The sequence below is a fragment of the Streptomyces sp. GbtcB7 genome (assembly GCF_019091445.1).
Classification (GTDB): Bacteria; Actinomycetota; Actinomycetes; order Streptomycetales; family Streptomycetaceae; genus Streptomyces; species Streptomyces mirabilis.
In genome coordinates this window covers 115,343-173,013 of sequence record NZ_JAGXJM010000014.1, presented here as the reverse complement: position 1 = coordinate 173,013, position 57,671 = coordinate 115,343, and the positions used below count along the sequence as shown (strand labels likewise).

Below are 57,671 nucleotides of genomic sequence, written 5' to 3'. Positions count from 1 at the left end.
CACCCCTCGCGCACCTACGGCTCGTAGGCATACGCCCCTTATGTACGAGATCACTTTCTACGTCTCGTAACGCATCCCTCACAAGGTGTCACGGTGGTCACAGCCTGGTACACGGGCCTTGTTGGAGATCCTGCACTGTGCTGGAATTCCACGGACCGCCGCGGGATCCAACCGGCGCACAGGGGGCGCGACTCAGCGCCGGGTGGCGGCGGGAAGGGGGAGCAGCGCCGGTCACTCACGACCACACCTGGGGGCGTATCTGCGCCCCTGAACGACGCCGACACCGTCCCGCCGTTTCCGCGGAGGGGCGCCTGGTCCAGAGGTTGCGACGCTAGTGCAGGGACGTTTCAAGAGGGATGGCAGCGCTTCGGCGGAGCCGGAGCCGCACGGCGGGACCGACCGCGGTTCCTCGCCCCAGCACGCCCAGAACCCGGGACAATCAGAAGTCGGCGGCGGTGAGCGCTCCGCGCGCCCCGGCGCGACGGCTCCCGACCAACCACCCGCGAAGCCGAAGGGTCCCCCCGGCCCCGGCTCCCGAATAGCTCTGCGCAACTGGCGCATCTCCACGCGTCTGGTGTCGCTGCTCGCGCTCCCCGTGGTCGCCGCGACCACCCTGGGTGCCCTGCGCATCAACCAGTCGATGGACGACATCCAGCAGCTCGACAACATGAAGCTGCTGACCGACATGACCAAGCAGGCGACCGAGCTCGCCGCCGCCCTCCAGAAGGAGCGCGACCAGTCGGCCGGCCCGCTCGCGCACGGCGCGAAGCCCAACGACATCACGGTCAAGGGCGTCCGCGACGCGACGGACGTCGCCAAGCAGCAGTTCATCACGGGCACGCAGGAGATCGACACCGCCAGCGCGAACGGGCAGCTCACCGGCGTCCGTGACAGCCTCGTGGCCATCGCGGGCGAGCTGAACAAGCTGAGCACCATCCGCAACGGCGCCTACAGCGACCCCAAGAACTCCTCGCAGACGGTCGACGGGTACCACCGCCTCATCACCCAGCTGATCAGCCTCTCCCAGGACATGGCCGAGGCGACCAGCAACCCGGAGATGATCTCGCGCACCCGCGCCCTGTCGGCCTTCTCCTCCGCCAAGGAGTACGCCTCCGTCCAGCGCGCCGTCATCGCCGCCGCGCTGCCCGCGGGCAACACCACCTTCGGCCAGCTCTCCGAGAACGACCGGCTGTACGCGAACTCCGCGCAGGACAGTGAGGCGTCCGAGCGCACCAGCTTCGCGAGCATCTACGGCTCCGGAGCGGAAGACCTCACCAAGCCGATCGACCAGGGCAACCCGACCATCCAGGCCGCCGACGCGTACTCCAACCGCGTACTCGGCTCGACGGGCGGTCTGAACACCCAGGACAAGCGCTCGTACAAGGACTGGGTCGACGACGACACGGCCAAGATCGAGCAGATGTCGAAGATCGAGCTGACGCTGCTCAACCAGATGGAGCAGAAGGCCCGTGAGCTGAAGAACGCCTCCCAGCAGGAAGCGATCATCTCCGGTGCGCTGATCCTGCTGGTCCTCGGCGTCTCGCTGGTCGGCGCCTTCGTCGTGGCCCGCTCCATGATCCGCTCGCTGCGCCGGCTCCAGGACACCGCGACCAAGGTCGCCCAGGACCGTCTGCCCGAGCTGGTCAAGCAGCTCTCCGAGTCCGACCCGCAGGACGTCGACACCTCCGTCGAGTCCGTCGGTGTGCACTCCCGGGACGAGATCGGCCAGGTGGCCGCGGCCTTCGACGACGTGCACCGCGAGGCCGTACGACTGGCCGCCGAGCAGGCCCTCCTGCGAGGCAACGTCAACGCGATGTTCACCAACCTCTCGCGCCGCTCCCAGGGCCTCATCCAGCGTCAGCTCTCGCTCATCTCCGAGCTGGAGTCCCGCGAGGCCGACCCGGACCAGCTGTCCTCCCTCTTCAAGCTCGACCACCTCGCGACCCGCATGCGCCGTAACGGTGAGAACCTCCTCGTTCTCGCCGGTGAAGAGCCCGGCCGCCGCTGGACCCGCCCGGTCCCGCTGGTCGACGTGCTCCGCGCCGCCGCCTCCGAGGTGGAGCAGTACGAGCGCATCGAGCTGTCCTCGGTCCCGACGACGCAGGTCGCCGGCCGGGTCGTCAACGACCTCGTGCACCTGCTCGCCGAGCTCCTCGAGAACGCCACCTCGTTCTCCTCCCCGCAGACCAAGGTCAAGGTCACCGGTCACGCGCTGCCCGACGGCCGCGTGCTGATCGAGATCCACGACACCGGTATCGGCCTCTCCCCCGAGGACCTGGCCGCGATCAACGAGCGGCTCGCCTCGCCGCCCACCGTGGACGTCTCCGTCTCCCGCCGCATGGGTCTGTTCGTGGTCGGTCGTCTGTCGCAGCGGCACGGCATCCGCATTCAGCTGCGTCCGTCCGACTCCGGTGGCACCACCGCGCTCGTCATGCTCCCCGTCGATGTCGCCCAGGGCGGCAAGAAGGCTCCGGGCAAGCCGGGTCCGGGTGGTTCCGGTGGTCCGGCCGCCGCACAGGCCTCGGCCGGTGTCGCGGCGGCCCGCCGCGGCGGCCAGGGCGGCGGTCCGTCCCTCGGGGCGGGTGCCCCCGTCGGCGGTGGCGGTCTGCTCGGTGCCCCGCCGCAGCGCGGACAGGTCGGCGCCGGTCAGGGTCCGCGGGCCGCGCTCCCCGGCAGCAACCAGGGCGGTCGCCCGAGTGCCCCGGGTGGGGCGCGTGGACCGCAGGGTCCCGGCAACCAGCAGCAGGGCAGGCCGGCCCCGGCCGGTGCGGGTGCCTTCGGGCAGGGTCCGCAGGGCCTGCAGGCCGCCGGAACCGGCGCCCCCCAGGGCTTCGGCGACGGACCCGCGACCCGCCAGGGCTTCGACTTCGGTGACAACAGCGGCCCCGCGGCCACTCCCCCGCAGCAGCCCGCGGGCAACAAGGGCGGCGGCCGTCGCAGGCCGCAGCTGCCCGGACGCGGTGGTCCGCGTGCCGAGCTGCCCGGTGGCAGCCCGCAGCAGTCCCGGCCGAGCTGGAGCGACGACAACGCGCAGCCGCCGGTGCCGCGCGCGTCCCTCGACACCCCGCGCGGTCACGAGGAACCCGACTCCACTTCGCGTATGCCCCGGATCGACGACCGGCAGGACCCGGCCGCGACCTCGGAAATGCCGCGGATCGACGACCGCCAGGGTCCCGCAGCCACGTCGGGGTTCCCCCGTCCCGACTTCGACGCCCCGCGCCCCGGCGCGAACGCGCCGCAGAACAACGGGCAGAACAACGGTCAGTTCGTCCGCCCCGACGTGTACGGCTCCTCGGGCGCCGCTCCGGCCGTCCCGAACCCGTCCGCCACGGGCCAGTTCGCCACCCCGGGCTACGGCGCCTCCCAGGACCCCTCGTCCACGGGCCAGTTCGCGACGCCCGGCTACGGCGCCTCCCAGGACCCGTCGTCCACCGGCCAGTTCGCCCAGCCGGGTTACGGCAACGGCCAGGGCCCCTCGTCGACCGGCCAGTTCGCGACGCCCGGCTACGGCAACCGCCAGGACCCCTCGTCCACCGGCCAGTTCGAGCGCCCGGCGCCCCCGCAGCAGCGGCCCACGCGTCCGCAGGAGCCCGAGGCGCTGCCGCCGGCGACGGGACCCGGTGACGGACGTACGCCGCTGTACGACACGCTGGAGACCAACTGGTTCCACGGTCAGGCGAACGGCTCCCAGAACGGCTCCCCCAACGGAGCTCACAACGGCGCCCAGAACAACGGCGTCCACACCAACGGCTCGCAGCCCTCGCAGCAGCCGCCGCAGACCCCCACAGCACCACCGCAACGGCCGGCCGCCGCACCGGCCTCCGCCAACTGGCGCACCTCGCCGAACGACGACCTCGTCCGGCAGGCAGAACGCGTCCGTCAACCGTCGGCGGGCGGGGTCACCACCTCAGGCCTGCCGCGCCGCGTCCCGCGAGCCAACCTCGTCGCGGGCACGGCACAGCAGCAACAGCACCAAACTGGTCCGCAGGTCTCCCGTGCGCCTGATGACGTACGCGGCCGGCTGACCAATCTCCGTAGGGGCATTCAGCAGGGTCGACAGGCCGGTACCGGCCAGACCGGCAGCTTCCCCAGCCCCACTCACCAGCAGGAGCGTTAGTTGAGCCCGATGAGCCAGGCGGCACAGAACCTGAACTGGTTGATCACCAACTTTGTGGACAACACCCCCGGGGTGTCCCACACCGTCGTCGTGTCCGCCGACGGGCTCCTTCTGGCCATGTCCGAAGGATTCCCACGCGACCGCGCCGACCAGCTTGCGGCCGTCGCCTCCGGCCTGACCTCGTTGACCGCCGGGGCCTCCCGGATCTTCGAGGGCGGCACGGTGGCCCAGACGGTCGTCGAAATGGAGCGCGGCTTCCTCTTCCTCATGTCCGTCTCGGACGGCTCGTCCCTGGCGGTCCTGTCCCACCCGGAGTGCGACATCGGCCTTGTCGGCTACGAGATGGCGCTGCTCGTCGATCGGGCGGGTGCCGTACTCACGCCGGACCTGCGCGCTGAACTCCAGGGAAGTCTGCTCCACTAAAGGGCCCTGGTTCTAGAGACTGCACGAAATCACCGTCCGGCCGCCACAATCCCCCCACCGGCCCCAACAGACGGCACGAATGACCGACTTGCTGTCCCGCCCGGAGGATTCATGACCCCGCCCACCGCCTCTCATGATCCGTACGCACAGCCGTACGGGGACGAGGGCGACCAGCCGCTGGTACGTCCGTACGCGATGACCGGCGGCCGGACCCGGCCGCGGTACCAACTCGCCATCGAGGCGCTGATCAGCACTACGGCCGACCCCGCGCAGTTGATGGGGCTGCTTCCCGAGCACCAGCGGATCTGCCACCTTTGCCGTGAGGTCAAGTCGGTGGCCGAGGTGTCGGCCCTCCTGTCCATGCCGCTCGGCGTGGCCAGGATCCTCGTCGCGGACCTCGCGGAGGCCGGACTCGTCGCCATTCACCAGCCTGGCGGCGATGAGAACAACGGCGGCGCGCCGGACGTGACTTTGCTCGAAAGGGTGCTCAGTGGACTTCGCAAGCTCTGACGGAGGTCGGACGACCACCTCCGCGAAGATCGTGGTGGCGGGCGGATTCGGCGTGGGCAAGACCACGTTCGTCGGCGCCGTCTCGGAGATCAACCCGCTGCGCACCGAGGCCGTCATGACGTCCGCGTCCGCCGGCATCGACGACCTCACGCACACCGGAGACAAGACGACGACCACCGTCGCCATGGACTTCGGCCGCATCACCCTGGACCAGGACCTGATCCTGTACCTCTTCGGTACGCCGGGTCAGGACCGCTTCTGGTTCATGTGGGACGACCTGGTCCGCGGCGCCATCGGTGCCGTCGTCCTGGTCGACACCCGCCGTCTCGCCGACTGCTTCCCCGCGGTCGACTACTTCGAGAACAGCGGCCTGCCGTTCGTCATCGCCCTCAACGGCTTCGACGGACATCAGCCCTACAACCCCGAAGAGGTGCGCGAGGCGCTCCAGATCGGACCGGACGCCCCGATCATCACGACGGACGCCCGGCACCGTGCGGATGCGAAGAGCGCGCTCATCACGCTGGTCGAGCACGCCCTCATGGCACGTCTGCGCTAGCACTCAAGTCGACAGCTTCATAAGACAGTTGTCGTAGGGACATTGGAGCCGGCTGTGTCGTTTGACACGGTCGGCCACAGTGTTCATAACGTTTCGACATGGAATTCGGTGGACACCGACACGCATCGCGGTCATTCGGTGTCGCTGCGCTCACAAAAGCCCCGTCTTTTGACGGGGCTCGCTCTTTATGACCGTTTTATCTAGGGGATACGTCACCCGGAACCAGCAGTTCCGAGTGTTTGGAAGGGCGCTGCCTGACGTGCTGGAATGCGCTGAACTGCCCAGTAGTCAAGGGCGCTGGAGACACCGCGGCACAACGTAGGTGCCGACGCCGAGAGGTTGTTGGTCGAGTGAGGCGAAGCAAGAACGGTCCCGAGCCGTCGGCACGGGGCAACTTCACCCCGCCGCCGCGCGGCGCGGCGCCCGCACAGGTGCCCGTCCCGGAGCCCACGCCGGCGCCCGCGCCGAGCGGCGGTCGTCTGTCCCCCCGTAACTGGCGCGTACCCACCAGGCTGAACGCGATCCTGCTCATACCTGTGATCGTCGGCCTCATCATGGGCGGCTTCCAGGTGAAGAACTCGATCGACACCTGGCAGGAGGCCCGCGACGCCGAGAAGGTCGCCAAGATCGTGGCGGCCTCCAGCGACTACGCCGAGGCTCTGCTCAACGAGCGCGACGTGTCCGCCGAGCCACTGCTCAAGGGCGACCGGAACAACGCCACGGTCAAGAAGGTCCGCGCGACCACCGACCAGATGGCCGACGCCTTCCACAAGGAAGTCGTCGGCATGCCGGCCAAGCAGGGTCTTGAGCGTCGGCTGAGCCTGGTGGTGAAGGCCGAGCCCCAGCTGGACCAGATCCGCAAGGCCGCCTTCACCAAGTCCATGGACCCGGTGAAGACCGAAGAGGGCTACGTCACCGTCGAGCACCTGCTGATGGAGTTCTCGAACGAACTCGGCCTCGGCACGGGCAACATCACGAGCTACGGCCGTTCGGTGTACGCCATCGCGCTCGCCAAGGGCGCCGAGTCGCTGCAGCGCTCGATCGGCACCCACCTGCTGGTCAAGCCCAGCACCAACACGAAGAACCACGCGCTGCAGGTCACCTCCTTCACCTCGTACGCGTACCTGGAGAACATCGCTCTTCAGGAGTACGTCTCCGGTGGTACCGAGGCGGACGCCGCCCGGCTCACCACGGTGATGGAGCAGAAGACCGCCGAGGGCAAGAGCCAGCTGGCCGCGGCCAAGAGCAAGACCGAGGCCGCGGGCGGGACCTTCGTGGCGCCGCCCGACATGAAGGTGATGATCCAGGCGATCGCCAGCGGCGCCACGCCCACCCAGCTCGCCGCTCAGGGCATCACTCCCGAGACGTGGATGGCCGCCGCCACCCTCAAGTTCCAGGGCTACAGCCAGGTCGAGAACGAACTCATCGACCGGGCCGTCAACGACGCCGGAAGCATCGCCTCCGACGCCCAGCGCCGGGCCTACATCAACGGCGCCATCGTCGTGATCGCCCTGCTCGCCGCCTTCATCCTGGCCGGGCTCATGGCCCGCCAGATGAGCCGCGCGATGCGCCAGCTGCGCAACGCGGCCTTCGGGGTCGCCGAGCAGCGTCTGCCGATGCTGGTCGACCAGCTCTCGCGCACCGACCCGGGCCGCGTCGACACCCGTGTCACGCCCATCCCGATCACCACCACCGACGAGATCGGCGAAGTCGCCCGCGCCTTCGACCAGGTCCACCGCGAGGCCGTCCGGCTCGCCGCCGAGCAGGCCCTCCTGCGAGGCAACATCAACGCGATCTTCACCAACCTGTCGCGCCGCAACCAGTCCCTGATCGAGGGCCAGCTGACCCTCATCACCGACCTGGAGAACAACGAGGCCGACCCGGACCAGCTGGAGAACCTCTTCCGCCTGGACCACCTCGCGACCCGTATGCGCCGCAACGGCGAGAACCTCCTCGTCCTCGCCGGCGAGGAGCCGGGCCGCCGCTGGGACCAGCCGGTGCCCCTCGTGGACGTCCTGCGCGCCGCCTCCTCCGAGGTGGAGCAGTACGAGCGCGTCGAGCTCTCCGGCGTCCCGGAGGCCGAGATCCACGGCCGTGCCGTGACCGACCTCGTGCACCTGCTCGCCGAGCTCCTGGAGAACGCCACCACGTTCTCCTCCCCGCAGACCAAGGTCCGCGTCACCGCGACCCGGCTGCCCGACGGCCGCATCATGGTCGAGATCCACGACAAGGGCATCGGCCTCACCGCCGAGGACTTCGCGGACATCAACCACAAGCTGGCCAACCCGCCGACCGTGGACGCCGCGATCTCGCAGCGCATGGGCCTGTTCGTGGTCGGCCGGCTGTCCGACCGGCACGGCATCCGCGTCCAGCTGCGCCCCTCCGGCGAGCAGGCCGGTACGACCTCGCTCGTCATGCTCCCCGACGCGATCACCCACGGTGGTGGCGGCGGCGAACAGCAGCTCCAGCGCGACGAGTTCACCGTCTCGCAGATCATCCCGGAGCCGCAGGGCTTCCAGCCGGAGCAGGCCTTCCAGTCCCAGGCCCAGCCGATGCGCACCGCCGCCGAACTCGGCTTCGACGACAGCCGCTACACGGAGGTCCCCGACGACATCCGGGAGCTGGACCCCGTCGGGCGCTCGCTGATGCGTGAGGAGCGCCGTGCGGCCCTGGAGGCCCAGGCACAGGGCCAGCCGGAGGCCATCGAGCCGCCGAGGTACCAGGAGGACTTCGAGGCCCCCCAGCCCGCGTACGACGACGCTCAGGCCTCCTACGGCAACGGGCAGCCCGGGTACGACAACGGCCAGGGTGCCTACGAGGAGCAGCAGGCCTCGTACGACCAGCAGACGGCGTACGAGGAACCGCAGCAGGGGACGTACGACGAGACGTACTTCCCGTCGAACGGCGGCTACCCGGAACCCGCGTATGCGGAGCCGGTCCAGGAGGAGCACACGGGAGCCCGGAGTTCCGCTTCGGACACCTTCCCGACCTTCGGCGAGCCGTCCCACCAGGACGACTGGCCGCAGCAGGACTCGTACCGGAACGGCTACCCGTCCGAGTACGCTCCCGAAGCGGAATCTTCGCAGGCCGCTGACGTGAGTGAGCAGGACCGCGTAGGCTTCAGCCGTCCGGGACCGACCTCCTCCGCCCCCCATGCGCTGACCGACGCAGGGCTGCCGCGCCGCGGATCCACCGCGAGCGGCACCAACGGCCAGCGGCCCGTGGACCATGGCGCCCAGGGGGTTCAGGCACCGCCCGCGGCCACCGCGAGCAACGGCGACGGCGACTGGCGTACGTCCAACGACAACCGCTGGCAGCGCGCCGAGCAGCTCAAGAAGCCCAAGGCGGGCGGGGTCACCTCGTCCGGTCTCCCCCGGCGGGTGCCCAAGGCCAATCTGGTCGAGGGAACCGCGGAAACGACCCCACAGGGCGGCCCCCAGGTCTCCCGCGCTCCCGAGGACATCCGGGGCAGGCTGAGCAACCTGCGCCGCGGCGTCCAGCAGGGACGCAATGCAGGTAGTGACACGAACGGCCAGGGCTTCGGTCCTGACAGCACCTACAACCAGGAGCGTTAGTGTGAGCCCGATGAGCCAGGCGGCGCAGAACCTCAACTGGTTGATCACCAACTTCGTGGACAACACCCCCGGGGTGTCCCACACGGTGGTGGTCTCCGCCGACGGACTCCTTCTGGCGATGTCCGAAGGCTTTCCCCGTGACCGCGCCGACCAGCTCGCGGCCGTCGCGTCCGGGCTGACCTCGTTGACCGCGGGCGCGTCCCGCATCTTCGAGGGCGGCAGCGTGAACCAGACAGTTGTGGAGATGGAGCGAGGATTCCTCTTCCTCATGTCCATTTCTGATGGTTCCTCGCTCGCGGTCCTTGCACATCCCGAAGCGGACATCGGTCTCATCGGGTACGAGATGGCCCTTCTGGTGGACCGTGCCGGTACGGTTCTGACCCCGGATCTTCGAGCGGAGCTCCAAGGGAGCCTTCTCAACTAACAGACAGACCGTGCGTTTTGGCGTCCCGGGGCCGTAAGGTTTCGGGACGCGGTCCCACAGTGATGGGTGCCCGGCACAGTCGGAGGAGGAGAAAGTGGCAACACCCCCAGGCGGTTCGTCTTCGGGCAACTGGTCGTACGGCCCCGGCCAGGGGCAGGGCCAGGGTGACGGTTCACAGAACCCGAACCGATACAACTTCCCCTCCGCGCCGAGTCACCGACGCCAGCAGCCGTACGCACCGCAGGGCCCCGGCCCCTCGCCGTACGACCAGCCGCCGGCGCCGCGCATCCAGCCTGTGCAGCCGCAGCGACGCACCCCCGAGGCGGCGCCCGCGGGATCGTCGAACAACCCTCTGGTGCGCCCGTACGCGATGACGGGCGGCCGCACCAGGCCCCGCTACCAGCTCGCCATCGAGGCACTGGTGCACACCACCGCACAACCGCACCAGATGCAGGGCCAGTTGCCCGAACATCAGCGGATCTGCAACCTCTGCCGGGAGATCAAGTCGGTGGCCGAAATCTCGGCGCTGCTGACGATCCCTCTCGGTGTGGCCAGGATTCTCGTCGCCGACTTGGCGGAGGCGGGCCTGGTCGCCATCCATCAGCCCGGCGGCGACGAGAACGCCGGCGGCCAGCCAGACGTGACTTTGCTCGAAAGGGTGCTCAGTGGACTTCGCAAGCTCTAGCGGAGGGCCTTCCCGCTCCACCACGTCCGCGAAGATCGTGGTGGCGGGCGGCTTCGGCGTGGGCAAGACCACGTTCGTCGGGGCCGTCTCGGAGATCAACCCGCTGCGTACCGAGGCCGTCATGACGTCCGCGTCCGCGGGCATCGACGACCTCACGCACACCGGAGACAAGACGACGACCACCGTCGCCATGGACTTCGGCCGCATCACCCTGGACCAGGACCTGATCCTGTACCTGTTCGGCACCCCCGGTCAGGACCGCTTCTGGTTCATGTGGGACGACCTGGTCCGCGGCGCCATCGGCGCGATCGTCCTGGTCGACACCCGCCGTCTCGCCGACTGCTTCCCCGCGGTCGACTACTTCGAGAACAGCGGCCTGCCGTTCGTCATCGCCCTCAACGGCTTCGACGGCAACCAGCCTTACAACCCGGACGAGGTCCGTGAAGCTCTTCAGATCGGCCCCGACACGCCGATCATCACGACGGACGCCCGGCACCGTGCGGATGCGAAGAGCGCGCTCATCACGCTGGTCGAGCACGCCCTCATGGCACGTCTGCGGTAGCGCCTCCGCGCGGCGAAGCAAAAGAAGGGGCGCCCTCTCCGCTCGGTGGAGAGGGCGCCCCTTCTTTTGCCCTGGGACAAAGACAAAGGGACAAAGACAAAGGGAAGGGCCCGCTCTTCACAGAGCGGGCCCTTCCCCGTTGCTGAGGCGCCGGAGGCTAGCCGTGCCAGCTGTGCGGGGCGCGGAAGCCGGGCTCGCGCTCCAGGCGGCGCCAGCCGGCCTTCGCGCGGCCACGGTGGGTGGGGGTGGTGTCCGGCTGGGCGGCGGCGCGGGCCAGGAGGATGGCCGTGATGGCGGCGACTTCCTCGGGCTCGGCGTGGCCCTTCTCGACGCGGATGTCAGGGGTGTCCATAGGTTTCAGTCTCCGTGAGAGAGGTTTCCGCGGCGGTACCGCGGAGGATCCGCAGGGTTACTGCGGGGGGTTGCCGTGCTTGCGGGAGGGCAGGTCCGCGTGCTTGGACTGCAGCATGGCCAGGGAGCGGATGAGCACCTCGCGGGTCTCCGCCGGGTCGATGACGTCGTCGACCAGGCCCCGCTCGGCCGCGTAGTAGGGGTGCATGAGTTCGGCCTTGTACTCCTTGACCATGCGTACGCGCATGGCCTCGGGGTCGGCGGCCTCGGCGATCTGCCGGCGGAAGATGACGTTGGCCGCACCTTCCGCACCCATCACGGCAATCTCGTTGGTGGGCCAGGCGTAGGTGAGGTCGGCCCCGATGGACTGGCTGTCCATGACGATGTAGGCACCTCCGTACGCCTTGCGCAGGATGAGCGAGATCCGCGGCACCGTCGCGTTGCAGTACGCGTACAACAGCTTGGCGCCGTGCCGGATGATCCCGCCGTGCTCCTGGTCAACCCCGGGCAGGAATCCGGGAACGTCCAGGAGGGTGACGATCGGAATATTAAAAGCGTCACACATCTGGACAAAGCGCGCAGCTTTTTCGGAGGCCTCGATGTCCAGCACGCCCGCGAGGGACTGCGGCTGGTTGGCGACGATGCCCACCACCTGGCCGTCCAGACGGGCCAGCGCGCAGATGATGTTGCGGGCCCAGCGCTCGTGGACCTCCAGGTAGTCGCCGTCGTCGACGAGTTCCTCGATGACCTTCGTCATGTCGTACGGCCGGTTGCCGTCCGCCGGGACCAGGTCCAGGAAGACGTCCGAGCGGCGGTCCGCGGGGTCCTGCGAGGTCGCGTGCGGCGGGTTCTCGCGGTTGTTCTGCGGGAGCATCGACAGGAGGTAGCGCACCTCCGCGATGCAGGTCTCCTCGTCGTCGTACGCGAAGTGACAGACACCGGAGGTCTCCGCGTGGACGTCGGCGCCGCCGAGCCCGTTCTGGGTGATCTCCTCGCCGGTGACCGCCTTGACGACGTCGGGGCCGGTGATGAACATCTGCGAGGTCTCGCGGACCATGAACACGAAGTCCGTCAGCGCGGGGCTGTAGGCGGCGCCGCCCGCGCACGGGCCGAGCATCACCGAGATCTGCGGGATGACACCGGAGGCCTTCGTGTTGCGCTGGAAGATGCCGCCGTAGCCGGCGAGCGCGCTCACACCCTCCTGGATCCGGGCGCCCGCGCCGTCGTTGAGGGAGACCAGCGGCGCACCGGCCGCGATGGCCATGTCCATGATCTTGTGGATCTTCGTGGCGTGCGCCTCGCCCAGCGCGCCGCCGAAGATACGGAAGTCGTGCGCGTAGACGAAGACCGTACGGCCCTCCACCGTGCCCCAGCCGGTGACGACACCGTCGGTGTACGGCTTCCTGGCCTCCAGGCCGAACCCGGTCGCCCGGTGCCGGCGCAGCTGCTCGACCTCCTGGAAGGACCCGGGGTCGAGAAGCAGCTCGATGCGCTCCCGGGCGGTCAGCTTGCCCTTGGCGTGCTGCGCCTCGGTCGCCTTCTCGCTGGGTCCTCGCAGCGCCGCCGCACGAATCGCGTGCAGTTCGGCCACGCGCCCGCGTGCGTCCGTGGGTTCGCCTGAGGGTGCGGCCTCATCCAAAACGGTCATGTAGCGACCATACGAAGTCGAACAAGAAAACCGGGCCGTCGACTCCGTACAGTCTCCGGCCCGTTTTCCTGGTACCCCTGAACAGAACCGCGACGGCATGCAGGCGATCTGACTGCTCAGAGGGCATCTGGCTTGTAGAGGTCACACAAAGCCGTGGGCTGAGAGCCCGCTCACATTCGTGAGGGGCCCATGCCATCCCTAGAGTGACACGGAGCCTTGGACGGGACCCGTTCGGCGTACACCGCACCGTCGGCCCGACCCCCGTCCAGGTGGAGCGAGGATACGCAGACCGCCGCGGGAGAGCGGGGAGTGACCACCGGGAAGCGGGTCGCCGAAGCGCGACGTAACGTCGTAAACACATGGCGGATGATGTTGAAACTTGAACGGAATAGGTCTACTGTCTCCCTTGTTGGCCTCGTTGAATCTTCAACAAACTCTCTGCCGCGGTTTTCGGCTTCCCGACGAAACCGCGACCCGTCCCCCTAGGAGCACGTCATGGGCATCTTCGGCCGCAAGACCACCGACACCCCCGCCGCGACCACGACCCCCGCCGCTGTGAGCCCCGAACTCGCGGCGCTCACGGGCGCATACACGATCGACCCGTCCCACTCGGAGATCGGTTTCGTCGCCCGTCACGCCATGGTGACGAACGTCAAGGGCTACTTCAAGGACTTCGACGGCACCCTGCACCTGGACGGCACCGACCCGTCCAAGTCCACCGCCACGATCGACGTCAAGATGGAAAGCATCGAGACGGGCTCCGCGGACCGTGACGGCCACCTGAAGAGCTCCGACTTCTTCAAGATCGACGAGTTCCCGACGATGACCTTCCGCTCCACCAAGGCGGAGGCCCTCGGCGGCGACGACTACCGGATCACCGGCGACCTGTCGATCCTCGGCGTCACCAAGCCGCTCTCCATCGACCTGGAGTTCAACGGCTCCGCGAAGGACCCCTTCGGCAACGAGCGCGTCGGCTTCGAGGGCAAGGCGGAGATCCTGCGCTCCGAGTGGGGCCTCACCTGGAACGCGGCCCTGGAGACCGGTGGCGTCCTCGTCTCCGACAAGATCAAGCTGACCTTCGACATCTCGGCGATCAAGAACGCCTGAGCCCTCGACTCACGCCGGTGCCCTGAGCGCGCCCGCCCTCTGACTCCCCCAGCGGGAGGGCGGGCGCTCGGCATGCCCGCGTTCGCCGCCCCGCCGTCTGGCTAGTCGGGTGGGTTCGGGTGGGCGAGGCCGAGGTCGTAGGCGAGGATGACCGCCTGGACGCGGTCGCGGGCTCCCACCTTCGCCAGGACCCGGCCGACATGGGTCTTCACGGTGGATTCCGCGACGACCAGGCGCTCGGCGATCTCGCTGTTGCTCCAGCCCTGGCCGATGGCGACGAAGATCTCGTACTCCCGTTCGGTGAGAGCGCGCACCCGGGGGTCGTCCGCCGCCCTCGGACCCGACGCACCCGGCCGGCCGGACGCATCCCGGGGCAGATGCTTGGCATAGGCGTCGAGGAGGCGGCGGGTCAGTGCGGGGGCGATCACCGCGTCGCCCGCCGCGACCGCGCGGATGCCGGCCAGCAGTTCCTCGGGGTGGGCGTCCTTGAGGAGGAATCCGCTGGCTCCCGCGCGCAGCGCCGCGTGGGCGTATTCGTCCAGGTCGAACGTGGTCAGGATGAGGACGCGGGAGCGGTCGCCGGAGGCGACCACGCGGCGGGTGGCCTCGATGCCGTCCATGCCGGGCATCCGTACGTCCATGAGGATCACGTCCGGGCGCAGTTCGGCGGCCCTGCGCACGGCGTCGGCGCCGTGGGCCGCCTCGCCGACGACCTCGGTGTCGGGGGTGCTCTCCAGGAGCATCCGGAAGCCGAGGCGTTGCAGTGGCTGGTCGTCCACGATGAGCACGGTGGTCACACCGCACCGCCTGTGGCGGCCGGCGGGGTGACATCGGTCTCGGCCGGGGTCTCGGCCGGGGTCTCGGCCAGGGTCTCGGCCAGGGGGGTGAGGTCGAGGGTGGCCCGCACCGTCCATCCCCCGCCGGGGGCGGGTCCCGCGGTGACGGTCCCGTTGTAGAGGGCTGCGCGTTCTCTCATGCCGGCGAGTCCGTGTCCTTCCTCCTGGGACGGCTCGGGAGGGACGGTACCGCCGCCCCGGCCGGTGTCGTGGACGTCGATGTGCAGCCGCGTGTCCTTGACGCCGACCGCGAGCTCGACGCGGGTGTCGTGGCCCGCGTGCTTGAGAGCGTTGGTGAGTGCTTCCTGCACTATGCGGTACACCGTCAGCTGGACCCCGCGGTCCAGGGTGTCCAGCTCGCCGCCCGTGCGGTAGACGACCTGGGGACCGGCGGCGCGGATCCGGGCACACAGGGCGTCGATGTCCGCGATGCCCGGCTGGGGGCTGAGCTGGGGCGCGGCGGGGGTCTGGGTCTGCTCGCGCAGCACGCCGAGCATGCGGCGCAGTTCGCCCAGCGCCTGACGCCCGGTGTCACCGATGAGCAGCAGGGCCTGCTTGCCGCGTTCCGGTGCGATGTCGCTCGCGTAGGCGCCACCGTCGGCGAGCGTGATGATGACGGAGAGGTTGTGGCCGACGATGTCGTGCATCTCGCGGGCCACCCGGGTGCGTTCGGCGGCGGCGGCGAGCTTGCTGCGCTGGTCGCGTTCGATCTCCAGGCGGGTCGCACGGTCGCGCAGGACGGCGAGCTGGGCGCGCCGGATCCGTACGGCCAGACCGAGCGCGACCGCCGCGGTGATCGTGCTGAACAGGAAGAACAGCGCGTCCAGGACGGACACGGCGGACGGCAGCCGCAGGGCGACCAGGCCGAGGGCGGCCGCGGTGACCGCGCAGGCCACCGGCAGCCGCCGGAGCGGTCCGTGCAGCACCAGGCTGTAGAGGGCGATCAGCAGGGCGACGTCGGCACGCAGCCAGACTCCCAGCGCCACCTGGACGAAGAGCACCGCGGCGATCACGGCGAAGGCGAGTGACGGCCTTCGCCGCCGCCACAGCAGCGGCAGGACCAGTCCGGCCTGCAGGGCGACGGTCACCGGCCAGGGCAGGTGGGTGACCTGGGTGTCGAAGGCGTGTCGTCGGCCGTCGTCGTCGTGCACCAGGTCCGGCACGCAGAACATCAGCGCCACGACCACGATGACGCCCGTGTCCAGGACCCACGGATGGTTCCGGTCGCCCTGCTTGAGCCGTCGGCCGAGCCGGGACAGCCCACGGGCCAGGGGGTGGTTCCACGGGAGCTCCGCCTCCGCGAGGGGCAGGTCGGAGGGTGCCCCTGGGTGGGCGGTGTCGTCGATGCTCATGGGGGTCACTCGTCCGCGTTCATGGGTGTCACCTGTCCATTGTGTGTCCGGCCGCCTCCCCGTCCGCGTGTCTCTCCGGGTGCTTCTCCATCAGGCGTCAGGCGTCAGGCGTCGGTGCGCAGGAGGCGGTAGGCGGCGCCCGCCAGGGCGAGCACGGTCCAGCCGAGGAAGACCAGGAGCCCGGCCGTGGGCGCGAGGGTCGTCGAGTCATGGGTGAGCGCGAACATCGACTGGCCCGCGTTGCTGGGCAGGTAGGGGCTGATGTTGTCCTGCCACGAGGTGGGCAGCAGCGAGATCAGGCCGGGGATCAGCATCAGCGAGGCGACCAGGACCGATATGCCGCCGGCGACCGAGCGCAGCAGGGCGCCCAGGGCGGTGCCGATCACGCCGACCAGGCCGAGGTAGAGGCCCGCGCCCAGCAGGCTGCGCACGACACCGGAGTGGGAGATCGTGAGGGCCGCCGGGGTGCCGGAGACGATCCCGCTGGTGATCATGAACGCGACGAAGACGCCGATGGTGGAGACGACGAGGGCGACCAGGCCGAACACCGCCGACTTGGACCACAGCACCGGCAGGCGGCGCGGGACGGCGGCCAGCGTGGAGCGGATCATGCCGGTGGAGTACTCGCCGGCGGTGACCAGCACGCCCAGGACACCGAGCGCCAGCTGGGCGAAGTTCGTGCCGAACACGGAGAGGCTGAGCGCGGTGGCCGTGGCGTCGTCCGGGCGCAGCCGCTCACCGGAGTTGATCTGGGACTTGTAGTGCGCGGCGGCGATCACGCCGAACGCGACCAGGAACAGCAGGCCCAGACCGAGGGTGATCCAGGTGGAGCGCAGGGACCACAGCTTGGCCCACTCCGAGCGCAGCACGCGTCGGCCGGTGACCTTGTACTCGGGACGTGCGGTCCGCGCCGGTGCGGGCGCGGAACTGTCGGTGACGGTGATGGTGGTGCTCATGCCGCCCTCCCAGGGGCCTCGACGGTGGCGGTGGCGTGGTACTCGACGGCGTCCCGGGTCAGGTCCATGAAGGCCTGTTCCAGCGAGACGGTCCGCGAGCTGAGCTCGAACAGGGGGATGCCGTGCTCGGCGGCCTTGAGACCGATGGCCCGCGCGGACAGGCCCGTCACGTGCAGTTCCTCGGAGCCGACCTCGCCGGTGATCTCGACGCCGGGGCCGGCCAGCACCTCGCGCAGGCGGCCCGACTGGTCGGAGGCCACGGTCACGGTGTCGCCGCCGGCCTGCTGGACCAGCTCCTGCACGGTGGTGTCGGCGAGCAGGCGCCCGCGGCCGACGACGATCAGGTGGTCGGCGACCAGCGCCATCTCGCTCATCAGGTGCGAGGAGACGAAGACCGTACGGCCGTCCGCCGCGAGTCCGGTCAGCAGGTTGCGGATCCACAGCACGCCCTCGGGGTCCAGTCCGTTGACCGGCTCGTCGAGCATGATGGTGGCCGGGTCGCCGAGGAGCGCGGCGGCGATACCCAGCCGCTGGCCCATGCCGAGGGAGAAGGCGCCCGCGCGCTTCTTGGCCACGGACTGCAGACCGGTCAGCTCGATGACCTCGTCCACCCGGCGGCGCGGAATGCCGTGGGTGTAGGCCTGCGCCATCAGGTGGTCGAACGCGGAGCGGCCGGGGTGGATCGACTTGGCCTCCAGCAGCGCGCCGACCTCCTGGAGCGGTGCGGTGTGCTCGGCGTAGTGCTTGCCGTTGACCGTCACGCTGCCGCCGGACGGCGCGTCCAGTCCGACGATCATGCGCATGGTGGTGGACTTGCCCGCGCCGTTCGGGCCCAGGAAGCCGGTGACCGTGCCGGGCCTGACGACGAAGTCGAGCCGGTCGACCGCCGTCTTCTCCCCGTACCGCTTCGTCAGCTGATGTGCCTCGATCATCGCTCTTCCCTCACGCTCGGGGGGCCTGACCCCGCCTGACTGCTCACTCGCCACGCTAGGGGCCCGCGGACCGGGATCCGTGGTACCCGGGAGCTCAATGAGGTGCGGCCCGTAGTACCGAGGTACCACGGGGCCATGCGTGGGGGATGACGTCACCTCCCGCATACGCCCTGGTGGTTACGGAGGTCACGGGCCCTCCCCTACAGTCGCCCGCGTGACTGATCTCGCCTACCTCACCGCGGTCCGGGAGTCGTACGACAGGGTCGCCGCCGACTACGCCGAACAGGTCAAGACCCCGGCGCGGCTGGATCCGCTGTCGCGCGCGATGCTCGTCGCGTTCGCCGAGATGGTGCGGACGGCCGACGTCGGCGCCCTCGCGGATCTGGGATGCGGGCCCGGCCTGGTGACGGCCTATCTCGCCGACCTGGGGGTGTCGACCTTCGGCATCGATCTCTCGCCCGCGATGGTCGAGCTGGCTCGTCGGGCCCACCCGGGTCTGCGTTTCACCGTCGGGTCGATGACCGAGCTGCCCCTCGAGGACGACGAGCTCGGCGGCATCCTCGCCTACTACTCCGTCCACCACACGCCACCGGAGTTTCTGCCCGTCGTGTTCGCCGAGTTCCGTCGCACGCTCGCGCCCGGCGGCCGTCTGATGATCGCCGGTTATGTGGGAGCCGGAGAACGTCTGCGTCCGACGCAGGCGTACGGCGGCCATCCGGTGTCCTTCGAGTCCTACCTGTTGCCGCCGGACCGGGTTGCCGAGCTGTTGGAGCAGGCCGGGCTCGTCGTCACCGCGCGGCTGGTGCAGGAGCCCGGCGAGGGAGCCAAGAGGACGGTCGCCACGTTCCTCGCCCGAAAGCCGGAACGGTCATGAGCTCGGATGCCGACAACACCACAGCGCAACACGCCCAGCCAGCCGCTAGCCCTTCAGGCGTTCCCGCAGTTCCTCGACATCGGTGAGGAACCAGGTCTGCCGCCCCCGGTTGCACTCACGGACGAAGTCCCGCAGCGCCGAACTGGCCTCCGTGTGACGGGAGATGTCGCCGAGGACGACGAGTGCCATCCGGTAGTTGGCGAACTTCTGGACGATGCCACCGGCCACGCGGGTACGCAGCTGAAAGAACGCCTCGTCGAACCGCTCGGCGGGAATGACCACCCACTGGGCACCCTGGTAGGAGGCGTTGCCGATGAGATCCAGGACGTCGCCCTCGCCTCCGATGACCTCGCCCTCGGGGGCACACATCATCACGGGCACGTCATGGATCGTCTGCAGGGTGCTCATGAGGATCGAGGCTAGGCGTGAAGGCGCTGTGGGGGCCACGGATTTCTCGGCTACGCGTCCCGGCGTGTGAATATCGCGCCGCCCACCAGCAGCATCCCCAGCGCGTATGCCGCCAGCACCCCCAGCCCCGGCCAAGGGCCTATCGGCAGGCGGGCGAGGTCCTTCGTCGCGCGGATGGCGAGGCCCGCCGGTAGGGGCGCCCAGCGTTCGAGGCGGTCCTTCCAGGTGGGTGAGCCCAGGAGGTCCGATATGAGCGGGACCACGTAGAGGACTCCCAGGCCCGTGGTGATCGCCGCCGCGCTGTCGCGGAGCAGGACCGCCAGCCCCAGGCCCAGGAGGGCTATGAGGATCAGGCAGAGGGTGGAGCCGAGGGCGGCGCGGAGGGTGGGGGTGTCGGTGAGGGAGAGGAGGGGGTAGCCCGCCTCGGGGGTGAAGCCGTTGCCCGGGAGGATCCAGCGGGCCGTGGCGAGGGAGGCGAGGATCGCCGTGCCGGCCGCGATGCCCGTCGCCACGGCCAGCACCGCCGCCTTCGACGCCAGGACCGCCGCCCGGCGCGGGATCGCCGTCAGCGTCGTCCGTACGGTGCCCGTGCCGTACTCCGCCCCCATCGACAGGGCGCCCAGGACAAGGACGGTCGCCTGGCCGAGCCACACACCCGTCAGGGCGAGCTTCACCGTGTCCTCGTGGCAGGCCGCGGCGCTCGCGCACTCCCGGGTGCTGACCGAGGACACCGCGGCCGTGCCCACCGCGAAGGTCAGGGCCACCGTGGCGGCCAGCAGCAGCCAACTGCTGGGCAGCGTGCGGAGTTTGGTCCACTCGGCGTGGAGTGCGCGAAGTGCGGGCCGTGTGCGGAGTGCGGGGTGGGGTGCGGGGTGGGGTGCGGGGTGGGGTGCGCGCCCCGCGGGGTGGGCGCGGAGTGCCGGCCTCGCGCGCCTCATACGTCCCTCCTGCGCAGGCGCCAGGCCGCGAGGGCGAGCGCCACGGCCACGTACGCACACAGCACGGCGAAGCCGTTCCACGGGGCCATGGGGTAACAGCCGCTCTCCGGGAGGCAGTTGTGCTGCACCTGGGGGTAGTACGTCCTGCCCTGCTGGACCGCGAAGGCCGCCGCCGGGGTCGCACTCAGCAGCCAGTGCCCGACCGGGAGCGGGAGGGCGAAGGCGAGGATCTGCGGCAGGATCACGAGGACCACGACGGCCGTGATCGCGCCCGCGCTGTTACGGAGTATCGCTCCCAGGGCGAGGGCGAGGACCGCCACCAGGGACAGCAGTGCCGCGCTGCCCACCACCGCGCGCAGTGCGGGTGAGTCGAGGAGTGACAGGTCGGGGTAGGCGGGTGGCGCGAAGCCGTGGGAACGCATCGTGCTTTGGGCCAGGAGGAAGGTGATCGCCGTGGCCGGAAGGCTGATGGCGAAGGTGACGCCCCCGATCACCAGGGCCTTCGCGGTGAGGACCCGCGCGCGGCGCGGGGTCGCCGTGAACGTCGTACGGATCATGCCGCGCTTGTACTCGGTCGTGATGAACAGGGCCCCCAGGGCGACCATGAAGAGGACGGCCACGAAGACGCCCTGGAAGCTCATCTGGACGATGTCGCTGCCGGTCTCGTCGGGGGCGATGTCGCCCTGGCCGGTGAGGGTGTAGACACCGGTCGCGGAGACGGTGGTGGTGCCCGGCTCGGCGCGGGCGGGGCCGGATTGCGGGGTGTCCGGGTCGTTCGGATCGGGGGCGCCCACGTCCGTGCTCGTCCAGGCCGCCGAGCCGGTCGCGGTGGCGCCGCTCAGGGCCAGGTGGTCGAAGGTCGCCCCGGCGGTCGCGCCGCCGGCCGTCTCCGACGTGCCGCCGAACGAGCGGCGCAGGTTGTTGTGCAGCGGTGAGGCGACGAACAGGCCCGCCTGTGCCGTGTTCGGCAGCTCCGGCAGGGTGACCGAGCCGACCTTCGTCCAGTGGGCGCCGTCGGAGGACTCGTATCCGGTCAGGCGGGTGCCCGAGCGGGTGATGCGCAGCCAGTGCGGGGCCGTGCCGGAGGCGGCACTGCCCGCCTTGTCCTGCGTGAAGTTCCACTGGAGGCGGACGCCGTGGTCGGGGGTGAGCATCAGGGCCGCGTACGGGCTGCCGGCCTTGGTGCTCGCCTTGACCAGCACGCCGGCCTTCGCCCACGGCTCCGGGTCCCGGCCGCCGCCACCCTTCAGGTCGGACACGCGGACCGTCACGGCGCCGTCCGCCGGGAGCGACTGGTGGACGTAGTGGAAGCTGTCGTTGACGCGGCTGCCGTCGGGCCCGACGGTGAGCGGGTGCTCGTTGGAATCGTCGACGGAGCCGCTCGCGGCGAGCTGGGAGATGGCGACCGTGACCGCGGCCGCCACGACGAGCGCCAGCACCCACACGCGTACCGTCCAGAACTTGCTCCATTCCGCGCGCAACAGGCGTCCGAATCCCTCGCGGGCGGGCTTGAGCGGAGAACGGTAGGGAGTGAAGGTCGAGGTCATCGGGTCACCTCGCCGTCCGTCAGGTCCGGAGTCGACGTGAACTCCGCCGCGTCCCTGGTGAGCTCCATGTACGCCTCCTCCAACGAGGCCCGGTGCGCGCCGACCTCGGCGAAGGGGACGCCGGCCGCGGCGAGCAGCGCGACGATCCGCTCCGCGGGCAGACCGGTGACCGTGAGGGTGTCGGCGCTGGTGACCGCGACCGTGCCGCCCTCCCGGGTGAGCAGCTCCATCGCCTCCGTGCGGGCGCCCGTGCGCAGAGCCACGCGGTCGCCGGACGCGGCGGCGAGCAGGGTGGCGACGGACGTGTCCGCGATGAGGCGGCCGCGTCCGACGACCAACAGGTGGTGAGCGGTGTCCTCCAGCTCGCTCATGAGGTGGCTGGAGACCAGGACGGCGCGGCCCTCCCCGGCCAGCCGGCGCAGCAGGCCGCGGATCCACTGGATGCCCTCGGGATCGAGGCCGTTGACCGGTTCGTCGAGCAGGAGCACCGGAGGATCTCCGAGCAACGCGGCCGCTATGCCCAGGCGTTGGCGCATACCGAGTGAGTAGCCGCCCGCGCGGCGGCGGGCGGCCTGATCCATGCCCACCTGTTCGAGTACCTCGTCGACCCGGCGCAGGGGCAGCCCGTGCGAGTGCGCCAGCCAGCGCAGATGGTCGCGTCCGCGCCGACTGGGGTGCAGGGCGGCCGCGTCGAGGAGCGCGCCGACCTCCAACAGCGGTGAGCGCAGGGCGTGGTAGGGACGGCCGCCGATGAGCGCGCGCCCCTCGTCGGGAGTGTCCAGGCCGAGCACGGCCCGCATGGTGGTGGACTTGCCCGCCCCGTTCGGACCCACGAAACCGGTGACCTGTCCCGGCCGGACGGTGAAGCTGAGTCCGTCGACCGCGACGGTCCGCCCGAACCGCTTGCGCAGGTCCTGGACTTCGATCGTTGCATCGCTCATGCCAGCGAGATTAGGGACGGGCGGGCCTCGACGTCGTCCCGCCACGGAGCCGTCTTCGGCGCCCCTGTCACGAGGGACGGATCGTCGGCCGGGTCCCCCGTGCGAGGGAGAAACCCCAGGGTGACGCGCCGCGGCGCGTCCGACGGCACAATGGCGGCATGGGCGAGGACACGGCGCGACGCGGCGAAGGAATCGCGGGGGTGCGGAAGTTGCTGCGGCACTTCCCCGCCTCCGTGACCTACCCGGTTGCCCTCGCGCTCCTCGCCTGCGCCGAGGTCCTGGTCCGACTCGGGGGCCTGCGCGAGAACCTGTCGCTCGCCCTGCTGCTCGGGGTCTGCACCACCCTTCCGCTCACCTTCGTGCTCGGCGCCGACCGGGTCCTGCCGGCACGGGCCGGGGCCGCCGTGGCCGTGACCTCGGCGGGCGTGCTGGCGCTGGCGCCGTTCCGCACCCTCACGCTGGCCGGGGTGGCGGCCCAGCTGGCCTCGGTGTACTGGCTGGGACGGGCGGGGGCGCCCCGGCTCAGCGGAATACTCGTCGTGCCGTATGTCGTGCTGGCTCTCGTCAGTCAGGACGACCTCACCACCCGGGTGATGGCCGTGCTGGTGGCCACGCTCGCCTCGGCGGCGGCCGCGACGGGCATCACGCACCACGTCCGCAGCGCCGCGCTGGCCCACAGCGCGACGGAGCGGGCCTTCGCGGACACGCTCCTCGCCCACGCCGCACGGGGTGAACGGGCGCGCATCGCACGGGAGTTGCACGACGTGGTCGCGCACCACATCTCGATGATCGCCGTGCAGGCCGAGACGGCCCGGCTGACCACGGCAGGGCTCCCGGCCGACGGCGCCACCCGGCTGCTCGCCATCGGGGACACCGCGCGGACCGCGCTGACGGAGATGCGGCGCCTGCTGGGGGTGCTGCGGGAGGACGCCGACACGGGGGTCAACCGGCGTCCGCAGCCGGGGCTGCGCCAGCTCCTGGAGCTCGTCGACGAGTCCCGGGACGCCTCCGGCTCCCGTACGCGGCTGATCGTCAGCGGGCCGGTCGCCCCGCTCGACCCGGGCATCGAGGTCACCGCGTACCGGATCGTGCAGGAAGCCCTCACCAACGCCCGCCGGCATGCTCCGGGTGCCGCCGTCGACGTCGAACTTCGGTACGCGGAGGACGACTTGGCGATCCGTGTGCGCGACAACGGGCCGGGGCCCGCGTCCCCGATCGCCGGGCACGGCCTGCTCGGCATGCGCGAGCGGGCCGCCACGGTCGGAGGCACCCTGCGCACCGGTCCTGCGCGTGGCGGAGGCTTCCTGGTCGAGGCGTGGCTGCCGGTGCGGGCGGAGGCTCTCGTATGACGACCGCCGTAGAGGCCTCGGAAGCCGAAGGACGGGTTCCTGCCGTGCGGATCGTGGTGGCCGACGACCACGAGGTGGTGCGCGCCGGATACGCCGGACTTCTCGCCACCCAGGCGGACTTCACCGTCGTCGGCACGGCGCGCGACGGCGCCGAGGCGGTGCGGGTCTGCCGGGAGCGGCGTCCCGACGTGGTCCTCATGGACGTACGGATGCCGGTCATGGACGGGATCCAGGCCACCGCCGAGCTGATGGGTCCGGAGGCCGGGGACACGCCGCGCGTACTCATCCTCACCACCTTCGATCTGGACGAGCATGTGTATGACGCGCTCGCGGCCGGGGCGAGCGGGTTCCTGCTGAAGGACGTGACGGCGGAGCGGCTGTTCGAGGCGGTACGGGTCGTGGCCGCCGGGGAGGCGCTGCTCGCGCCCGTCATCACCCGGCGGCTGATCGCCGAATTCGCCCGGCTCAAGCCCAGGGCGCCGACGGGGACAACGCTCGGCGTGCTCACCCCGCGCGAGACGGAGGTGTTGCGGCTGCTGGCGGAAGGGCTGTCCAACCCGGAGATCGCCGCGCGGCTTCAGGTGGGCGAGGAGACGGTGAAGACCCATGTCAGCCGGGTGCTGTCCAAGCTGGGGCTGCGCGACCGTACGCAGGCGGTCGTGACGGCGTACGAGACGGGACTGGTCGTGCCGCGTGCGGCGGCTCCGGAGGCGTTCGGGCGGCAGGATCCGCGGGGGGAGGGCGAGCGCGGGATGAGACCGAGCGGGGAGGGACTGCGTGGACAGGGGTCGCGGGGTTAGTCAGGCGGGGCTGGGGGCCGGTGTGCGGCGGCGTGGGATCGGCAGAACGCAGCAGGCCGACGCGATCGCCAGGACCGCGCCGACTGCGATCGCCGCGAGACGGGTGGGCAGCAGGTCCTGCGCGTCCTGGCCGAAGTAGCCGAGGAGGAGGGAGAGGGCGGTGGTCATGCCGGCGGCCCAGTAGGCGTGGTTCAGCGGACGTAGCCACAGGGCGACGGCCAGTACGGCGAAGATCAGGACGACGGAGGTCCGGCCGGTGATGCCGGCGGCGGCCACCGCGGTGGCGAGCAGTGTGCCGGCGCAGGCGCCGACCAGGCGTTCGACTCCCTTGCGTATGACGTCGGCGCGACCGCGGTTGCCACTCGCGACCACGTACACCGTCAGGACCATCCACGGCCAGTGGTGGTCGAAGAGGAGCCGTCCGAGGGTGAAGGCAGCGGCGACGGCGGCGGCCATCTGCCACGCCATACGGGTGCTGGGCACGGGACGCAGTCGGGAGGCTCGTCGGGGGCGGTCCGGTTCCGGGTCGGGCTGCCAGGGGCCGAGGTGGTCGGCGGACATGTGGACCAGCCAGACGCAGCCGCATGCCAGCAGCCCGATCACCGCCGACCAGCCCCAGCTCACCAGCGCGCTCTGGGCCCCGGGCGGCAGCGCGGGGCCGGGGACGACGAGCAGGGCGACCAGCGGCAGCGTCATCAGCGTGCCCGCCTTCGTCGCGGCCGGGCCGAAGCGGCGGATCCAGATCGGCAGGGAGATGGCGAGGGTGAACACCGCGGCGCCGAGTGCGTAGTGGTCGGCGATCAGGTGGCCGAGCAGGGTCGCCGCGCCGGCCAGGGCGGGCAGCAGGACGCAGGCGATGAGGCGACCGCGGGCGTCGGCGGTCCGTTGGGTGCGGGCCAGGGTGAGGGTCAGCGCGACCGCGAGGACGAGGACGTCCGTGTGCAGTGCGGCGGCGTCCTCCAACCACAGGGCGAGGGAGTAGCAGAGCAGCACGGCCGTCATGGTCAGCGTTGCTTCGTAAGCATCGCGTATGCATTTGACGGGCATAGTGCCGATGGTAGGGGAATTTTGGGTGGTGATTAGTAAGTTTTCACTTACGATATGTGGATGGATCATCTCTCCTACGCGGCCCAGGTCCGGCGTGGTGTCGTCAGGCTCAACCGGCGGCTGCGGCAGGAGCGGGGCGAGGGCAGCCTCAGTCCGAATCAGCTGGGGGTGCTGGGGCACTTGCGTCGGCACGGGGCGGCGACGCCCGGCGAGGTCGCGGCGGCCGAGCGGCAGCGGCCGCAGTCGTTGACCCGGGTCTTCGCCGAGCTGGAGTCGGACGGGCTGATCGCGCGGACGGCCGACAGCGCGGACCGGCGCCAGTCCGTGCTGACGCTCACCGCGGAGGGGCTGCGGGCGCTGGAGCGGGACATGGCCGAGCGGGATGCCTGGCTGGCGGCGGCGCTCGGCACGTTGAACGAGACCGAGCGTGAGGTGTTGCGACTGGCGGGCGCGCTGATGGACCGCCTTGCGGATACCGAGCCTCGGGGGACTTCGTCCGGGACGGCTGCGCTGTAGAAGGCTTTGGCCGGGACTGCTGCGCTTCAGATCTGTCGGGGGCTGCTGCGCTTCAGATTTGTCCGGGGCTGCTGCGTTTCAGATTTGTCGACTGCTTCGTTTCAGAAGCCTTCGTTTCAGAAGCCGCTGCCGAAGTCTCCGCCTCCTCCGCCGCCGAAGTCGCCGCCACCGCCGTCCCCGAAACCGCCGCCGAAGTCGCCGGGGTCGAAGTCGGAGCCGGAGACGTCACCGCCGCTGTAACCGCCGAAGTCTCCGTAACCGGAGCCGTAGTCGGACGCGTAGGAGGGGGTGGCCATCACGCTGCCGAGCAGGGTGCCGACGAGGAGGCCGGGGAGCAGGCCGCCGCCGAAGTAGCCGCCCGCCCAGGGGCCGTAGGCCGGGCCGGCGTCCCAGTACGGGCGGCGGCCGTAGTCGGTGTCGACCTCGCGGACCGCCGGGGCGCGGCCGTCCGCCAGACGGGCCTGGTCCGCCGCGCAGACCGGGACCTCGCGGGGAGCGCCGCCTGCCGGGGTCCACGTCGCGTCGGCGACCGACGGGCCGTGTCGCGGGTCGAAGAAGCAGGGGGCGCGGCGTTCGGGCAGGGGCCTGCCCTCGCGACGTGAGGACAGGAGCGCGAGCGAGAAGCGGCCGTCCTCCAGGGACTGGGTGACGGCGCGCACGTCCTCCGGGCGGCGGGCCGCTGCCATGGACGACTTCGCCTGTTCGTAGGCGTCGAGCGCGCGTTCGTAGTCGGCGCGCATCGCGTCGTCGGCGCCGGCCTCGGCGGGGTGGAAGTCGAGCCGGTCGAGTTCCTCGCCGAACGCGGTGATGTCCTCGTCGACGACCACGCGGAGTTTGTCCAGGGCTTCCTGTTGTTCCTGCTCTTTGCGGCGACGGTTGCGGCGTACGAGGGTGTAGGCGCCCGCGCCGCCGGCCACGACTACCGCGGCCACCGCGATGAGGGCGCCGGTGGAGACGCCGTTTCCGTCGGCCGAGCCCCAACTCTTGGGGGCCGAGCCGTTGATGTTGGCCAGGGCGCGGTCCGTGAAGTTGTTCAGCTGGGTCTTCGTGGGTTCGCCCTGGACGCTGGTGACGAGGTTCTGGACGGCGGTGCGGGGCATGACCGCGGTGTCGGCGCGGGCGTCGAAGCGGGTGCCCAGTCTGATGGCGTACAGGCCTGTGATGCCGGCGTCGGTGCGGAGGTTCTGGAAGAGGTTCTGGGTGGGGAAGTCCGCGGGGAGGACGGCCACGAAGACGGGCTTGTTCGCGTTCTTGATCTTCTTGGCCAGGGTGTCGGCGTCCGCCTTGGAGAGTTGTGCGGAGGCTGCTGGGTCCACGTAGACGGGGCTCTTGCGGAGGGCTGCCGCCACTGTTCCCACGTCTGTGGTCGCGTAGGCGGGGGGTGCGGTGAGAGTGAGTGCCGTGAGGGCGGCGAGAGTCAGCGCGATCAGCAGTCCGCGGAGTCCTCGGATCAGTGCGGCCTTCATATCTTCGAAGCTACCTGAACGTGCGTAAAACTGGGCATTGGGGCTGATGGGAGTGGGGTGACCTGAGGGGTTCTCGCCCCCGCCGCCCCTACCCATTCCCATCCCCCAGGGGCTCCGCCCCTTCGACCCCACCAGGGGCTCCGCCCCTGGACCCCCGCTGCCCGAAGGGTTCGTCCTCAAACGCCGGACGGGCTGAAGATGCGCGCAGCGCCCCTTGAGGGGCGCGGGGAACTGCGCGGCCCGCCCCCACCGGCCGGCAGCCGAGCGACCAGGGGTGGGCGGGGAATCGGGGCGAAGCCCCGCCCAGGGGCGCGGGGAACTGTGTGATCAGCCCCCACGCCCCCGCCGCGCATCAGCCTCTGGCCGTCACCTGGCTCGGTAGGCCTCCAGGAGTTTGGTCAGTGCTTGGGTGTAGTGGGCGGTCAGGAGTAGGTGGTCGGCTTCTGCGAAGGGTTTGGCGAGGGCTGGGGTGATGGTTGAGCCTGTGCTCTGCTGGACCAGGAGGCGGGCCTTGGTGACCGCGGCGCGGCCCAGTCGCGTCGAGCCGGTCCGGTCTGCCGCCCGAGCGGCGAGGGTGAGGGCCTTGAGTGTGGCCTCGCCGCCCCCGGGGACCTTCGTGAGTGTGGTCAGGCCCCAGCCGTAGGGGAACTGGGGATCGTAGGACGCGTCGCCGACGTTGATCGGGAGCTGGGTCTCCGACTTGGGCCAGGTGACGGGGAGCTGGCCGGTGAAGGCGCGCTTGCCGTACAGGACGTCCGCCACGCCGTCGCCCTCCGTGCCGGGCAGCCACGAGGCCACCAGGGCGTCGATCTCACCCAGGCGGTCGCCGATGAGCTGCGGGCGGCCCGAGACGATCAGGACCGCGCACTTCATGGCGGCGCACACCTTGTCCACAGCGGCCTGGTCGGCGGGGGTCAGAGCGAGGTCGTTGCCGTTGCCCACATCGCCGACGCCCTCCGCGTAGGGGGTCTCGCCCACGACGACCACACCCACGTCGTAGCCGGACGTCGGTGCCGAGGCGTCCTTCGAGTAGGTGACGTCACCGCCGGCGTTCCGCATGCCCTGCAGGATCGTCGTACCGTCCGTGTGCTTCCCGGACGCGCCCTGCCAGGTGATCGTCCAGCCGCCGGTCTGGTTGCCGAGGTCGTCGGCGTTCGAACCGGCCACGTACACCTTCTGGGACTTCTTCAGGGGCAGTACGCCGGTCGCGTTCTTCAGGAGGACCTGGGACTTGGCCGCCGCCTCGCGGGCGACCGCCCGATGGCCGGTGGAGCCGATCTGGGCCGCGCCGCTCGTGTCCGCGTACGGCTTCTCGAAGAGGCCGAGTTTGAACTTCTGGGTGAGGATGCGGGACACGGCGTCGTTCACCCGCGCCTCGCTGACGCGGCCCGCCCGTACCTCGTCGACCAGCGTCGTACGGAAGTCCTTGTAGGCGTACGGGACCATGATCATGTCCAGGCCCGCGTTGATCGACGTACGGACGTCGGACGCGTAGTCGCCGGGAATCTGGTCGATGGCGGCCCAGTCGCTGATGACGAATCCGTCGAAGCCCATGCGGTCCTTGAGCACGCCGTTGATCATGTCCGCGCGGGCGTGCATCTTCACCGGGCCCTGGCCGTCGCCGAGGATGTCGAGGGAGGAGTAGGACGGCATGACCGAGCCGATGCCACGGTCGACCGCCGTCTGGTACGGCGCCAGGTGGACGGCCTCCAACTGCTGCCGAGTGACCTTCGTGACGCCCTGGTCGATGGTGTACGAGCCCGTCGTGGACGAGCCGTACTCCGTGCCGCCGTCGCCGACGAAGTGCTTGGCCGTGGCCAGTACCTTGTCGTTGTCCTTCAGGTCCTTGCCGTTCGCGGCGCCCTGGAGGCCCTGGATCATCGTCTCCATGGACTCGACGAGCGCGGGGTCCTCGCCGAAGGACTCGTAGGAGCGGCCCCAGCGTTCGTCGCGGGTGACGCAGAGGCAGGGGGCGAAGTCCCAGGGGATGCCGGTGGCGCGCACCTCGGCCGCCGTCACGGAGCCTGTCCGCTCGGCCAGCAGGGGATCACGGGTCGCGCCGATGCCGATGTTGTGCGGCATGATCGTCGCGCCGGTGAGGTTGTTGTGGCCGTGCACCGCGTCCACGCCGTAGATCAGCGGGATCTGGAACCGTGTCGCCTGCGCCCGGAGCTGGAAGGCGTCGATCATCTTCGCCCAGGCCTCGGGGGTGTTGGGCGTCGGGGTCGAGCCGCCGCCGGACAGGAGCGAGCCGAGGTCGTAGGTCGCGATGTCGCCCTGCGCGGTGAGCGCGCCGCGTTCGGCCTGGGTCATCTGCCCGGCCTTCTCCTCCAGGGACATGCGGGACACGAGGTCGGCGACCCGTTTCTTCACGGGCAGTTTCGGGTCCTGGTACGGCAGGCCGTGGGCGTCGATGACGATCTGCGGGGTCTCGGCGGGGGCCTTCGCGCCGGTGACCGTGAGCTTCAGTGGGATCGTCTCGGCGGGTTCGGCGGACTTGTCGCGCAGCGTCGGGACCTGGATCGTGCGGGTGGTGCCGGAGGTGGTGCCCGCCGGGAAGGTGATCTCGCCCTTGACCGGTGTGTAGTCCTTGCCGGGCTCGGCGGTGCCGCCCGCGCTCTCGTAGGCGACTGTCACGGGTTCGTCGATCGGGGCGGCTCCGGTGGTGGCGACGGAGAGCTTCACCGTCGCCGTCGCTCCCTCCTTCACCGGGTGGACGGCGGAGTCGGTGGTGACGGAGGCCCGCAGGGACTGGTCGGCCTTGCCGTACAACTCGACGTCGTCCATGGCGAACCGGCCCTTGACGCCGACCGGGAGCGTGAGGGCGTACCCCCACATCTGGGTGAGGCCGAGGACCTGGTCGATGCCGCCGACGGGCTGGTAGTCCGTGCGGTAGGTGAAGTCGGTGAAGGGGATCTCGATCTGCTTCCAGCCGCTGAAGTCGTCGGTGAAGGACGTCGTCCACAGCTCGGAGGCCTCGCCGTTGGCACCGCCGTCCTTGATCTCGAAGGCGACCTTCTTGGCGTTGTTCTGGCCGTCCCACCAGAAGCGGATGCCCTTGTGCGCCGACCAGTCGTGGGCCGGCTGGTCGAAGGCGAAGTCGTGGGTGAAGCCGCCGTAGCCGCTGATGTCGTAGGTGCCGGTGAGGACCTGAGTGCCCTCGGGGGCGTCGGTACGGGTGGTCAGGGCGAGCGCGGGCGGGTCGTCCGCGTCACCGCCCCAGGTGAACAGGCCCCCGGCGGGGGGATTGGCGAAGGGGACCTCGCCCTCGAAGCGGTCGACGGGGACGGGGGCCGGTTCGTCGGCCGTGGCCGCTCCGGCCGAAAGGAGCGGCAGCAGCCCCGTGAGCAAAGCGGCGGAGGCGAGCAGGGCGGTTCTTCGCATGGACCTTCCCTCGACTCTACGTAGTCCCTGTAATACCTGGTGATCCCTGGTGATCCCTGACTGAATGCCTGACTGAATGCGTGGCTGAATGCCTGACGGCGTCTCTTCTGGTTGGTCTCTTACGACTTAGATCACGGCGTGAGTTAACTGGCGTCCCGGGAGGCCGTCAAGACTTCACGTCAGAACCGGTACACGGGCAATTTGCGGCCGGATCAGGGCAGTTGTTCTTTCACGCCCTGAACGCGAGACCCCTTGACGTGGGCCCGAAGCCGTCATTTACTCACGGCTCGCACGCCCCCTCCCCCACACCCAGAAGGGCGACGCGTCATGAGGAGATCCACTCGGGCGGTCCGTTTTCTTCTCGCCGGACTGCTCACCACCGCCGGACTGACCACCGTCACGGCGGCGCCCGCGCACGCCGCGGGCGAACCCGTCACGGCCTGGCTGACCACGACGGACGACGACGGCGGACGCCATGTCGTCCGCGGGCTGCAGGCCCAGACGCCGTTCGCCTTCCAGGCCGGTACCGGTGGCAGCGGCGAGAACATCACCGTCGACGAGAACACCCGCTACCAGACCTTCACGGGCGGCGGCGCGTCCTTCACCGACACCGCGGCCTGGCTGATGAACAGCAGCGGGGCGCTGTCGGGAGCCACCCGGGACGCGACGATGCGGAAGCTGTTCTCGCCGACGGAGGGCATCGGGCTCTCGTTCCTGCGCAATCCGATGGGCGCGTCCGATCTCGCCCGGTACGGGTACACGTACGACGACGTGCCGGCCGGGCAGAGCGATCCGTCCCTCTCGTCGTTCTCGATCGCGCACGATCTGGCCGACGTGGTGCCGCTGACCAAGCAGGCGCTCCAGCTGAACCCCTCGCTCACCGTGATGGCCTCCCCGTGGACGGCGCCCGCCTGGATGAAGGACAGCGGGCAGCTCAACGGGGGCTGGCTGAAGGCGGAGGACTACGGGGCGTACGCCTCGTACTTCGTCAAGTACCTCCAGGCGTACCGGGACCAGGGGGTGCCGGTCTCCTACGTCACCGCGCAGAACGAGCCGACGTGCTGCTCGGGGTACCCGTCGATGAGCTGGAACGCGTCGGGGCTCGCGTACTTCACCAAGAGTGAGCTGCTGCCGAAGCTGCAGGCCGCGGGGCTGTCCACGAAGGTGCTGGCGCACGACTGGAACTGGGACGTGTACGACTCGTACGCCGCCCAGACCGTCGATGACGCGGCCGTGCGCGCGCATCCGAACTTCGGGGGGATCGCCTGGCACGGGTACGGCGGGGACGTGGGCAAACAGACGAGCGTGCACAACCAGTACCCGGGGGTGGACGCCTTCGGGACCGAGCACTCCGGTGGCACCTGGATCGCCAACCAGCAGCGCGAGGACATGCTCAACATCGTCGACTACACGCGGAACTGGGCGAAGTCGGTGACGAAGTGGTCGCTGGCCGTCGATCAGAACCGGGGGCCGCACAACGGGGGGTGCGGGACGTGTTCCGGGCTGATCACCGTCCACAACGGGGACGGGGCGAGTGGGCAGGTCGACTACACGATCGAGTACTACACGATGGGGCAGTTGACGAAGTTCGTGCGGCCGGGGGCGCAGCGGGTGGCCTCTACGGCGAGTACGTCCGTGCCGAACGTGGCGTGGCGCAATCCTGACGGTTCCAAGGCGCTGATCGCCTACAACGACTCCTCGTCCGCGAAGACCGTGACCATCAACTGGGGCTCGCAGCACGCGACGTACTCGCTGCCGGGGAAGACGTCCGCGACGTTCACCTGGGCTGGGGAGCAGGTCGGTGGGGGTGGACAGACGGGGGCGTTCGTGGGGCTCGCGGGCAAGTGTCTTGATGTGGCCGGGGGGTCGTCGGCGAACGGTACGGCAGTTCAGCTGTACGACTGCAATGGCTCGGACGCGCAGCGGTGGACGGTGGCGGGGGACGGGTCGGTCCAGGCGCTGGGCAAGTGCCTCGACGTCACGTCGGCGTCCACGGCTGATGGGGCGAAGGTTCAGCTCTACGACTGCAATGGGACTGGGGCGCAGCGGTGGTCGTACAACAGTTCGACGGGTGACGTGGTCAATGCGGCGGCGGGCAAGTGTCTGGATGTGACGGGCAACTCGGCGGTGAATGGGGCTCGGGCGCAGATCTGGTCCTGTACGGGGGCGGCCAATCAGAAGTGGGCGCTGCGCTGACAGGGCTCGCCCGTTTTCTTCGCCCCCGCCGCCCCTACCCGTCCCATCCCCAGGGGCTCCGCCCCTTCGACCCCGCCAGGGGCGCTGCGCCCCCTGGACCCCCGCATCGGCCTGAACGGCCTCGTCCTCAAACGCCGGACGGGCTGAGTGATACGGGCCGGGGTGAGTGGGGCATCGGCCCCGACCTCGTCCTCAAACGTCGGACGGGCTGAAAGATGCGGGGTGGGGTGGGGGCTTGGGTTCGAGCGTCAGGCGCGGGCTGGTTTTTTGGGGGCGCGGGGAACTGCGCGGTCAGCCCCCGCCGGCCGCCGGACAAACGGATCGGCCGGGCGGGGGAGGCGGGGCGCAGCCCCCGCCCGGGGGCCTGGGGGCGGAGCCCCCGGGGTCGGACCCGGGTCAGGCCCCGGGCCGGATCCCGGATCGGACCCATGGGCCGGATCCGGGGCCGGATCCCGGGCCGGACCCATGGGCCGGATCCGGGGCCGGATCCCGGGCCGGACCCGGGTCAGGCCCTGGGTCCGACCCAGGGTCCGACCCAGGGCCTGACCCCCAGGGTCGGACCCCCAGGGTCGGACCCCCAGGGTCGGACCCCCAGGGTCGGACCCCCAGGTGGGGTCAGCTACTCCGCCGGTTCTACGCCCGCGCGCAGCAGCCCGTACGTGTACGCGTCCTCCAGTGCCTGCCAGGACGCCGCGATCACGTTCTCCGCGACGCCCACCGTGGACCACTCCCCCGCGCCGTCGGACGTGGAGATGAGGACGCGGGTGGTGGACTGGGTGCCGTGCTTGCCTTCGAGGATGCGGACCTTGTAGTCGACGAGCTCCAGCTTGGCGAGCTGGGGGTAGATCTTTTCGAGGGCAACACGGAGGGCGCGGTCGAGGGCGTTCACCGGACCGTTGCCCTCCGCCGTGGCGACGATGCGCTCGCCCTTGGCGAAGAGTTTGACGGTGGCTTCGTTGGCGTGGGTGCCGTCGGGGCGGTCCTCGACGATCGCGCGCCAGGACTCGACCTGGAAGTACGTGCGGGCCCGTCCCTCCGCCTCCTCGCGGAGCAGGAGTTCGAAGGAGGCGTCCGCCGCCTCGTACGTGTAGCCCTTGAGCTCGCGTTCCTTGACGCGTTCCACGACGCGGCCCACCAGCTCGCGGTCGCCGCCGAGGTCGATGCCGAGTTCCTTGCCCTTGAGCTCGATCGACGCGCGGCCCGCCATGTCGGAGACCAGCATCCGCATGGTGTTGCCGACCTGCTCGGGGTCGATGTGCTGGTAGAGGTCCGGGTCGACCTTGATCGCGGAAGCGTGCAGGCCCGCCTTGTGGGCGAAGGCCGAGACGCCGACGTACGGCTGGTGCGTGGAGGGGGTGAGGTTGACGACCTCGGCGATCGCGTGCGAGATGCGGGTCATCTCGCGCAGGGCGCCGTCGGGGAGGACCTTCTTGCCGTACTTCAGTTCCAGGGCGGCCACGACCGGGAACAGGTTCGAGTTGCCGACCCGTTCGCCGTAGCCGTTCGCGGTGCACTGGACGTGGGTCGCGCCCGCGTCGACGGCGGCCAGGGTGTTGGCGACCGCGCAACCCGTGTCGTCCTGGGCGTGCATGCCGAGCCGGGCGCCGGTGTCGGCGAGGACCGTGGCGACGACCGCCTGGACCTGGGCGGGGAGCATGCCGCCGTTGGTGTCGCAGAGGATGACGACGTCGGCGCCCGCCTCCCAGGCCGCGCGGACGACCGCCTTCGCGTACTCGGGGTTCGCGCGGTAGCCGTCGAAGAAGTGCTCGCAGTCGACGAAGACCCGGCGGCCTTGCGAGCACAGGTGGGAGACCGTGTCGCGGACCATCTCCAGGTTTTCGTCGAGGGTGGTGCGCAGCGCGAGTTCGACGTGGCGGTCGTGGGACTTGGCGACCAGGGTGATCACCTGGGCGCCGGAGTCGAGAAGGGCCTTGACCTGCGGGTCCTCGCTCGCCTTGCCGCCCGCGCGGCGGGTGGCGCCGAACGCGACCAGCTGGGCGTGCTTGAAGTCGATCTCCTGCTGGGCGCGGGCGAAGAACTCGGTGTCGCGCGGGTTGGCGCCGGGCCAGCCGCCCTCGATGAAGCCCACCCCGAAGTCGTCCAGGTGCCGTGCGATGGCCAGCTTGTCCGCCACGGTGAGGTTGATGCCCTCACGCTGCGCGCCGTCGCGCAGGGTCGTGTCGAAGACGTGGAACGAATCGTCGAGCTCGCTGGTTTCGGTCATGGTGTTCGGCTCCTGATGTCGGATCTCGGTCTGTACCGGAATGACCGGCTCCACCGTCCTCCAATGATCCCTCGCGCTCCCTTCCCGGCTTGAGGTGGGCCAGGAAAACGAAAAACCTCTCGCGGGTGCGAGAGGTCTGCGCGCGGGTCGAGGACGACGATGTCCGCCCGTACGTGGTGGTACGTGGCGGTCACTGCGGACCGGCGCGCCTGCTGCCAATAATCATGGCGAACGAGAGCACGGGGGCAGTCTGGCACATACCGCCCCCATGCTCACGGGTTGTCTCAGGATGCGAGCCGCGCCTTGGGCTCCGAGGAGGGTTCCTGGCCGGGGCCGACCCGGTTGAGATCCAGGTCGCGGGTCTCCCGCATGGTGACGTAGACCACCAGCGACACCGCCGCACACCCCGCCACGTACCAGTAGAAGCCGGACTCGATGCCCGCGTCCTTGAACCACAGGGCGACGTATTCGGCCGTACCGCCGAAGAGGGCGTTGGCGATGGCGTAGGGGAGGGCGACACCCAGCGCGCGGACGCCGGTCGGGAACAGCTCGGCCTTCACACAGGCGTTGATGGAGGTGTAGCCGGTGACCACCACCAGGGCCGGCAGGGCCAGGCCGAGGGCGGGCCAGAAGCTGCCCGCGTGCCCCAGCATCGTCATGATCGGGACCGTCAGGAACGTCGAGCCCACCGCGAAGGTGATGAGCAGCGGCCGGCGGCCGACACGGTCGGAGAGGCGGCCCGCGAGCGGCTGGAGACAGGCGAAGACGATCAGCGCGGTGAAGGAGACGAGGGTCGCGGTCTCCTTGGACAGGCCCGCCGAGTTGGAGAGGTACTTCGTCAGGTAGGTGGTGTACGTGTAGTAGGCGACCGTGCCGCCCATCGTGAGCGCGATGACCAGGAAGGCCTCCCTCCGGTGCCGCCACAGCGCGCGCATCGTGCCGCGCTCCTCGCCGGACGCGGCCTCCTCGTACACCTCGGTCTCCAGCATCGTGCGCCGCAGATAGAAGACGACGGCGGCGCCGAGCGCGCCCACGATGAAGGGGATGCGCCAGCCCCAGCTGTGCAGCGCGTCGTCGGACAGGGTGCGCTGGAGGATGATCTGCAGGCCGAGGCCGAGGATCTGGCCCGCGGTCATCGACACGTACTGGAAGCTGGAGGCGAAGCCGCGCCGCTCGGGGGCGGAGGCCTCGGTGAGGTAGGTGGCGCTGGCCGCGTACTCGCCGCCCACCGAGAGTCCTTGCAGCAGGCGGGCGACGAGCAGGACGACCGCGCCGCCGTAGCCCGCCACCGAGTATGTCGGCGCGAAGGCGATGAGGAGCGCCGACAGCGACATCAGGGTGACGGTCAGCGTCAGTGCGGTCTTGCGGCCTCTGCGGTCGGCGATCCGGCCGAGCAGCCAGCCGCCGACCGGGCGCATGAAGAAGCCGACCGCGAAGATGCCCGCGGTGTTCATGAGCTGGGCGGTGGGGTTGTCGTCGGGGAAGAAGGCTCCGGCGAAGTAGGTGGCGAAGCTCGCGTACACGAACCAGTCGAACCACTCCACCATGTTGCCCGCCGAGCCGACCCAGATCCTCTTCCAGTGCTCTCGTCCCGTGAGTGACATGAGCCGTAACGTGCCCGCTGATCACTGCCGCGACAAGGGCGCCTCACGTTTTGTTCATTGCGTTCATTGCGTTCGGCCCCGCGTCGGACGCCGCGTCGGACGGTACGGCCGTGCCGGTGAGCGTGAGCGGGCCGAGTGACGGTCAGCTCAGGGATTCGTCCAGAAACTCCCTCACATGGCGCAGGATCCGCTCTCTGTCCGTGCCGCGCAGTCCGATCGCCACATGGATGGAGAAGCCGTCGAGCAGGGCCCGCAGCCGGGCGGCGCAGCGGTCCGGGTCGACCGGCCGGAACTCACCGCGCGAGACACCCTCGGCGAGCAGCGCGACCAGGTCGCGGTGCCAGGCACCCTCGATGGCGACCTGCCGCTCACGGGCGGCGTCGTCGGCGTTCTGCGAGCGGTTCCAGACCTCCAGCCAGAGCGTCCAGTGCGGGTCGCGGTGGCCGTCGGGGACGTACAGGTCGACGTACGCGTCGAGCCGCTCACGGGCGGTGCCCCGGGCGGCGAGCAACCGGCCGCGCTCGGCGCCGAGCCGCCCCTCGCTCCACTCCAGGGTCTGCAGCAGCAGCTCGTCCTTGGAGTGGAAGTAGTAGAGGAGATGACCGCTGCTCATGCCGACCTCGCGGCCGAGCGCCGCCATGGTGAGCTTCTCCAGACCGCGCTCGGCGATCATGTCCATGGCGGCTGCCAGCACGTCCTCGCGCGGAGGCGCGTTCTTCCTCCGCGGCGTGCTGTCCCCTGCCACGTGCGACTCCTGGTTCAGATCCTCGGCTGCTGCTGGGTGATGCAGTGGATGCCACCGCCTCCGGCAAAGATCGTACGTGCGTCCACCAGTGTCACCGTCCGCTCGGGGAAGAGCCGTCGGAAGATGCCGGCCGCGAGCTCGTCGCGCGGGTCGTCGAAGCCGCACAGGACCACGCCGCCGTTGCAGAGGTAGTGGTTGATGTAGGAGTAGTCGGCCCAGTGGCCGTCGGCCTCCAGGATCGTCGGGGCCTGGACCTCGACGACCTCCAGGCGGCGCCCGCGCGCGTCGGTCGCGGCCTGGAGCCGGCCGATGACCTCCTTGGTCACCTCGTGGTCGGGGTGCGCCGGGTCCGGCTGGGAGTGCGCGACCACGACTCCGGGGCGGGCGAAGGCGGCCACGATGTCGACATGGCCGAGCGTGCCGAAGCCGTACGGGGGGTAGTCGCCGGTCAGCCCGCGCGGCAGCCAGATCGCCTTGCGGGTGCCGAGGTGGGCGTGGATCTCCGCCTCCACCTGCTCGCGCGTCCAGTCGGGGTTGCGCTCGGGGCCGAGCTGCACGGTCTCGGTCAGGAGCACGGTGCCCTCGCCGTCGACGTGGATCGCACCGCCCTCGTTGACCAGCTTCGAGGCGTACGTCTTCGCCCCCGCGAGGTCCGAGACATACGCGCCGATCTTGGCGTCGTGCTCCCAGCGGGCCCAGTCCTGGGCGCCCCAGCCGTTGAACGTCCAGTCCACGGCGGCCAGTTCGCCCCTCCCGTTGGTGAGGAAGGTGGGGCCGATGTCACGCATCCAGGCGTCGTCGAGTTCACGTTCGACGGTGTCGACGTCCGGGCCGAGCAGCGCCCGGGCCGCCTGCGACTGGCCCGGCCCGCACACGACCGTCACCGGTTCGAACCGGCGGATCGCGCGCGCCACCGTCGCCCAGGCCGCGCGCGCCTCGGCGAGGTCGTCGGGGTTGTCGAAGGTGGGGTTGGGGCCCGGCCACGCCATCCAGGTGCGCTCGTGCGGGGTCCACTCGGCGGGCATCCGGAAACCGTCGGCGGCAGGGGTCATGACGTGCACCTTCATCAGAGGAAGTAGAGGCGGTTGAGGGAGACCGAGTCGGCGGGCTCGGAGCGCAGCGGGTCGCCGTCGAGGGTGACCAGGCCGGTGCGCTGGTCGACGTCGACGGATCCGGTACGGGAGTTGAGGCGCAGGTCGGCGGGGCCGATCCCGCGGGTGCCGCGCACGGCGACCCGGCGCCGGCGCGTCGGCATGAGGTCGTTGCCCTGGTCGAGCGCGGCCTGGGCGACGAAGGCGACCGAGATCTCGGCGGGCGTCGCGCCGTGCGCCCCGAACTGCGGCCCCAGGACGAGGGGTTCGCAGGTGTCGGTGGCGGCGTTCGGGTCGCCGACGACGCCGTACGCCGGGAAGCCGGACTTGAGGACGAGCTGCGGCTTGGCGCCGAAGAACTCCGGGCGCCACAGGACGATGTCGGCGAGCTTGCCGACCTCGATCGAGCCGACCTCGTGGGCGAGTCCGTGCGCGATGGCCGGGTTGATGGTGAGCTTGGCCATGTAGCGCAGGACGCGCTCGTTGTCGTGGTCCACGTCCGCCGGGGCGCCGCGCTCGGCCTTCATCTTTCCGGCCATCGCGAAGGTACGGCGTACGGTCTCGCCCGCGCGTCCCATGCCCTGCGCGTCCGAGGAGGTGATCCCGATCGCGCCCAGGTCGTGCAGCACGTCCTCGGCGCCCATGGTCCCGGCGCGGATCCGGTCGCGGGCCATGGCCGCGTCGCCGGGCAGGTCGGTCTTCAGGTCGTGGACGGAGACGATCATGCCGTAGTGCTCGGCGACCGCGTCCCGGCCGAAGGGCAGGGTGGGGTTGGTGGAGGATCCGATGACGTTCGGGACCCCCGCCATCTTCAGGACGTTCGGCACGTGACCGCCGCCGCAGCCCTCGATGTGGAAGGCGTGGATGGTCCGGCCTTCGAGGACGCGCAGGGTGTCCTCGACCGACAGGCATTCGTTCAGCCCGTCGCTGTGCAGGGCGACCTGGACGTCGTGCTCCTCGGCGACGCGCAGCGCGGTGTCGAGGGCGCGGGTGTGGGCGCCCATGTCCTCGTGCACCTTGAAGCCGCTCGCACCGCCCTCGGCCAGGGCCTCGACGAGGGGGGCGGCGTCGGAGGACGAACCCCGGCCCAGGAAGCCGATGTTGACCGGCCAGGCGTCGAAGGCGCTGAAGGCGTGGCGCAGCGCCCAGGGCGAGTTGACGCCGACGCCCCACACCGGCCCGAACTCCTGGCCGATGATGGTGGTGACGCCGGAGGCGAGCGAGGCCTCCATGATGCGCGGCGACAGCAGGTGCACGTGGGTGTCGACGGCTCCGGCGGTCGCGATCAGTCCCTCGCCCGAGACGATCGACGTCCCCGTACCGACGACCACGTCGACCCCGTCGAGGGTGTCGGGGTTCCCGGCCCGTCCGATCGAGCAGATCCGCCCCTCGCGGATGCCGATGGAGACCTTGCGGATCCCCTGGGCCGCGTCGATCACCACCACGTTGCTGATGACGACGTCGCAGGTCTCGCGGACGGCGGCGGCCTTGAGGTGCAGTCCGTCGCGGGCGGTCTTGCCGAAACCGGCGAGGAACTCGTCGCCGTAGCGCTGGGCGTCGGACTCGACGCGGATGGTCAGCCCGGAGTCACCGAGGCGGACGCGGTCGCCGGCGCGGGGGCCGTGGGTGGCTGCGTACTCGTAGGGATTCATCGCGGCTCAGCTCCCTGGACTTCCCCGGTCTCCCCGGTCTCCCCGCCGTCCCCGCCGTCCCCGCCGTCTCCGGCACCCTCGGCATCCCCGGCGTCCCCCGCTCCGAGGTATCCGCAGGCGGCGGCCCTGCGCAGGGCCTCTTCCCTGGCCCCGGGCGCGTCCAGCGGCCCGTCGACCAGTCCCGCGAAGCCGATGGCGATCCGCTCACCGCCGATGGGCAGCAGCCCGACCTCGATGCTCTCCCCCGGTCCGAAGCGCACGGAGGACCCGGCGGGGACCGCGAGCCGCATCCCGTAGGCCGCCGCCCGCGGGAAGTCGAGCCGCGGGTTGGTCTCGAAGAAGTGGAAGTGCGAGGTGACGGAGACGGGCACGGTCGCGGTGTTGGTGACCGTCAGCCGGACGACCGCGGCGGGCTCGGCGTGCGCCGGCCCGGGCAGCAGCGCGCCCGGCGCCCGCTCCCCCAGTCCGCCCCCGAGGGGGTCGCTGACGACCGCGAGCCGGGACCCGTCGTCGAAGACGGCCTCGACATGCACCTCGGTGACGACGTCGGCGACGCCCGGCAGGACGTCGTCCGGGCCGAGCACCGCCCGGGCCGCCGCGATCGCCTCGGCGAGCCGGCGCCCGTCCCGGGCCGCCTCGCACACGGTGTCCGCGATGAGGGCGGTCGCCTCGGGAACGTTCAGCCTGAGGCCCCGGGCCCGGCGGGCACGGGCCAGCTCGGCGGCCCCGAAGAGCAGCAGCCGGTCACGTTCCGTGGGGGTCAGTCTCATGTCCGGGCACCTCCTTGCCTTCCTCGATTTAGAGCACCACTCTAAACGCGAGATTCGTGGAACGGAAACATTGACATCCAGAATCTGGTCACAGACATTGAACGTCGCTCTAACTCTCAGGCGGCCGTCGAAGGAGACCAGCCATGCCGATCGAACAGCGCGGAGTCGACACCATCCCCGACGCGGAACGGACCAGCGGGCCGGGGGACCTCGTCTCGATCCTGCTGGGGTCGAACCTCTGCCTCGGCGTGATCATCTTCGGCTGGCTGCCACCCTCTTTCGGGCTCGACTGGTGGTCGTCGGTGAGCGCGATCGTGGCGGGCACGGTGATCGGCACGGCGCTCACCGCGCCGCTCGCGCTGGTGTCGCTGCGCACGGCGACGAACCTCTCCACCTCCTCCGGCGCCCAGTTCGGCGTGCGCGGACGGCTGGTCGGCTCGGTCGTCGGGCTGCTCCTCGCCCTCGGCTACACCGCGCTGACCGTCTGGATCGGCGGCGATGTGATGGTGAGCGTGCTCGGCCGCCTGTTCGGGCTGCCGGCGAACGGACTGTCGTACGCCGTCGTGTACGCCGTGCTCGCCGCCGCCACCGTCGCGGGCGCGGTGTACGGCTACCGCGTGCTGCTCGCGATGTCCCGGGTCCTCGCGGTCGGCATGACCGCGCTCCTCGCGCTCGGTGTGCTCGCCTACGCGCCGCACTTCACCACCGCCGCGCTCCCGGAGACCGGCGGCTATCTGCTGGGCTCGTTCTGGCCGACCTGGCTGCTGGCGGCGGTCGCGGCGGGCCTGTCCGGACCGATCGCGTTCATCACGCTGCTCGGCGACTACACGCGCTACATCTCCCCGTCCCGGCACTCCTCCCGTACGGTCCTGCACGCCACCTGGCTGGGCCTGATCGCCGGGCTGCTGGTCCCGCAGCTCTTCGGCACCTTCACGGCGTACGCGGCCCGCGCGGCCCTCGACTACGCGGGGCCGCTGGTCTCCGCCTCCCCCACCTGGTACCTGGTCCCGCTGCTGCTCGCCGCCTCCGCGGGGTCGGTCGGCAACGCGGGCCTGATGCTGTACTCCATGGGCCTGGATCTGGACGCGATCCTGCCGAAGGCCTCGCGCGCCCGGGCCACACTCACGGTCGCCGTCGTCGCCACCGTCTGTGTCTTCGTCGGCCACTACGCCTGGAACGCGCAGTCCGCGATGACGTCCTTCGTCCTTCTCCTGACCGCCATCGGCACCCCGTGGGCGGTCATCACCCTCATCGGCTTCGCCTGCTGCCGCGGAATCTACGACCCGGACGCCCTCCAGGTCTTCAACCGCCGCTCCCGGGGCGGCATCTACTGGTACCGCGCCGGCTGGAACGTCCAGGCGACGGTGGCCTGGGCACTGGGCGCCTTCGCCGGCCTCCTCGCCGTCTCCCTCCCGTCGTACCAGGGTCCGCTGCTGTCCCTCACCGGTGGAGTGGACTGCAGCTTCGTCCTGTCGGGCCTGGTCGGCGGCCTCGTCTACGTCGCCCTCTCACCGAAGCGGGCGTCACACCGGGTCGAGGCCGGGCAGGAACTGGCTCGCGCCGAAAGCGGGCTTTAGGTCGCTGAACCAGGTGGCGTTCTCGTCGTACGCGGCGAAGAACGGGCGGCCCACCAGCTCCGGGTCGCGGGCCTGGATGAGGTGGAGCACGAAGACCTTCTCACCGGCCACCTCCGTGATCCCGTCCACGCACACCTTGCCCGGCATCGCCGACATGACCGGGCCGCGCACGGTCCGCGCGAGGCCGGACACCTGGGCGTAGGCGTCGCGGAAGATCTGGTGACCGCGGGCGAGCGGCACCCCGAAGTAGCCCTGCGGGCCGGTGTCCCGCTCCACGAACTGGTAGTACGGCACCGCCCCCAGCGCGGTCGTCTCGTTCCACAGCCCGGCCCACGCCTCGGCACTGTCGTTGATGCCCCTGACCAGCGGCCCCTGACAGCGGATCACGGCACCCGTGGCACGCACCCGGCGCATCGCCTCCCGCACCACCGGGGGCCGCAGCTCCTGGGGATGGGTGAAGTGGGCCATCAGCGCGAGGTGGCGGCCGCTCGCGACGACCTTCTCGAACAGGCGCAGCACGTCGTCGGCGTCGCGGTCGGTGAGGAAACGGTACGGCCAGAAGGCGAGCGATTTGGTGCCGATGCGGATCGACTGGACCGACTCGATCTCCAGGAGCGGTTCGACGTAGCGGCGCAGCACCTCGGTGCTCATCACCATCGGGTCGCCGCCCGTGATGAGCGCGCTGGTGACCTCCGGGTGGGCGCGCAGATAGGCGGATGTGGTGGCGATGTCGTCGGTGGCGATGCGCAGGTCGGACTCGCCGACGAACTGGGGCCAGCGGAAGCAGTACGTGCAGTAGGCGTGGCAGGTCTGGCCCTGGCGCGGGAAGATCAGCACCGTCTCCGGGTACTTGTGCTGGAGGCCGGTGAGGCGCCGCCCCTCGTGCACGGGGACGTTGGCGTCGAGCTGGCCGGAGGGATGCGGGTTGAGCTTCATCCGGATCTCGTGGGCCGCGCGCAGGACGTCGGCCTTCGGGGCCTCCCCCGCCAGCAGCTCCGCCATCTGCTTGAGGTCGGGCTCGGGCAGCATCTCGGCCTGCGGGAACGTCAGCCGGAAGATCGGGTCGTCGGGCACGGCCGACCAGTCGATCAACTCGTCGACCACGTAGGTGTTCGTACGGAACGGCAGGACGGCGGCCACCGCCCGCAGGGCGAGTCGCTCGGCGGGCGGCAGCGACACGCGCCGCAGCAGGCCGTCCAGGTCACGGGGCGTGAAGGCGCGAAAGCGGGGGCTCGGGTGCGAAGACCGGGAGCTGGTGTCCGGAGATCGGAGACTCAGGTGCGCGGAGCCGGGTCTCGCGGGCTGAGCGGGGTGGAGCGCTGAACTCATGTGTGCCGGGGCCTCTATTCCCTGACCAGGACCGACGGCCGCAACTCGACGAAGGCGGCCGCCGACGCATCGTACTTCTCCGCGAAGCGCTGCATGAGCAGCCCGTGCAGCTCGCTCTCGTCGTCCACGACGATCAGCTCGTGCGCGCCGGAGGCGGTCAAGGCATCGCTGTAGGCGGAGAGTTGGTCGAGGCGGTGGCGGGCCATGTACGACACGAGGTCGTGGCCGGCGACGTACAGGCAGTCGTCCACGTAGACGAAGCGACAGCTGAACGCCCGGCGGCCGTCGGTCGCGTCGACCAGGGTCAGCGGCAGATGGGTGAATCGCTCCATCGGCTTGCTCTGCTGCCACAGTTCGTCGAAGCGTTGTTCGACGAACGTGCCGAGCGGGGAGTGGACGGCGACCTCCAGCTGGACTCCCTCGCCGGACAGACGCCCGACGGTCAGGAACGAGACCAGGGAGCGCTCGTCCCAGCGGTAGAGGGTCACGCCGGGGGAGGTGGAGCAGAGGCGTACTTCGAGGAGCTGACGGGAGTTCTCGTCGAGCCGGAGTGCGAACCGGTCCAGCGTGCGCAGGTTGCGCATGATGTCGCGGCGGATGTCGGCGCTCTGCTCGCCCAGTTCACGGCCGCGCAGGATGACCGCGAGGGAGTCGGGGTCGAGGAGGAGGATCTGCACGCGGGCGCCGTGCCCGGTGGCCGCCTTGATGCCGCGGAAGAGGCGCTCGGAGAACTGCGGGCCGAACACGTTGGAGAAGGTGTCGAGGACCTTCACGTTCGAGGTCGAGCCGTAGACCTGGGCGCTGAACCACTCGTAGTCCAGCCGGGTGTGTTCGCGGACCCTGCCCTCCTGGGCGCGGCTGATCAGCGGGCCGATCACGAAGACGGTGACGACGACGCCGACGATGTCGGTGCCGAGGTTCAGGGTGAGGTTCTCCTCGTAGTTGTCCATCCGCGAGCTGCTCCAGAGGAGGAAGGCTGCGACGGCGGCGAGCAGGACGAGGACGGTGAGGCTCTGGGGGCGGCGTGGGGTGCGTAAGGTGCGCAGCAGCCAGCGCAGTCGTGGTATCGGCGACCCTGCGCTCACCTGCGCTCCCTCCGTGGCCGTGCGGGCACACGGGAGGGCGGCACGCTCCCCCCGTGGAATCTGTGGATACCCGTGTCACGGAGCCGCTACGCGTCGAACGAACCGCCGGTCCCCGCACTCCTGTTGGGGAGAGAGGGACCGGCGGGAGGCGTGGGTTGCCGTGGACCGACGGGCGCGCGGGGCGCGACAGGCGCGAGGAGCGTCCTAGCCCAGCGGGTGCATCCAGCCGTGCTTGTCCTCGCTGATGCCGCGCTGGATGTCGAGGAGCGCCTCGCGCAGCTTCACGGTGACCTCGCCGGGCTCACCGCCGGACTGCTGCCACTCGGCATCGGTGCGCTTGACCGTGCCGACGGGGGTGATGACCGCGGCCGTGCCGCAGGCGAAGACCTCCGTCAGGGTGCCGTTCTCCGCGTCGCGCTGCCACTGGTCGATGGAGACGCGGCCCTCCTCGGAGGTGTAGCCGAGGTCGCGGGCGACGGTGAGGAGGGAGTCGCGGGTGACGCCCTCCAGGATGGAGCCGGTGAGGGAGGGGGTGATGATCTTGTCCCCGTACACGAAGTACAGGTTCATGCCGCCCAGCTCCTCGATCCACTTGTGCTCGACCGCGTCGAGGTAGCAGACCTGGTCGCAGCCCTTCGCCGCGGCCTCGGCCTGGGCGAGGAGGGAGGCCGCGTAGTTGCCGCCGGTCTTGGCGTCGCCCATGCCGCCGGGGACGGCGCGCACACGGTCCTCGGAGAGCCAGATCGACACCGGCTTCACGCCGCCCGCGAAGTACGCGCCCGCGGGGGACGCGATGACGAGGAAGAGGTACTCGTTGGCGGGCTTCACCCCCAGGCCGACCTCGGTCGCGATCATGAACGGGCGCAGGTAGAGGGACTCCTCGCCGCCATGGGCGGGGACCCAGTCCCTGTCCTGCTGGACCAGCACGTCACAGGCCTCGATGAACGTCTCCACGGGCAGCTCCGGCATGCCGAGCCGACGGGCGGAGGCCTGGAAGCGCCGGGCGTTCTTGTCGGGGCGGAAGGTGGCGACGGAGCCGTCGGGCTGGCGGTAGGCCTTGAGGCCCTCGAAGATCTCCTGCGCGTAGTGCAGGGTCATGTTCGCGGGGTCGAGGGAGAGCGGGCCGTACGGGACGAGCTGGCCGTCGTGCCAGCCGCGGCCCTCGGTCCACTTGATCGTCACCATGTGGTCGGTGAAGTGGCGGCCGAACCCGGGGTTGGCGAGGATCGCCTCGCGCTCCGCCGCGGAGCGGGGCTGCGAAGAGGGCTTGAGCTCGATCGTGGGCGTCGTCATGTGGTTGTCCTTCACCGGTTGTGTGTGACGGGCCGCGCTCACGCCCGTACTGCCAGTGGCCAGTACTAGGACGTCCGAGCATTCCCTCATTCCCGCGGCTCCGCGTTCGATTATCGCGCGCGCGAAGCCATGGACGAAACGGGGTGAACACGGCCCAGGGGTTGCCCAGGGGTTGTTGATGGTGGCACCCGGCGAGGGCATAGGAAAAGCCGCCGGGTGCGGATGCGACCCGGCGGCTCCTACGAGAGGTAAGTGGCGCGGCAGGTCAGCCGGCTACTCGTACGGCGAGCGCGTCGCCGATTTCCTCGGTGCTGCGGGCGGGCTTGCCCACGCGCTCGGCGAGGTCGGCCGAGACGGCGTCCTCGATGCGGGCGGCCTCGGCCTCGTAGCCGAGGTGGCGCAGCAGGAGGGCGACGGACAGGACGGTGGCGCTGGGGTCGGCCTTGCCCTGGCCCGCGATGTCGGGCGCCGAGCCGTGCACGGGCTCGAACATCGAGGGGAACTCGCCGGAGGGGTTGATGTTCCCGCTCGCGGCGACGCCGATGCCGCCGGAGACGGCTGCGGCAAGGTCGGTGATGATGTCGCCGAAGAGGTTGTCGGTGACGATCACGTCGAAGCGCGCGGGGTCCGTGACGAGGTAGATCGTCGCGGCGTCCACGTGGATGTAGTCCGTGGTGACCTCGGGGAACTCCGCGGCCACCTTGTTGAAGACGTTCGTCCAGAGGTGACCCGCGAAGGTCAGCACGTTGTTCTTGTGGACCAGCGTCAGCTTCTTGCGCGGGCGGGCCTGGGCGCGGGCGAAGGCGTCACGGACGACACGCTCGACACCGAAGGCCGTGTTGACGGAGACCTCGGTGGCGACCTCGTGCTCGGTGCCCTTGCGGATCGTGCCGCCGTTGCCCGTGTACGGGCCCTCGGTGCCCTCGCGGACCACGACGAAGTCGATCTCCGGCTGGCCCGCCAGCGGGGTGGCGACACCCGGAAGGAGCTTCGACGGACGCAGGTTGACGTGGTGGTCGAAGGCGAAGCGGAGCTTCAGCAGGAAGCCGCGCTCCAGGACGCCGGACGGGACCGAGGGGTCACCGATCGCGCCGAGCAGGATCGCGTCGTGCTGCTTGAGGGCGTCGAGGTCGGCCTCGGTGAGGGTCTCACCGGTGGCGTGGTAGCGCTTGGCCCCGAAGTCGAACTCCTTGGTCTCCAGCTTCACATCCTGCGGAAGGACGGCGGAGAGCACCTTCAGCCCCTGGGCCACGACCTCCTGGCCGATGCCGTCACCGGGGATCACTGCGAGATTGATGCTGCGAGACATGAAGGCACCGTACTCCGTGTCCCATGGATTGACACGAGGTGTCCGCCATCCGGACATCCTCGGGGTGTCGCGGGGCGTTTCGTCGACGTGCGTTCACCCGTACGTATGGCGGGCGTTGGGACGTGCTGGGAAGTTCACCAGCATGGACCTTCCCGACTTCGGCATTCCGCAGCAGCTCGCGAGCCGGATGAGCATGGCCGAGCAGTACGAGTACCTGCGTACGAAGCTCACGCGGCGCCGCGCCCTGGTGTCGGCGGGTGCGTTCGCGGCCGGCGGGCTGCTGGCCGGCTGCTCGTCCCCGTCGGGGACGGTGACGCGCGGCTCCGCCCCGAGCACGAGCGTCACCGGGCAGGTGCACGGTTCCGTCGTCACCCCCTTCGGCCGCCACCTCGCCTTCGGCGCCGACCCGAAGACCCAGATGCGGGTCTCCTGGCAGGTGCCGCTCGCGGTCCGGAGGCCGTATCTGCGGGTGGGCACGCATCCCGGACAGCTGAGCCGGAAGGTCGGGGCCGAGGTCCGCGCCCTGCACACGCCGGGGGTCACGGGCGTACGGCTGGCCCTGGACCAGTACTACGTGCACGCGGCCCTGGACGGTCTGCGGCCCGGCACGACGTACTACTACGGCGTCGGCCACGACGGCTTCGACCCGGCCTCACCGGCGCACAGGTCGACCGTCGGCTCCTTCCGCACGGCGCCCGCGAACCCGGAGAAGTTCGTGTTCACCGCCTTCGGCGACCAGGGCGTCAGCTCGGCCGCGCTCGCCAACGACAAGGTGTTGCTGCGCCAGAAGCCCGCCTTCCACCTCCACGCGGGTGACATCTGCTACGCGGACGGGACCGGGCGCGGCAAGAAGTCGGACGGGTTCGACCCCGGGTACTGGGACCTGTTCCTCAAGCAGACCGAGCCGGTGGCGAAGTCGGTGCCGTGGATGGTGACGACCGGCAACCACGACATGGAGGCCTGGTACTCGCCGGACGGCTACGGCGGCCAGGCGGCCCGCTTCTCCCTCCCGGACAGCGGCTTCGACCCGCGGACGGCACCGGGCGTCTACTCCTTCACCTACGGCAACGTCGGCGTCGTGGCACTGGACGCGAACGACGTGTCGTACGAGATTCCCGCCAACCAGGGCTACACGGGCGGGAAGCAGACGAAGTGGCTGGACAGGAAGCTGGGCGAGCTGCGCTCCTCGGCGGCGGTGGACTTCATCGTGGTCTTCTTCCACCACTGCGCCTATTCGACGTCCGCGCACGCCTCCGACGGCGGGGTGCGCGCGGCGTGGCTGCCGCTGTTCGCCAAGCACCAGGTGGATCTGGTGATCAACGGGCACAACCACGTGTACGAGCGGACGGACGCCGTCAAGAAGGGTGCGGTGGGCCGTGCGGTGCCGGTGGGCGGCTCGACGGATCCGACGCGGGACGGGATCGTCTACGTCACCGCGGGCGGCGGCGGCAAGGATCTGTACGGCTTCCCGTCGGGCGTGAAGGACAGCTACGAGGGGCACGTCGGCCGCCACGAGTCGGTGAGCAGCTTCCACTGGACCAAGTCGCAGGACCAGCAGCGGGAGACGGTGGAGTGGTCCCGGGTGCGGTACGCCGGCTTCTCCTTCCTCTCGGTGGAGGCGGAGGCGGGCACGGCGCCCCGGCTCAAGGTGTCGGCGCTCGCGGAGAGCGGCAGGCGCATCGACCACTTCGAGGTGCGGCGCGGTCGCTGAGCACACGGCGGCGGCTGAGCACTCCGGGGTGCGGCGCGGGGCGTGGACCCCGCGCCGCACCCCGTGCGGGTGCGGCTCCCGGTATGGGGGTGGTGCGGTGCGGGCGGGTCAGTGACCCGTCTCGCCGCCGTTGTCCCTGCGGTCGAGGGCGCGCTGGAGGGCGGCGGCCGCGTTCTTGCGGTCGGACTCGCTCGTGCGGGACACGTGGCGGACTCGGCGGACGGTCGTCTCGGCCATGATGAATCGACTCCTTGCCTCCGGAAAGCGGCCCGGAACGGACCACCGGAAGTGCGATGAGGGAGGGATACGAGACGCCGGGGGCGGGGAGCGGTGCCGCAGGGGTTGCCTGCCAGGGGCTCCGGCTCACGACCGCCATTCGCTTGGTCTAGCGAGACGTTCGGCTCCTACAAAACTAAGCGAGGAAGGGGCATCTGTCTCCACAGTTACTCGGACTTCCTACTATCTGAGACGGTGGATTGGGTCACACGGCCCTGAGCTGGGACAACAGTGCGCGCGGCATCGCCCGCCGCGGGGTGCAGCCGCAGGGCGCCCGCCGTCGGAACGAGACACAGCACGCCGAGCACCACGAACGCGACGGCATACGCCGAGCGCGTCCCGTCCGTCAGCGCCGCGCCCCCGCGAAGCGCGACGGCGGTGACGGCCACGCCCAGCCCCGCGGCCAGTTGGTGGGAGGTCGCGAAGAGGGCGTTGGCGTCGCGCAGCCGCTCCGGCGGGGTCTCGCTGAAGGCGATGGTCGCGTAGCCGCTGAGGCCGACCGAACGGGCGACACCGGAGAGCACCGCGACGACCGCGATCACCGCGACCGGCGTCCCCCGCGTGAACAGCGCGCAGGCCGCGGTGGTGACCGCGAGCCCGAGCGTGGAGACGATCAGCAGCGGACGGAAGCCGAAGCGGTTGATCAGATACGTCGTCGCGGGCTTGACCCCGATGTTCCCGACGAAGACGAACAGCACCACCGCGCCCGACTTCACCGCGCTCCAGCCGAACACCTCCTGGAAGAGCAACGGGAGGAGGAAGGGCAGGGCGGCGACGACCGCCATGTAGAGCGAGCCGTCGAGCGCCGACGCGCGGAAGGACTGGACGTCCAGGGTGCGCAGGTTGACCAGTGGGTGCGGGGTGCGCAGCAGATGCCGTACGGCCGCGGTGAGCGCCACGGCGGCGAGCGCGCCGACCGCCACCGTCCGCGCCGGAGCACCTCCGGTCGGGTCGGAGAGCAGGTGCGCGGTCCAGGTCAGGGCGGCGAGACCGGTGCAGGTGAGCAGGGTGCCGACGAGGTCCAACGGGGGTGTCTCGTCCCGCGGGGCCGGTGCGATCAGGCGGTGCGCGACGAGCAGGGCGACCACGCCGAGGGGCACGTTCAGCAGGAAGATCCAGTGCCAGGAGGCGTACGTGGTGATCAGGCCCCCGAGCAGGGGCGCGAGCACCGGGGCGACGAGGCCGGGCCACACGATGTACGCGACCATGCGCGGCAGTTCCCGCTTGGCGGTGCCGGTCAGGACGACCAGCCGGCCGACCGGCACCATCATGGCGCCGCCGACGCCCTGCAGCACACGGGTGCCGACGAGCGCGCCGAGGTTCGGGGCGAACGCGCAGCCCAGGGAGGCGAGGGTGAAGACCGTGATCGCGGTGAGGAAGACCCGGCGTGGGCCGAAGCGGGCGGTGAGCCAGCCGGAGAGGGGGATGAGGACGGCGAGGGTGACGAGGTAGGCGGTGATGACCAGGCCCACGGAAGTGGGGGCGGTGTGCAGGTCCCGGGCTATCTGCGGAGCCGCGGTCGACACGATCGTGCCGTCCAGCATCTCCATGAAGAAGCAGCCCGCGACGAGGAGCGCGGTCGCGGTGCCGCGCCGGTGAGAATCCGTCATGGGTCCAGGTTCGGGGCGCCCATTGCTGCGCACAAGGTCCGATTGCTTCACGTAGCCTTGCGTCCCATGCAGCATTCAGCGCATGCGTCGTCCGGGTCCGGGCTGACCGCGCCCCTCCCCGACATGAACCTCCTGCCCGCCCTCGACGCCCTGCTGCGCGCGGGCAGCGTGGCGGGCGCGGCGGCCGAACTGAACGTCTCCCCCTCGGCGATGAGCCGCACCCTGGGGCGGCTGCGCCGGGTGGTCGGCGACCCGCTCCTCGTCCCGTCGGGGCGGGGGCTGACCCTGACACCCCGCGCGCGGGAGATGCAGCCTCGGGTGCAGGCCGCCCTGGCGGGCGCGCTGGCGGCACTGCGACCGCCGGCCGATGTCGAACTCTCCTCCCTGCGAAGGGAGTTCCGGATCCGCGCCAACGACGGGGTCGCCCTGTCCCTCGGTGCCCCGCTGCTGGAACTGGTGGCCCGGGAGGCACCCGGCGTACGGCTGCGGCTGCTGCCCGAGGGCGAGGAGGACCCGGCGGATCTGCGCACCCATGTCGACCTGGACGTGGGCGAGTTGCCGGACCCGCTGCCGCACGACGTGCGCGCCTCGACGCTGCGGGAACACCGGATGGTGGCGGTGGCGCGAGCCGGCGCGGAGTTCGCGGGCGAGCCACTGACGCCGGAGCGGTTCGCCGCGCTGCCGCACATCACGGTGACACGGCGCGGCCGGGCGCACAGCGTGGTGGACGAACACCTCGCCGGGCTCGGCCTGCGCCGCGACGTCCTGGCGACGGCCCCCACCTTCGGCGCGGCCTGCTTCTTCGTCCTGCGCACCGACGCCCTGGCGCTCGTCCCGGCGGAGGTCGCGCGGGAGGCGGCACGCTGGATGCCGCTGGCGGTGCTGGAGATCCCGCTGGACCTGCCGAGGTTCTCGACGGGCCAGGCATGGCACGTACGACTGGACACGGATCCGGCGCACCGGTGGCTGCGGGGGGCGCTGGCGCGGGTGGCGGAGGAGGTCAGGCGCGTCGTCGAAAATTGATCCTATCTCTGATGCGGTCGGACGCCTTGACAGGCCCATTGCGCACCTTCACTCTCACAATCATCGGATGACTACAGGTGATGACTGCGAGAAGGAGGGTTCCTGATGTCGGTCCAGTTACGGGCCCGCACCATCGTGTTGACGCTCTGTTCCACCCTGCTCGCCACGGCGGTGGCGGCGCTCCCCGCCCGCGCCGAGGGGACGGCGCGGGCCGCCTGGGAGGTGAGGGGGCCGCAGGGCTCACCGACGGCGGTCGTCGCGCTCGATCGGTCCGACGGACATCCCACGCTCGCCGTGAGACGCGAGGGCAGAACGGTCCTGGAGCCCTCCCCCCTCGGCCTCGTCACCGAACAGACCGACTTCTCCCGGGGGTTGACCCTCACCGGACGCTCCGAACGCACGATCACCGAGCACTACACGAGCCCGACCGGCAAGTCCCACGACCGCGTCGCCCGCATGACCGAGGCCCGCTTCCGCTTCCGCACCGCCGACGGCGCCCGGCTCGACCTGGTGACACGGGTCGCCCGCGACGGCGTCGCCTACCGCTACGTCCTGCCGCAGAACCACGGCAACGTACTGCGCGAGGCCTCCGCCTTCACCCTCCCCACCGGCGCGAACGCCCTCCTCGGTGGCTACCGCGCCGACAACGAGCTCCGCTTCACCCGCTACGACTCCGCGGCGGCGGCGCCGGCGGGCGCGTACATGATGCAGGGCCTGTTCAGGACGGACGGGGGCAACGGCGCCGCCGCTGACGGCGACTACGCCCTGATCGCCGAGTCGGACGTCGACGGCACCTACGCGGGGGCCCACCTGACGCACACCGCGGACTCGTCGACGTACGGGCTGAGTCTCTGGAACGACGAGCCGATCCTGACGACCGGCCCGCTCACCACCCCCTGGCGCGCGATCGTCACCGGTGATCTCGCGACCGTCACCGAGTCGACGTTCATCGACGACCTCGCCCCGGCGTCCCGGGTCCGCGACACCTCGTGGATCAAGCCGGGTCCGGCGCTGTGGACCTGGCTGGCGGGCGGCAAGGAGGCGGGGCAGAGCCTGGCCGCGCAGGAGAAGTACGTGGACTACGCGGCCGAGCGCGGTTGGCCGTACGAAGTGGTGGACGCGGGCTGGTACTACAAGACCGGCGACTGGGAGGTGATCGATCCCCAGTGGCAGACGGACAGCTGGATGCCGGAGCTGGTGCGCTACGCGGCGGCCAAGGGCGTGGGCATCCACGTCTGGCTGCACTACAGCCTGCTGACCGATCCCGTCGAGCGCGAGAAGTGGCTTTCCACGCTGGCGCGTTGGGGCGTCAAGGGCGTGAAGATCGACTTCATGGACTCGGAGTCCCAGGAACGGATGCGCTGGTACGACGACGTGCTGGAGTCCACGGCCCGCCACCACCTCATGGTGAACTTCCACGGCTCGACGATCCCCAAGGGCATCCAGCGCACCTGGCCGCAGGTCATGTCGATGGAGGGTGTCGGCGGCGAGGAGAAGCGCAACAACACGGCGGAGCAGTTGGCCTCGCTCCCCTTCACCCGCAATGTCATCGGCTCCATGGACTTCACCCCGGGCGCCTTCCACCGCCCGTACCGCCCGAACGTCGCCTCGGACGCGGGTGAGCTGGGCCTGAGCGTCCTGTACGAGTCCGGGATCCAGAACCTCTCCGGCACCCCGGAGTCGTACGACGCGCGGCCCGAGGCCCGCCGCTATCTGGAGCAGCTTCCCGCCCGCTGGGAGCAGACCCGGCTGCTGACCGGCGATCCGGGCCGCTCGGCGGTCCTCGCCCGGCGCGCCGCCGACGGCCGGTGGTTCATCGGCGGCACGTTCACGGGCGCGGCCCGCACGGTCGACGTACCGCTGCGGCTGGGTGCGGGCCGCTGGCTGGTGGAGACCCTGACGGACGGTCCGTCGGGCCTGGTGCGCGAGACGCGCGTCGTCCGGGGCGGCGGCACGCTGACCGTACCGGTCGTGGCGGACGGCGGCTTCGCGGCGCTCGCCTGTCGCACGCGCGAAGGCCGTACGACCTGCGAGAACTGACCCACCGAAGCGACCCGCCGCTCCCCTGGCCCCGAACGGGGTCGGGGGAGCCGTTCGTGCACGGCGACCGCCGACGGCCGAGAAGCGGATCGCCCACACGACTGATCCTCCGCGCGGCATGCGACATCGGGCTCCGGCAGGGGGAACGGTGACGTCATGAGCGACACGACCAAAGCACTGCTCGAGGGCGGCCCGGACGATCTGCCCGAGCGGATCGTCCCGGTCCCGCCTCCTGGAACGGACGTGAAGATCGAGTTGCGCGGTGGATACGAACACTTCAGGGCGACCGCACGGCAGGCGGACACGCCGGAGGGCAGGCTGCCCGTGTACGAGTGGTGGGAGCGGACGGAGTTCGCCGGGTAACGCCACCTCCGCCACGGCGAGGGACGGCGGATCACCGCAACGCCGCCATCACCGCCTCCCGAAAACCCCTCGGATCCTCGACCCACGGCAGGTGCCCGGCCTCCGGCAGGATCACCCGGCGCACCCGGGGCAGCGCCCTCTCCAGAGAGTCGACCGCCGAGCGCGGCCGGATGTCGAGCGCCCCGTCGACGACGACCACGGGCAGGTCGAGCCTTTGGCAGGCGGCGTACAGCTCCGGGGTGCCCCAGGTCCTCCTCCGCTCGGCGTTGAAGGCCTTGTTGCACTCGGTGTTGATGTCGAACCAGCGCTCGGCCATCCGCCCGGCATGCTCCAGGTCCCGCTCGCGGTCCACGAACTCGGCGGACCACTGCAGCACCGCACGCTCCCGTTCCTCCGCCTCGGAGCGAACCGGACGGTCCGTCAACTCATGCCAGCGGGCCAGGCGTTCGGGGCGCTCACCGAGCCGGGCGACGAGGTTCGCCTTGAAGCCGTCGAACCAGTCGGAGTCGGGCCCGATCCCCGTACCGCTCACATAGACCAGCGCGTTCACCCGCTCGGGATGGGCCAGCGCATGGCTCAGCGCCAGCTGCGCGCCCCACGAATGGCCGAGCAGCGTCATCCGCTCCAGCCCGAAGTGCCGCCGTACGGCCTCCAGGTCGGCGACGAACCGCTCGCTCGTCCAGGGCCCTGCGCACGGCCCCGACCGTCCGCAACCTCGCTGGTCCCAGCGGTGCACGGCGGCCCGGTCCGTCAGTGATCCGGCCACGTCCTCGAACATGTCCCACAGGCCGGGGCCACCGTGGCACAGCACGAGCGGGGGGCCTTCACCCGACCGCTCCGCCCACAGACGTACTCCGTCGTCGGTCTCGACCGTCTCACTCCGCGTCCGGGCCATGGGGAGATTCTGCCCGCGGACGCCCGGACATGGAGACGGGCCGGGAAGCCTGCTCGGAGGTCGGGCTTCCCGGCCCGGGTTCGGAAGGGCTGATCAGCCCATGTGCGGGTACGTGTAGTCGGTCGGCGGGACCAGGGTCTCCTTGATGGCGCGGGTCAGCGTCCAGCGCATCAGGTTCTGCGGGGCGCCCGCCTTGTCGTTGGTGCCGGAGGAACGGCCGCCGCCGAAGGGCTGCTGGCCGACGACGGCGCCGGTCGACTTGTCGTTGATGTAGAAGTTGCCCGCGGCGTAGCGGAGCTTCTCCATCGTGTACGCGGCGGCCGCACGGTCGCCCGAGACGACCGAGCCGGTCAGCGCGTAGTCGGACGCCGACTCCATCTGGGTCAGCATCTCGTCGTAGCCTTCATCGGTCTCGTCCTCGTAGACGTGCACGGCGAGGAACGGGCCGAAGTACTCCGTCTTGAAGACCTCGTTCTCCGGGTCCGAGCACTCCACGACGGTCGGGCGCACGAAGTAGCCGACCGAGTCGTCGTACGAGCCGCCCGCGACGATCGTGCAGGCCGGGTCGGTCTTCGCCCGGTCGATCGCCGCCTTGTTCTTGGCGAACGCGCGCTCGTCGATGACCGCGCCGACGAAGTTCGCGAGGTCGGTGACGTCACCCATGGTCAGGTAGTCGACCTCGGCCGCGAACTCCTCCTTGAACCCGGAGTTCCAGATGGACGCCGGGATGTACGCGCGGGAGGTGGCCGAGCACTTCTGGCCCTGGTACTCGAAGGCACCACGGGTCAGGGCGGTCTTCAGGACCGCGCGGTCGGCGCTGGGGTGCGCGACCAGGAAGTCCTTGCCGCCGGTCTCGCCGACCAGACGCGGGTACGAGCGGTACTTCTCGATGTTGTTGCCGACCGTCTTCCACAGGTACTGGAAGGTCTTGGTCGACCCGGTGAAGTGGATGCCCGCGAGGTCGCGGTGCTCCAGGGCGACCTTGGAGACCTCGATGCCGTCTCCGGTGACGAGGTTGATGACGCCCTTGGGCAGACCGGCCTCCTCCAGGAGCCGCATGAGCAGCACGGCGGCGTGGGTCTGCGTCGGGGACGGCTTCCAGACCACGACGTTGCCCATCAGCGCGGGCGCGGTCGGCAGGTTGCCCGCGATCGCCGAGAAGTTGAACGGCGTGATCGCGTAGACGAAGCCTTCGAGCGGGCGGTGGTCGAGGCGGTTCCAGACGCCCGGCGAGTTGGCCGGGGGCTGCTCGGCGAGGATCTGGCGGGCGTAGGCGACGTTGAAGCGCCAGAAGTCGACGAGCTCGCAGGGGCAGTCGATCTCGGCCTGCTGAGCGGTCTTCGACTGGCCGAGCATGGTGGAGGCGGCCAGCGTCTCGCGCCAGGGGCCGGCCAGCAGCTCGGCGGCGCGCAGGATGATCGCGGCGCGGTCGTCGAAGGACATCGCGCGCCAGGCGGGCGCGGCGGCGAGGGCCGCGTCGATGGCGTCCTGCGCGTCCTGCTGGGTGGCGTGCGCGCCGGTGCCGATGACGGCCTTGTGGTTGTGCGGCTGCACGACCTCGAAGCGCTCACCGC

46 protein-coding genes (1 of these 46 cut by a window edge) are annotated in these 57,671 nt (G+C 70.5%); 19 read left to right on the top strand and 27 right to left on the bottom strand.

Annotated features, from left to right (window positions below):
• The first annotated feature begins 334 nt into the window (after positions 1-334).
• From KVT44_RS23750 to KVT44_RS23715, 8 genes are all read left to right on the top strand, one after another.
• The gene (locus KVT44_RS23750) at positions 335-4,117 is read left to right on the top strand and encodes a nitrate- and nitrite sensing domain-containing protein (RefSeq protein ID WP_217568414.1); all 3,783 of its coding nucleotides are present in this window, start codon (positions 335-337) and stop codon (positions 4,115-4,117) included.
• 9 nt (positions 4,118-4,126) lie between these two features.
• On the top strand, positions 4,127-4,540 hold the full coding sequence (locus KVT44_RS23745) for a roadblock/LC7 domain-containing protein (protein WP_010984127.1): 414 nt from the start codon (positions 4,127-4,129) through the stop codon (positions 4,538-4,540).
• A 111-nt stretch (positions 4,541-4,651) separates the two neighbouring features.
• Complete coding sequence (locus tag KVT44_RS23740; RefSeq protein ID WP_054235411.1) at positions 4,652-5,050, top strand: DUF742 domain-containing protein; 399 nt, start codon at positions 4,652-4,654, stop codon at positions 5,048-5,050.
• A complete protein-coding gene (locus KVT44_RS23735; protein WP_054235412.1) occupies positions 5,031-5,606 on the top strand; it encodes an ATP/GTP-binding protein in 576 nt (191 codons plus the stop codon). The genes KVT44_RS23740 and KVT44_RS23735 overlap by 20 nt, the downstream gene beginning before the upstream one ends.
• 350 nt (positions 5,607-5,956) lie before the next feature.
• Positions 5,957-9,181, top strand: coding sequence for a nitrate- and nitrite sensing domain-containing protein (locus KVT44_RS23730; protein WP_190172455.1), 3,225 nt, complete (start codon positions 5,957-5,959; stop codon positions 9,179-9,181).
• A gap of 10 nt (positions 9,182-9,191) precedes the next feature.
• Entirely contained in the window at positions 9,192-9,605 is a 414-nt protein-coding gene (locus KVT44_RS23725; RefSeq protein ID WP_030948713.1) for a roadblock/LC7 domain-containing protein, read from the top strand.
• A 94-nt stretch (positions 9,606-9,699) separates the two neighbouring features.
• The gene (locus tag KVT44_RS23720) at positions 9,700-10,290 is read left to right on the top strand and encodes a DUF742 domain-containing protein (RefSeq protein WP_054235413.1); all 591 of its coding nucleotides are present in this window, start codon (positions 9,700-9,702) and stop codon (positions 10,288-10,290) included.
• The gene (locus KVT44_RS23715) at positions 10,271-10,852 is read left to right on the top strand and encodes an ATP/GTP-binding protein (protein ID WP_026248371.1); all 582 of its coding nucleotides are present in this window, start codon (positions 10,271-10,273) and stop codon (positions 10,850-10,852) included. Before KVT44_RS23720 ends, KVT44_RS23715 begins: the two co-directional genes overlap by 20 nt.
• Positions 10,853-11,009: 157 nt before the next feature.
• Here KVT44_RS23715 and KVT44_RS23710 read toward each other — a convergent pair whose 3' ends face one another.
• Both KVT44_RS23710 and KVT44_RS23705 read right to left on the bottom strand, forming a co-directional pair.
• Positions 11,010-11,204, bottom strand: coding sequence for an acyl-CoA carboxylase subunit epsilon (locus KVT44_RS23710; RefSeq protein ID WP_067370986.1), 195 nt, complete (start codon positions 11,202-11,204; stop codon positions 11,010-11,012).
• Positions 11,205-11,261: 57 nt separating this feature from the next.
• On the bottom strand, positions 11,262-12,851 hold the full coding sequence (locus KVT44_RS23705; protein WP_217568413.1) for an acyl-CoA carboxylase subunit beta: 1,590 nt from the start codon (positions 12,849-12,851) through the stop codon (positions 11,262-11,264).
• A gap of 495 nt (positions 12,852-13,346) precedes the next feature.
• Here KVT44_RS23705 and KVT44_RS23700 point away from each other — a divergent pair, with 495 nt between their 5' ends.
• Positions 13,347-13,958, top strand: a complete 612-nt coding sequence (locus KVT44_RS23700) for a YceI family protein (protein WP_099920492.1) — start codon at positions 13,347-13,349, stop codon at positions 13,956-13,958.
• Positions 13,959-14,059: 101 nt separating this feature from the next.
• On the opposite strand, the gene KVT44_RS23695 is transcribed toward KVT44_RS23700, so the two are convergent.
• From KVT44_RS23695 to KVT44_RS23680, 4 genes are all read right to left on the bottom strand, one after another.
• Positions 14,060-14,755 carry a response regulator transcription factor gene (locus KVT44_RS23695; protein ID WP_099920493.1) on the bottom strand — a complete coding sequence of 232 codons (696 nt, stop codon included), beginning with the start codon at positions 14,753-14,755 and terminating at the stop codon, positions 14,060-14,062.
• On the bottom strand, positions 14,752-16,146 hold the full coding sequence (locus KVT44_RS23690; protein WP_217568412.1) for a sensor histidine kinase: 1,395 nt from the start codon (positions 16,144-16,146) through the stop codon (positions 14,752-14,754). The genes KVT44_RS23695 and KVT44_RS23690 overlap by 4 nt, the downstream gene beginning before the upstream one ends.
• Before the next feature lie 104 nt (positions 16,147-16,250).
• Positions 16,251-17,102, bottom strand: coding sequence for an ABC transporter permease (locus KVT44_RS23685; protein WP_190173279.1), 852 nt, complete (start codon positions 17,100-17,102; stop codon positions 16,251-16,253).
• Positions 17,099-18,034 carry an ABC transporter ATP-binding protein gene (locus KVT44_RS23680; RefSeq protein ID WP_217568411.1) on the bottom strand — a complete coding sequence of 312 codons (936 nt, stop codon included), beginning with the start codon at positions 18,032-18,034 and terminating at the stop codon, positions 17,099-17,101. Before KVT44_RS23680 ends, KVT44_RS23685 begins: the two co-directional genes overlap by 4 nt.
• A gap of 214 nt (positions 18,035-18,248) precedes the next feature.
• Here KVT44_RS23680 and KVT44_RS23675 point away from each other — a divergent pair, with 214 nt between their 5' ends.
• Positions 18,249-18,908 carry a class I SAM-dependent methyltransferase gene (locus KVT44_RS23675; RefSeq protein WP_217568410.1) on the top strand — a complete coding sequence of 220 codons (660 nt, stop codon included), beginning with the start codon at positions 18,249-18,251 and terminating at the stop codon, positions 18,906-18,908.
• Between the two features lie 45 nt (positions 18,909-18,953).
• Here the strand turns inward: KVT44_RS23675 and KVT44_RS23670 are convergent, their stop codons facing one another.
• Genes KVT44_RS23670 through KVT44_RS23655 form a run of 4 tightly spaced genes read right to left on the bottom strand, consistent with a single transcriptional unit; the run spans position 18,954 to position 22,742 of the window.
• A complete protein-coding gene (locus KVT44_RS23670; protein WP_217568409.1) occupies positions 18,954-19,316 on the bottom strand; it encodes a DUF4180 domain-containing protein in 363 nt (120 codons plus the stop codon).
• A 50-nt stretch (positions 19,317-19,366) separates the two neighbouring features.
• Positions 19,367-20,254, bottom strand: a complete 888-nt coding sequence (locus tag KVT44_RS23665; RefSeq protein ID WP_254649766.1) for an ABC transporter permease — start codon at positions 20,252-20,254, stop codon at positions 19,367-19,369.
• Entirely contained in the window at positions 20,251-21,801 is a 1,551-nt protein-coding gene (locus KVT44_RS60085) for an ABC transporter permease subunit (RefSeq protein WP_217568408.1), read from the bottom strand. Before KVT44_RS60085 ends, KVT44_RS23665 begins: the two co-directional genes overlap by 4 nt.
• Positions 21,798-22,742 carry an ABC transporter ATP-binding protein gene (locus KVT44_RS23655; protein ID WP_217568407.1) on the bottom strand — a complete coding sequence of 315 codons (945 nt, stop codon included), beginning with the start codon at positions 22,740-22,742 and terminating at the stop codon, positions 21,798-21,800. The genes KVT44_RS60085 and KVT44_RS23655 overlap by 4 nt, the downstream gene beginning before the upstream one ends.
• 158 nt (positions 22,743-22,900) lie before the next feature.
• Between KVT44_RS23655 and KVT44_RS23650 the strand changes: the two genes are divergently transcribed.
• Both KVT44_RS23650 and KVT44_RS23645 read left to right on the top strand, forming a co-directional pair.
• On the top strand, positions 22,901-24,091 hold the full coding sequence (locus KVT44_RS23650) for a sensor histidine kinase (RefSeq protein ID WP_217568406.1): 1,191 nt from the start codon (positions 22,901-22,903) through the stop codon (positions 24,089-24,091).
• Positions 24,088-24,891, top strand: coding sequence for a response regulator transcription factor (locus tag KVT44_RS23645; protein WP_217568405.1), 804 nt, complete (start codon positions 24,088-24,090; stop codon positions 24,889-24,891). Before KVT44_RS23650 ends, KVT44_RS23645 begins: the two co-directional genes overlap by 4 nt.
• Here KVT44_RS23645 and KVT44_RS23640 read toward each other — a convergent pair whose 3' ends face one another.
• The gene (locus KVT44_RS23640) at positions 24,892-25,938 is read right to left on the bottom strand and encodes an FUSC family protein (protein WP_217568404.1); all 1,047 of its coding nucleotides are present in this window, start codon (positions 25,936-25,938) and stop codon (positions 24,892-24,894) included.
• Positions 25,939-25,998: 60 nt separating this feature from the next.
• On the opposite strand from KVT44_RS23640, the gene KVT44_RS23635 reads away from it, so the two are divergent.
• The gene (locus tag KVT44_RS23635) at positions 25,999-26,454 is read left to right on the top strand and encodes a MarR family winged helix-turn-helix transcriptional regulator (RefSeq protein WP_217568403.1); all 456 of its coding nucleotides are present in this window, start codon (positions 25,999-26,001) and stop codon (positions 26,452-26,454) included.
• Between the two features lie 116 nt (positions 26,455-26,570).
• On the opposite strand, the gene KVT44_RS23630 is transcribed toward KVT44_RS23635, so the two are convergent.
• Positions 26,571-27,920: a hypothetical protein gene (locus tag KVT44_RS23630; protein ID WP_217568402.1), complete on the bottom strand. Its 1,350-nt coding sequence runs from the start codon at positions 27,918-27,920 to the stop codon at positions 26,571-26,573.
• Positions 27,921-28,286: 366 nt separating this feature from the next.
• Positions 28,287-31,304 (bottom strand): glycoside hydrolase family 3 N-terminal domain-containing protein, encoded by a 3,018-nt coding sequence (locus tag KVT44_RS23625; protein WP_217568401.1) that lies wholly within the window; start codon positions 31,302-31,304, stop codon positions 28,287-28,289.
• Positions 31,305-31,631: 327 nt separating this feature from the next.
• Here KVT44_RS23625 and KVT44_RS23620 point away from each other — a divergent pair, with 327 nt between their 5' ends.
• Complete coding sequence (locus KVT44_RS23620; protein ID WP_217568400.1) at positions 31,632-33,500, top strand: ricin-type beta-trefoil lectin domain protein; 1,869 nt, start codon at positions 31,632-31,634, stop codon at positions 33,498-33,500.
• A gap of 619 nt (positions 33,501-34,119) precedes the next feature.
• Here the strand turns inward: KVT44_RS23620 and cimA are convergent.
• The 6 genes from cimA to ureA form a co-directional block, all read right to left on the bottom strand.
• Positions 34,120-35,724 carry a citramalate synthase gene (cimA, locus tag KVT44_RS23615; RefSeq protein WP_075031650.1) on the bottom strand — a complete coding sequence of 535 codons (1,605 nt, stop codon included), beginning with the start codon at positions 35,722-35,724 and terminating at the stop codon, positions 34,120-34,122.
• 284 nt (positions 35,725-36,008) lie between these two features.
• Entirely contained in the window at positions 36,009-37,328 is a 1,320-nt protein-coding gene (locus KVT44_RS23610; protein ID WP_217568399.1) for an MFS transporter, read from the bottom strand.
• Positions 37,329-37,470: 142 nt separating this feature from the next.
• Positions 37,471-38,007 carry a TetR/AcrR family transcriptional regulator gene (locus KVT44_RS23605; protein ID WP_079065152.1) on the bottom strand — a complete coding sequence of 179 codons (537 nt, stop codon included), beginning with the start codon at positions 38,005-38,007 and terminating at the stop codon, positions 37,471-37,473.
• An 80-nt stretch (positions 38,008-38,087) separates the two neighbouring features.
• A complete protein-coding gene (locus KVT44_RS23600; RefSeq protein ID WP_180292856.1) occupies positions 38,088-39,125 on the bottom strand; it encodes an agmatine/peptidylarginine deiminase in 1,038 nt (345 codons plus the stop codon).
• Between the two features lie 14 nt (positions 39,126-39,139).
• Entirely contained in the window at positions 39,140-40,816 is a 1,677-nt protein-coding gene (locus tag KVT44_RS23595) for an urease subunit alpha (RefSeq protein WP_143609300.1), read from the bottom strand.
• On the bottom strand, positions 40,813-41,586 hold the full coding sequence (gene ureA / locus KVT44_RS23590; protein WP_254649765.1) for an urease subunit gamma: 774 nt from the start codon (positions 41,584-41,586) through the stop codon (positions 40,813-40,815). Before ureA ends, KVT44_RS23595 begins: the two co-directional genes overlap by 4 nt.
• A 143-nt stretch (positions 41,587-41,729) precedes the next feature.
• Between ureA and KVT44_RS23585 the strand changes: the two genes are divergently transcribed.
• A complete protein-coding gene (locus tag KVT44_RS23585; RefSeq protein WP_217568398.1) occupies positions 41,730-43,163 on the top strand; it encodes a cytosine permease in 1,434 nt (477 codons plus the stop codon).
• Here KVT44_RS23585 and KVT44_RS23580 read toward each other — a convergent pair.
• The 4 genes from KVT44_RS23580 to KVT44_RS23565 all read right to left on the bottom strand — a co-directional run bounded on the left by KVT44_RS23580 (position 43,110) and on the right by KVT44_RS23565 (position 48,179).
• Complete coding sequence (locus KVT44_RS23580; RefSeq protein ID WP_308314079.1) at positions 43,110-44,342, bottom strand: lysine 2,3-aminomutase; 1,233 nt, start codon at positions 44,340-44,342, stop codon at positions 43,110-43,112. The genes KVT44_RS23585 and KVT44_RS23580 overlap by 54 nt on opposite strands.
• A gap of 164 nt (positions 44,343-44,506) precedes the next feature.
• Positions 44,507-45,577, bottom strand: a complete 1,071-nt coding sequence (locus tag KVT44_RS23575; RefSeq protein WP_217568397.1) for a hypothetical protein — start codon at positions 45,575-45,577, stop codon at positions 44,507-44,509.
• 204 nt (positions 45,578-45,781) lie between these two features.
• Positions 45,782-46,870 carry a branched-chain amino acid aminotransferase gene (locus KVT44_RS23570; RefSeq protein WP_217568396.1) on the bottom strand — a complete coding sequence of 363 codons (1,089 nt, stop codon included), beginning with the start codon at positions 46,868-46,870 and terminating at the stop codon, positions 45,782-45,784.
• A 265-nt stretch (positions 46,871-47,135) separates the two neighbouring features.
• Positions 47,136-48,179, bottom strand: coding sequence for a 3-isopropylmalate dehydrogenase (locus KVT44_RS23565; protein WP_075031619.1), 1,044 nt, complete (start codon positions 48,177-48,179; stop codon positions 47,136-47,138).
• A 142-nt stretch (positions 48,180-48,321) separates the two neighbouring features.
• Here KVT44_RS23565 and KVT44_RS23560 point away from each other — a divergent pair, with 142 nt between their 5' ends.
• The gene (locus KVT44_RS23560) at positions 48,322-49,890 is read left to right on the top strand and encodes a metallophosphoesterase family protein (protein WP_099920509.1); all 1,569 of its coding nucleotides are present in this window, start codon (positions 48,322-48,324) and stop codon (positions 49,888-49,890) included.
• A gap of 108 nt (positions 49,891-49,998) precedes the next feature.
• Here KVT44_RS23560 and KVT44_RS60080 read toward each other — a convergent pair whose 3' ends face one another.
• Together KVT44_RS60080 and KVT44_RS23555 are read right to left on the bottom strand one after the other, a co-directional pair.
• Positions 49,999-50,127 (bottom strand): hypothetical protein, encoded by a 129-nt coding sequence (locus tag KVT44_RS60080; RefSeq protein ID WP_097286358.1) that lies wholly within the window; start codon positions 50,125-50,127, stop codon positions 49,999-50,001.
• A gap of 206 nt (positions 50,128-50,333) precedes the next feature.
• Complete coding sequence (locus tag KVT44_RS23555) at positions 50,334-51,776, bottom strand: DHA2 family efflux MFS transporter permease subunit (protein ID WP_217568395.1); 1,443 nt, start codon at positions 51,774-51,776, stop codon at positions 50,334-50,336.
• Between the two features lie 66 nt (positions 51,777-51,842).
• On the opposite strand from KVT44_RS23555, the gene KVT44_RS23550 reads away from it, so the two are divergent.
• From KVT44_RS23550 to KVT44_RS23540, 3 genes are all read left to right on the top strand, one after another.
• Positions 51,843-52,799: a LysR family transcriptional regulator gene (locus KVT44_RS23550; protein ID WP_099920511.1), complete on the top strand. Its 957-nt coding sequence runs from the start codon at positions 51,843-51,845 to the stop codon at positions 52,797-52,799.
• Positions 52,800-52,904: 105 nt separating this feature from the next.
• Positions 52,905-54,839: a glycoside hydrolase family 97 protein gene (locus KVT44_RS23545; protein WP_217568394.1), complete on the top strand. Its 1,935-nt coding sequence runs from the start codon at positions 52,905-52,907 to the stop codon at positions 54,837-54,839.
• A 156-nt stretch (positions 54,840-54,995) separates the two neighbouring features.
• Positions 54,996-55,202, top strand: coding sequence for a DUF5988 family protein (locus KVT44_RS23540; RefSeq protein ID WP_217568393.1), 207 nt, complete (start codon positions 54,996-54,998; stop codon positions 55,200-55,202).
• Between the two features lie 31 nt (positions 55,203-55,233).
• Here the strand turns inward: KVT44_RS23540 and KVT44_RS23535 are convergent, their stop codons facing one another.
• The gene (locus KVT44_RS23535; RefSeq protein WP_217568392.1) at positions 55,234-56,097 is read right to left on the bottom strand and encodes an alpha/beta fold hydrolase; all 864 of its coding nucleotides are present in this window, start codon (positions 56,095-56,097) and stop codon (positions 55,234-55,236) included.
• Positions 56,098-56,190: 93 nt separating this feature from the next.
• On the bottom strand, positions 56,191-57,671 hold the 3' portion of the coding sequence (pruA, locus tag KVT44_RS23530) for an L-glutamate gamma-semialdehyde dehydrogenase (RefSeq protein ID WP_054234565.1). It continues 160 nt past the right edge of the window; only the last 1,481 of its 1,641 coding nucleotides appear in the window; the start codon falls outside the window, past its right edge; its stop codon occupies positions 56,191-56,193.

Bases quoted from the DNA above. Each gene is read 5' to 3' on its own strand.
- KVT44_RS23745 (WP_010984127.1), top strand. From the start codon at position 4,127: ATGAGCCAGGCGGCACAGAACCTGAACTGGTTGATCACCAACTTTGTG.
- KVT44_RS23740 (WP_054235411.1), top strand. From the start codon at position 4,652: ATGACCCCGCCCACCGCCTCTCATGATCCGTACGCACAGCCGTACGGG.
- KVT44_RS23725 (WP_030948713.1), top strand. From the start codon at position 9,192: ATGAGCCAGGCGGCGCAGAACCTCAACTGGTTGATCACCAACTTCGTG.
- KVT44_RS23710 (WP_067370986.1), bottom strand. From the start codon at position 11,204: ATGGACACCCCTGACATCCGCGTCGAGAAGGGCCACGCCGAGCCCGAG.
- KVT44_RS23705 (WP_217568413.1), bottom strand. From the start codon at position 12,851: ATGACCGTTTTGGATGAGGCCGCACCCTCAGGCGAACCCACGGACGCA.
- KVT44_RS23700 (WP_099920492.1), top strand. From the start codon at position 13,347: ATGGGCATCTTCGGCCGCAAGACCACCGACACCCCCGCCGCGACCACG.
- KVT44_RS23690 (WP_217568412.1), bottom strand. From the start codon at position 16,146: ATGAGCATCGACGACACCGCCCACCCAGGGGCACCCTCCGACCTGCCC.
- KVT44_RS23685 (WP_190173279.1), bottom strand. From the start codon at position 17,102: ATGAGCACCACCATCACCGTCACCGACAGTTCCGCGCCCGCACCGGCG.
- KVT44_RS23680 (WP_217568411.1), bottom strand. From the start codon at position 18,034: ATGATCGAGGCACATCAGCTGACGAAGCGGTACGGGGAGAAGACGGCG.
- KVT44_RS23670 (WP_217568409.1), bottom strand. From the start codon at position 19,316: ATGAGCACCCTGCAGACGATCCATGACGTGCCCGTGATGATGTGTGCC.
- KVT44_RS23665 (WP_254649766.1), bottom strand. From the start codon at position 20,254: ATGAGGCGCGCGAGGCCGGCACTCCGCGCCCACCCCGCGGGGCGCGCA.
- KVT44_RS60085 (WP_217568408.1), bottom strand. From the start codon at position 21,801: ATGACCTCGACCTTCACTCCCTACCGTTCTCCGCTCAAGCCCGCCCGC.
- KVT44_RS23655 (WP_217568407.1), bottom strand. From the start codon at position 22,742: ATGAGCGATGCAACGATCGAAGTCCAGGACCTGCGCAAGCGGTTCGGG.
- KVT44_RS23650 (WP_217568406.1), top strand. From the start codon at position 22,901: ATGGGCGAGGACACGGCGCGACGCGGCGAAGGAATCGCGGGGGTGCGG.
- KVT44_RS23645 (WP_217568405.1), top strand. From the start codon at position 24,088: ATGACGACCGCCGTAGAGGCCTCGGAAGCCGAAGGACGGGTTCCTGCC.
- KVT44_RS23640 (WP_217568404.1), bottom strand. From the start codon at position 25,938: ATGCCCGTCAAATGCATACGCGATGCTTACGAAGCAACGCTGACCATG.
- KVT44_RS23635 (WP_217568403.1), top strand. From the start codon at position 25,999: ATGGATCATCTCTCCTACGCGGCCCAGGTCCGGCGTGGTGTCGTCAGG.
- KVT44_RS23630 (WP_217568402.1), bottom strand. From the start codon at position 27,920: ATGAAGGCCGCACTGATCCGAGGACTCCGCGGACTGCTGATCGCGCTG.
- KVT44_RS23625 (WP_217568401.1), bottom strand. From the start codon at position 31,304: ATGCGAAGAACCGCCCTGCTCGCCTCCGCCGCTTTGCTCACGGGGCTG.
- KVT44_RS23620 (WP_217568400.1), top strand. From the start codon at position 31,632: ATGAGGAGATCCACTCGGGCGGTCCGTTTTCTTCTCGCCGGACTGCTC.
- cimA (WP_075031650.1), bottom strand. From the start codon at position 35,724: ATGACCGAAACCAGCGAGCTCGACGATTCGTTCCACGTCTTCGACACG.
- KVT44_RS23610 (WP_217568399.1), bottom strand. From the start codon at position 37,328: ATGTCACTCACGGGACGAGAGCACTGGAAGAGGATCTGGGTCGGCTCG.
- KVT44_RS23605 (WP_079065152.1), bottom strand. From the start codon at position 38,007: ATGGACATGATCGCCGAGCGCGGTCTGGAGAAGCTCACCATGGCGGCG.
- KVT44_RS23600 (WP_180292856.1), bottom strand. From the start codon at position 39,125: ATGACCCCTGCCGCCGACGGTTTCCGGATGCCCGCCGAGTGGACCCCG.
- KVT44_RS23595 (WP_143609300.1), bottom strand. From the start codon at position 40,816: ATGAATCCCTACGAGTACGCAGCCACCCACGGCCCCCGCGCCGGCGAC.
- ureA (WP_254649765.1), bottom strand. From the start codon at position 41,586: ATGAGACTGACCCCCACGGAACGTGACCGGCTGCTGCTCTTCGGGGCC.
- KVT44_RS23585 (WP_217568398.1), top strand. From the start codon at position 41,730: ATGCCGATCGAACAGCGCGGAGTCGACACCATCCCCGACGCGGAACGG.
- KVT44_RS23570 (WP_217568396.1), bottom strand. From the start codon at position 46,870: ATGACGACGCCCACGATCGAGCTCAAGCCCTCTTCGCAGCCCCGCTCC.
- KVT44_RS23565 (WP_075031619.1), bottom strand. From the start codon at position 48,179: ATGTCTCGCAGCATCAATCTCGCAGTGATCCCCGGTGACGGCATCGGC.
- KVT44_RS23560 (WP_099920509.1), top strand. From the start codon at position 48,322: ATGGACCTTCCCGACTTCGGCATTCCGCAGCAGCTCGCGAGCCGGATG.
- KVT44_RS60080 (WP_097286358.1), bottom strand. From the start codon at position 50,127: ATGGCCGAGACGACCGTCCGCCGAGTCCGCCACGTGTCCCGCACGAGC.
- KVT44_RS23555 (WP_217568395.1), bottom strand. From the start codon at position 51,776: ATGACGGATTCTCACCGGCGCGGCACCGCGACCGCGCTCCTCGTCGCG.
- KVT44_RS23550 (WP_099920511.1), top strand. From the start codon at position 51,843: ATGCAGCATTCAGCGCATGCGTCGTCCGGGTCCGGGCTGACCGCGCCC.
- KVT44_RS23545 (WP_217568394.1), top strand. From the start codon at position 52,905: ATGTCGGTCCAGTTACGGGCCCGCACCATCGTGTTGACGCTCTGTTCC.
- KVT44_RS23540 (WP_217568393.1), top strand. From the start codon at position 54,996: ATGAGCGACACGACCAAAGCACTGCTCGAGGGCGGCCCGGACGATCTG.
- KVT44_RS23535 (WP_217568392.1), bottom strand. From the start codon at position 56,097: ATGGCCCGGACGCGGAGTGAGACGGTCGAGACCGACGACGGAGTACGT.